The organism is Agathobaculum ammoniilyticum, from assembly GCF_025567315.1.
In the GTDB taxonomy this organism is placed as follows: domain Bacteria; phylum Bacillota; class Clostridia; order Oscillospirales; family Butyricicoccaceae; genus Agathobaculum; species Agathobaculum ammoniilyticum.
Genome location: NZ_JAOQJE010000002.1, coordinates 56,359 through 113,825, shown reverse-complemented (window position 1 = coordinate 113,825; position 57,467 = coordinate 56,359). Strand labels below are relative to the sequence as shown.

General features: G+C 60.1%; 52 protein-coding genes, 1 tRNA gene and 1 pseudogene (2 of these 54 only partly in view). 14 read left to right on the top strand and 40 right to left on the bottom strand.

Annotated features, from left to right (window positions below; all coding sequences use genetic code 11):
- The 3 genes in view from OCV66_RS03075 to OCV66_RS03065 are tightly spaced (at most 27 nt apart) and all read left to right on the top strand, a layout consistent with a single transcriptional unit that may run on beyond the window.
- Positions 1 to 545, top strand: the 3' portion of a protein-coding gene (locus tag OCV66_RS03075; RefSeq protein WP_054326555.1) for an HAD family hydrolase. It extends 103 nt beyond the left edge of the window; the window shows 545 of its 648 coding nt (coding positions 104–648); the start codon falls outside the window, past its left edge; its stop codon occupies positions 543 to 545.
- A gap of 14 nt (positions 546 to 559) precedes the next feature.
- Positions 560 to 997, top strand: coding sequence for a PTS sugar transporter subunit IIA (locus tag OCV66_RS03070; RefSeq protein WP_054326556.1), 438 nt, complete (start codon positions 560 to 562; stop codon positions 995 to 997).
- A 27-nt stretch (positions 998 to 1,024) separates the two neighbouring features.
- A complete protein-coding gene (locus OCV66_RS03065) occupies positions 1,025 to 1,906 on the top strand; it encodes an ROK family protein (RefSeq protein ID WP_054326557.1) in 882 nt (293 codons plus the stop codon).
- A 108-nt stretch (positions 1,907 to 2,014) separates the two neighbouring features.
- Here OCV66_RS03065 and OCV66_RS03060 read toward each other — a convergent pair whose 3' ends face one another.
- The 5 genes and pseudogenes from OCV66_RS03060 to OCV66_RS03040 all read right to left on the bottom strand — a co-directional run bounded on the left by OCV66_RS03060 (position 2,015) and on the right by OCV66_RS03040 (position 5,831).
- The gene (locus OCV66_RS03060) at positions 2,015 to 2,977 is read right to left on the bottom strand and encodes a tRNA dihydrouridine synthase (protein WP_262563705.1); all 963 of its coding nucleotides are present in this window, start codon (positions 2,975 to 2,977) and stop codon (positions 2,015 to 2,017) included.
- Positions 2,978 to 3,049: 72 nt separating this feature from the next.
- A complete protein-coding gene (gene spoVAE / locus OCV66_RS03055) occupies positions 3,050 to 3,406 on the bottom strand; it encodes a stage V sporulation protein AE (RefSeq protein WP_107632161.1) in 357 nt (118 codons plus the stop codon).
- A 5-nt stretch (positions 3,407 to 3,411) separates the two neighbouring features.
- Positions 3,412 to 3,795, bottom strand: a pseudogene (locus OCV66_RS03050) (stage V sporulation protein AD); the annotation flags it as partial.
- Positions 3,796 to 3,840: 45 nt separating this feature from the next.
- Positions 3,841 to 5,505 (bottom strand): recombinase family protein, encoded by a 1,665-nt coding sequence (locus OCV66_RS03045; RefSeq protein WP_262563703.1) that lies wholly within the window; start codon positions 5,503 to 5,505, stop codon positions 3,841 to 3,843.
- A 113-nt stretch (positions 5,506 to 5,618) separates the two neighbouring features.
- The gene (locus tag OCV66_RS03040; protein WP_147573763.1) at positions 5,619 to 5,831 is read right to left on the bottom strand and encodes a DUF6870 family protein; all 213 of its coding nucleotides are present in this window, start codon (positions 5,829 to 5,831) and stop codon (positions 5,619 to 5,621) included.
- Between the two features lie 145 nt (positions 5,832 to 5,976).
- On the opposite strand from OCV66_RS03040, the gene OCV66_RS03035 reads away from it, so the two are divergent.
- The 3 genes from OCV66_RS03035 to OCV66_RS03025 all read left to right on the top strand — a co-directional run bounded on the left by OCV66_RS03035 (position 5,977) and on the right by OCV66_RS03025 (position 18,637).
- Complete coding sequence (locus tag OCV66_RS03035; RefSeq protein WP_147573762.1) at positions 5,977 to 6,822, top strand: tyrosine-type recombinase/integrase; 846 nt, start codon at positions 5,977 to 5,979, stop codon at positions 6,820 to 6,822.
- Between the two features lie 335 nt (positions 6,823 to 7,157).
- The gene (locus OCV66_RS03030; RefSeq protein WP_147573761.1) at positions 7,158 to 8,030 is read left to right on the top strand and encodes a tyrosine-type recombinase/integrase; all 873 of its coding nucleotides are present in this window, start codon (positions 7,158 to 7,160) and stop codon (positions 8,028 to 8,030) included.
- A 92-nt stretch (positions 8,031 to 8,122) separates the two neighbouring features.
- Positions 8,123 to 18,637 (top strand): Cna B-type domain-containing protein, encoded by a 10,515-nt coding sequence (locus OCV66_RS03025; protein ID WP_147573760.1) that lies wholly within the window; start codon positions 8,123 to 8,125, stop codon positions 18,635 to 18,637.
- A gap of 79 nt (positions 18,638 to 18,716) precedes the next feature.
- On the opposite strand, the gene srtB is transcribed toward OCV66_RS03025, so the two are convergent.
- Genes srtB through spoVAC form a run of 3 tightly spaced genes read right to left on the bottom strand, consistent with a single transcriptional unit; the run spans position 18,717 to position 20,699 of the window.
- Positions 18,717 to 19,454, bottom strand: coding sequence for a class B sortase (gene srtB / locus OCV66_RS03020; protein WP_147573759.1), 738 nt, complete (start codon positions 19,452 to 19,454; stop codon positions 18,717 to 18,719).
- 19 nt (positions 19,455 to 19,473) lie between these two features.
- Positions 19,474 to 20,250 carry a beta-ketoacyl-[acyl-carrier-protein] synthase family protein gene (locus OCV66_RS03015; protein ID WP_147573758.1) on the bottom strand — a complete coding sequence of 259 codons (777 nt, stop codon included), beginning with the start codon at positions 20,248 to 20,250 and terminating at the stop codon, positions 19,474 to 19,476.
- Positions 20,247 to 20,699: a stage V sporulation protein AC gene (spoVAC, locus tag OCV66_RS03010; protein ID WP_082396864.1), complete on the bottom strand. Its 453-nt coding sequence runs from the start codon at positions 20,697 to 20,699 to the stop codon at positions 20,247 to 20,249. Before spoVAC ends, OCV66_RS03015 begins: the two co-directional genes overlap by 4 nt.
- Before the next feature lie 162 nt (positions 20,700 to 20,861).
- On the opposite strand from spoVAC, the gene OCV66_RS03005 reads away from it, so the two are divergent.
- Entirely contained in the window at positions 20,862 to 21,455 is a 594-nt protein-coding gene (locus tag OCV66_RS03005; RefSeq protein ID WP_054326559.1) for an ECF transporter S component, read from the top strand.
- Between the two features lie 48 nt (positions 21,456 to 21,503).
- Here the strand turns inward: OCV66_RS03005 and OCV66_RS03000 are convergent, their stop codons facing one another.
- From OCV66_RS03000 to OCV66_RS02990, 3 genes are all read right to left on the bottom strand, one after another.
- Complete coding sequence (locus OCV66_RS03000; RefSeq protein WP_186949501.1) at positions 21,504 to 22,676, bottom strand: MFS transporter; 1,173 nt, start codon at positions 22,674 to 22,676, stop codon at positions 21,504 to 21,506.
- Between the two features lie 115 nt (positions 22,677 to 22,791).
- Positions 22,792 to 23,628 carry a prephenate dehydrogenase gene (locus OCV66_RS02995; protein ID WP_054326562.1) on the bottom strand — a complete coding sequence of 279 codons (837 nt, stop codon included), beginning with the start codon at positions 23,626 to 23,628 and terminating at the stop codon, positions 22,792 to 22,794.
- Positions 23,629 to 23,735: 107 nt separating this feature from the next.
- A complete protein-coding gene (locus tag OCV66_RS02990; RefSeq protein ID WP_054326563.1) occupies positions 23,736 to 24,350 on the bottom strand; it encodes an SHOCT domain-containing protein in 615 nt (204 codons plus the stop codon).
- 181 nt (positions 24,351 to 24,531) lie between these two features.
- On the opposite strand from OCV66_RS02990, the gene OCV66_RS02985 reads away from it, so the two are divergent.
- Positions 24,532 to 24,879, top strand: coding sequence for a helix-turn-helix domain-containing protein (locus tag OCV66_RS02985; protein ID WP_054326564.1), 348 nt, complete (start codon positions 24,532 to 24,534; stop codon positions 24,877 to 24,879).
- Between the two features lie 46 nt (positions 24,880 to 24,925).
- On the opposite strand, the gene OCV66_RS02980 is transcribed toward OCV66_RS02985, so the two are convergent.
- The 13 genes from OCV66_RS02980 to OCV66_RS02920 all read right to left on the bottom strand — a co-directional run bounded on the left by OCV66_RS02980 (position 24,926) and on the right by OCV66_RS02920 (position 39,605).
- Positions 24,926 to 25,588, bottom strand: a complete 663-nt coding sequence (locus tag OCV66_RS02980; protein WP_107631363.1) for a VanZ family protein — start codon at positions 25,586 to 25,588, stop codon at positions 24,926 to 24,928.
- Positions 25,589 to 25,670: 82 nt separating this feature from the next.
- Positions 25,671 to 27,578, bottom strand: coding sequence for an NAD(+) synthase (locus tag OCV66_RS02975; RefSeq protein WP_054326567.1), 1,908 nt, complete (start codon positions 27,576 to 27,578; stop codon positions 25,671 to 25,673).
- A gap of 144 nt (positions 27,579 to 27,722) precedes the next feature.
- Positions 27,723 to 28,403, bottom strand: coding sequence for a CDP-diacylglycerol--glycerol-3-phosphate 3-phosphatidyltransferase (gene pgsA / locus OCV66_RS02970; RefSeq protein ID WP_054326568.1), 681 nt, complete (start codon positions 28,401 to 28,403; stop codon positions 27,723 to 27,725).
- Positions 28,404 to 28,405: 2 nt separating this feature from the next.
- Complete coding sequence (gene rimO, locus OCV66_RS02965) at positions 28,406 to 29,737, bottom strand: 30S ribosomal protein S12 methylthiotransferase RimO (RefSeq protein WP_147573756.1); 1,332 nt, start codon at positions 29,735 to 29,737, stop codon at positions 28,406 to 28,408.
- A 133-nt stretch (positions 29,738 to 29,870) separates the two neighbouring features.
- Entirely contained in the window at positions 29,871 to 31,667 is a 1,797-nt protein-coding gene (gene pepF, locus OCV66_RS02960) for an oligoendopeptidase F (protein ID WP_147573755.1), read from the bottom strand.
- A gap of 84 nt (positions 31,668 to 31,751) precedes the next feature.
- Positions 31,752 to 32,072: a hypothetical protein gene (locus OCV66_RS02955; protein ID WP_147573754.1), complete on the bottom strand. Its 321-nt coding sequence runs from the start codon at positions 32,070 to 32,072 to the stop codon at positions 31,752 to 31,754.
- Between the two features lie 140 nt (positions 32,073 to 32,212).
- Positions 32,213 to 32,680: a regulatory protein RecX gene (locus OCV66_RS02950; RefSeq protein WP_054326570.1), complete on the bottom strand. Its 468-nt coding sequence runs from the start codon at positions 32,678 to 32,680 to the stop codon at positions 32,213 to 32,215.
- A complete protein-coding gene (recA, locus tag OCV66_RS02945) occupies positions 32,677 to 33,837 on the bottom strand; it encodes a recombinase RecA (protein ID WP_082396868.1) in 1,161 nt (386 codons plus the stop codon). The genes OCV66_RS02950 and recA overlap by 4 nt, the downstream gene beginning before the upstream one ends.
- A gap of 198 nt (positions 33,838 to 34,035) precedes the next feature.
- Positions 34,036 to 34,902, bottom strand: a complete 867-nt coding sequence (gene prmC / locus OCV66_RS02940; RefSeq protein ID WP_082396870.1) for a peptide chain release factor N(5)-glutamine methyltransferase — start codon at positions 34,900 to 34,902, stop codon at positions 34,036 to 34,038.
- An 81-nt stretch (positions 34,903 to 34,983) separates the two neighbouring features.
- Complete coding sequence (locus OCV66_RS02935; protein WP_054326571.1) at positions 34,984 to 35,919, bottom strand: DUF1385 domain-containing protein; 936 nt, start codon at positions 35,917 to 35,919, stop codon at positions 34,984 to 34,986.
- Positions 35,919 to 37,475, bottom strand: a complete 1,557-nt coding sequence (locus tag OCV66_RS02930; protein ID WP_054326572.1) for a sensor histidine kinase — start codon at positions 37,473 to 37,475, stop codon at positions 35,919 to 35,921. Before OCV66_RS02930 ends, OCV66_RS02935 begins: the two co-directional genes overlap by 1 nt.
- Positions 37,476 to 37,552: 77 nt before the next feature.
- Entirely contained in the window at positions 37,553 to 38,242 is a 690-nt protein-coding gene (locus tag OCV66_RS02925) for a response regulator transcription factor (protein ID WP_054326573.1), read from the bottom strand.
- A gap of 25 nt (positions 38,243 to 38,267) precedes the next feature.
- Positions 38,268 to 39,605 carry a hypothetical protein gene (locus OCV66_RS02920; protein ID WP_107631357.1) on the bottom strand — a complete coding sequence of 446 codons (1,338 nt, stop codon included), beginning with the start codon at positions 39,603 to 39,605 and terminating at the stop codon, positions 38,268 to 38,270.
- Positions 39,606 to 39,771: 166 nt separating this feature from the next.
- On the opposite strand from OCV66_RS02920, the gene OCV66_RS02915 reads away from it, so the two are divergent.
- Positions 39,772 to 39,856 (top strand) — tRNA-Leu (locus tag OCV66_RS02915).
- A gap of 63 nt (positions 39,857 to 39,919) precedes the next feature.
- Positions 39,920 to 40,588, top strand: coding sequence for a Crp/Fnr family transcriptional regulator (locus OCV66_RS02910; protein ID WP_107631356.1), 669 nt, complete (start codon positions 39,920 to 39,922; stop codon positions 40,586 to 40,588).
- Between the two features lie 67 nt (positions 40,589 to 40,655).
- On the opposite strand, the gene trxB is transcribed toward OCV66_RS02910, so the two are convergent.
- Both trxB and OCV66_RS02900 read right to left on the bottom strand, forming a co-directional pair.
- A complete protein-coding gene (gene trxB / locus OCV66_RS02905) occupies positions 40,656 to 41,579 on the bottom strand; it encodes a thioredoxin-disulfide reductase (protein WP_054326577.1) in 924 nt (307 codons plus the stop codon).
- Between the two features lie 21 nt (positions 41,580 to 41,600).
- Positions 41,601 to 41,924, bottom strand: coding sequence for a thioredoxin family protein (locus OCV66_RS02900; protein ID WP_054326578.1), 324 nt, complete (start codon positions 41,922 to 41,924; stop codon positions 41,601 to 41,603).
- Between the two features lie 108 nt (positions 41,925 to 42,032).
- On the opposite strand from OCV66_RS02900, the gene OCV66_RS02895 reads away from it, so the two are divergent.
- A complete protein-coding gene (locus OCV66_RS02895; protein ID WP_159068133.1) occupies positions 42,033 to 42,620 on the top strand; it encodes a GDSL-type esterase/lipase family protein in 588 nt (195 codons plus the stop codon).
- Between the two features lie 106 nt (positions 42,621 to 42,726).
- Positions 42,727 to 43,170 (top strand): GyrI-like domain-containing protein, encoded by a 444-nt coding sequence (locus OCV66_RS02890; protein ID WP_054326580.1) that lies wholly within the window; start codon positions 42,727 to 42,729, stop codon positions 43,168 to 43,170.
- Positions 43,171 to 43,208: 38 nt separating this feature from the next.
- Here the strand turns inward: OCV66_RS02890 and OCV66_RS02885 are convergent, their stop codons facing one another.
- The 14 genes from OCV66_RS02885 to rpmH all read right to left on the bottom strand — a co-directional run bounded on the left by OCV66_RS02885 (position 43,209) and on the right by rpmH (position 55,508).
- On the bottom strand, positions 43,209 to 43,598 hold the full coding sequence (locus OCV66_RS02885; RefSeq protein WP_054326581.1) for a thioesterase family protein: 390 nt from the start codon (positions 43,596 to 43,598) through the stop codon (positions 43,209 to 43,211).
- Between the two features lie 3 nt (positions 43,599 to 43,601).
- Entirely contained in the window at positions 43,602 to 44,897 is a 1,296-nt protein-coding gene (gene serS, locus OCV66_RS02880; RefSeq protein ID WP_054326582.1) for a serine--tRNA ligase, read from the bottom strand.
- Between the two features lie 16 nt (positions 44,898 to 44,913).
- Complete coding sequence (locus OCV66_RS02875) at positions 44,914 to 45,459, bottom strand: hypothetical protein (RefSeq protein ID WP_054326583.1); 546 nt, start codon at positions 45,457 to 45,459, stop codon at positions 44,914 to 44,916.
- 10 nt (positions 45,460 to 45,469) lie between these two features.
- Complete coding sequence (locus tag OCV66_RS02870; protein WP_054326584.1) at positions 45,470 to 46,345, bottom strand: ParB/RepB/Spo0J family partition protein; 876 nt, start codon at positions 46,343 to 46,345, stop codon at positions 45,470 to 45,472.
- Positions 46,345 to 47,124 carry a ParA family protein gene (locus OCV66_RS02865; protein WP_054326585.1) on the bottom strand — a complete coding sequence of 260 codons (780 nt, stop codon included), beginning with the start codon at positions 47,122 to 47,124 and terminating at the stop codon, positions 46,345 to 46,347. The genes OCV66_RS02870 and OCV66_RS02865 overlap by 1 nt, the downstream gene beginning before the upstream one ends.
- A 150-nt stretch (positions 47,125 to 47,274) precedes the next feature.
- The gene (locus OCV66_RS02860) at positions 47,275 to 48,096 is read right to left on the bottom strand and encodes a ParB/RepB/Spo0J family partition protein (RefSeq protein ID WP_054326586.1); all 822 of its coding nucleotides are present in this window, start codon (positions 48,094 to 48,096) and stop codon (positions 47,275 to 47,277) included.
- Between the two features lie 194 nt (positions 48,097 to 48,290).
- The gene (gene rsmG, locus OCV66_RS02855; protein WP_147573753.1) at positions 48,291 to 48,995 is read right to left on the bottom strand and encodes a 16S rRNA (guanine(527)-N(7))-methyltransferase RsmG; all 705 of its coding nucleotides are present in this window, start codon (positions 48,993 to 48,995) and stop codon (positions 48,291 to 48,293) included.
- A complete protein-coding gene (gene mnmG, locus OCV66_RS02850) occupies positions 48,992 to 50,875 on the bottom strand; it encodes a tRNA uridine-5-carboxymethylaminomethyl(34) synthesis enzyme MnmG (protein WP_147573752.1) in 1,884 nt (627 codons plus the stop codon). Before mnmG ends, rsmG begins: the two co-directional genes overlap by 4 nt.
- A 258-nt stretch (positions 50,876 to 51,133) precedes the next feature.
- A complete protein-coding gene (gene mnmE / locus OCV66_RS02845; RefSeq protein WP_054326588.1) occupies positions 51,134 to 52,495 on the bottom strand; it encodes a tRNA uridine-5-carboxymethylaminomethyl(34) synthesis GTPase MnmE in 1,362 nt (453 codons plus the stop codon).
- Positions 52,496 to 52,516: 21 nt separating this feature from the next.
- On the bottom strand, positions 52,517 to 53,464 hold the full coding sequence (gene jag, locus OCV66_RS02840) for an RNA-binding cell elongation regulator Jag/EloR (RefSeq protein WP_107631352.1): 948 nt from the start codon (positions 53,462 to 53,464) through the stop codon (positions 52,517 to 52,519).
- Positions 53,465 to 53,467: 3 nt separating this feature from the next.
- Complete coding sequence (locus tag OCV66_RS02835) at positions 53,468 to 54,442, bottom strand: YidC/Oxa1 family membrane protein insertase (RefSeq protein WP_054326590.1); 975 nt, start codon at positions 54,440 to 54,442, stop codon at positions 53,468 to 53,470.
- Between the two features lie 116 nt (positions 54,443 to 54,558).
- The gene (gene yidD, locus OCV66_RS02830) at positions 54,559 to 54,771 is read right to left on the bottom strand and encodes a membrane protein insertion efficiency factor YidD (protein ID WP_054326591.1); all 213 of its coding nucleotides are present in this window, start codon (positions 54,769 to 54,771) and stop codon (positions 54,559 to 54,561) included.
- On the bottom strand, positions 54,768 to 55,112 hold the full coding sequence (rnpA, locus tag OCV66_RS02825; protein ID WP_054326592.1) for a ribonuclease P protein component: 345 nt from the start codon (positions 55,110 to 55,112) through the stop codon (positions 54,768 to 54,770). The genes yidD and rnpA overlap by 4 nt, the downstream gene beginning before the upstream one ends.
- A gap of 261 nt (positions 55,113 to 55,373) precedes the next feature.
- A complete protein-coding gene (gene rpmH, locus OCV66_RS02820; RefSeq protein ID WP_054326593.1) occupies positions 55,374 to 55,508 on the bottom strand; it encodes a 50S ribosomal protein L34 in 135 nt (44 codons plus the stop codon).
- A 310-nt stretch (positions 55,509 to 55,818) separates the two neighbouring features.
- On the opposite strand from rpmH, the gene dnaA reads away from it, so the two are divergent.
- The gene (dnaA, locus tag OCV66_RS02815; protein WP_107631351.1) at positions 55,819 to 57,099 is read left to right on the top strand and encodes a chromosomal replication initiator protein DnaA; all 1,281 of its coding nucleotides are present in this window, start codon (positions 55,819 to 55,821) and stop codon (positions 57,097 to 57,099) included.
- Between the two features lie 229 nt (positions 57,100 to 57,328).
- A protein-coding gene (gene dnaN / locus OCV66_RS02810; protein ID WP_107631350.1) for a DNA polymerase III subunit beta crosses the window boundary here: on the top strand, positions 57,329 to 57,467 show its 5' end (the start). Its footprint extends 971 nt past the window's final position; the window shows 139 of its 1,110 coding nt (coding positions 1–139); it begins with the start codon at positions 57,329 to 57,331; its stop codon lies off the right edge, out of view.

Sequence of the window (57,467 nt, the reverse complement as noted above, 5' to 3'; positions counted from 1 at the left end):
ACCTGTCCGTGCAGGAATTCCTGGCCTGTGTCGGCTCCAATGCGGAGGACCTGTTCCGCAAGCTGGACGCCAAGGGCATCCACGTGGACCGCGACGCGTTCGCGCAGGACACGCTGGCGTGCTTCATCGAGGAAAGCGGCCGCCTGCCGGCAAAGCCCGGCGTGGAGGACTTCCTGAAAAGCGCCAGGGAAAACGGCCTGTCGGTCGCGCTGGCGACCTCCTCCGGCCGCAAAAAGCCGACCGTACACCTCGAACGCCTGCACCTAATGCAGTATTTCGACCTGCTGGTCACGGCTGAAGACGTCGAACGCATCAAGCCCAACCCCGACCTGTTCCTCAAGGCGGCCGAAAAGCTCGGCTGCACGCCGGCCGAGTGCCTGGTGGTTGAGGATTCGCTCAACGGTCTGCTGGCCGGCCGCAACGCGGATATGCGCGTGCTGGTCGTACCCAACGACGTGACCAAGTATTGTACCTTTGAGGGTCAGTACCGCCTGTGCGATTCGCTCGCGGACGTGGACGTACCCTCGCTGATCGCAGAGTTTTAGGAGGAATCATTACCATGCTGTTAGAAAAGATCACGGCAAAGGATGTGCAGATCGGCCTTGCGGCCGCGGACTGGGAGGATGCGATCCGCCAGGCGGCGGCCCCCCTGCGGGACGCGGGAGATATCGAGCAAAGCTATATCGAGGGCATGATCGAATCCGTACACAAGAACGGCCCGTATTTCGTGCTGGCAAAGGGCCTGGCGCTGGCGCATGCGCGGCCGGAATGCGGCGCCAACCGTCTGGCGCTCGCTTTTTCCACGCTCAATCCGCCGGTATCGTTCGGCGCGGGCGACAACGATCCGGTCCGCCTGATTATCACCCTGGCCGCGACCGACCCTGACAGCCACATCGACCTGCTCGGCGAGCTGGCCGAGGTCCTGATGGACGACGGCCGCATGGAGCAGCTTTTCTCGGCCAAAACGCCAGAGGAGTTCTGCGCTCTGCTCGCCTGAACCGGCCGCCGGAAGGATGGATACGCAATGGTTCTATGCTTTGATATTGGCGGCACCTCGATCAAATACGGCGCCGCGCACGATCCCGGCGGGGAAATCGTTTTCTCCTCGCGCTGGGAAACGCCGACCGACGCCAAAACGCTCGGCGGCGCGGGCGTGGAGCGCAAGCTGCTCGACCTGATCGGCGGGCTGGTCGGCAAGTACAACCCGTCTGGCATCGCGGTCTCGACCGCCGGCATGGTGGACCACCGGACGGGCGTAATCCTGTACGCCAATGAAAATATCCCCGGTTATACGGGGCGCAACCTCAAAACCGCGGTCGAGCAGGCGTTCCGCCTGCCCTGCGCGGTCGAAAACGACGTCAACTGCGCCGCGCTTGGCGAGGCCGCCTACGGCGCGGGGCGGGGCGCGGACAGCGTGCTCTGCCTGACCGTCGGCACGGGCATCGGCGGCGCGGTCGTGCTGGACGGAAAGGTCTGGCACGGGCATGCGGGCAGCGCGGGCGAGATCGGCTACATGCCGGTAAACGGCCGTGCGTTCGAGCAGCAGGCCTCGACCACCGCGCTCATCCGACGCGTTGCAGAGCAGACCGGCGAAACGCTGGACGGGCGGCAGATCTTCGCCCGCGCGCAGGCGGGCGACACGGTCTGCGCGCAGGAGATCGACGCGCTGTGCGGGACGCTCGCGCAGGGCGTCGCCGCGTGCATGTGCGTGATGGACCCCGCGGCGGTCGTGCTCGGCGGCGGCATCATGGGGCAGAGTGCCTATCTGCGCCCTCTGCTCGAGAGCCATTTGCAGCGCTTCGCCAACCCGTTCATGCTGGCACACACCCGTCTCGCCTTTGCCGAGCTGGGCAACAGCGCGGGCATGGCGGGCGCGTACCGCTGGCTGCAGCAGCAAGCCCTGTAACACAATCCGCCGTCCCCCAAGGGGATGGCCCCCCCCCCCCCTTACTGCTCCGTACTGCGGGGCGGCAAAAAAGGCTCCTATCCCGAAAGGATAGGAGCCTTTCCTTTTTTAGCGGAACCAGCCCGGCTCCACCTGTTCGCGCAGCGGCAAATCGCGGAACACCGCCGCCGCTGCCGCGAGGAAATCGTCCGGTCCTGCCGCCTTACGCAGCCGCTTGCCGTATTTTTCACTGTCTGCAAACAGGTTCAGGTGGTAAAACCAGACCTCTTTCATGCGCAGCATCGCGATCCGGCGGTCGCCGAACGCGGCGCAGTAGCGCTCGTACAGGGTATTGTGGAACGCCTCCAGCACCGTCTTATCCGCACGCGGGCCGCCGCGCAGCCGCGTGACCAACGAGGGGTCACCGACCAGCCCGCGGCCTATCATCACCGCCCGCACCGCGGGGTACCGCGCGCCGACCGCGGCGGCGACCGCTTCGCTGGCAACGTCTCCATTATAGCAGACCGGCATGCGGCACTGCGGCAGGGCTGCGGCAAACGCCGCCTCGCGCACGCCGCCCCGATAAAAATCCACCCGCACGCGCGGGTGGATGGTCAACTCGGCAATCGGATAGCGGTTGTAGACCGCGAGCAGGCGGTCAAATTCCGCGGGGTCGCGCACACCCAGGCGCGTTTTGACCGACACCGCCGCCCTGCACGCCGAGAATACCGCGTCAAAAAACCGGTCCAGCTCGTCCGGATGGGCGAGGAAACCCGCGCCCTTGCCCTTGGCCGTTACCGTACCCGAGGGGCATCCAAGGTTCAGGTTGACCTCCGGATAGCCCATCTCCGCCAGGGCGTTCGCCGCCCAGATGAAATCCGGAGCGGACCTGGTCAACAGCTGCGGCACCGCAGGCACGCCCGCGTTGGCCTCGGCCGCGACGTCGCGCTTCTGGCGCGGGGTCAGACGGCCGTTCGCGGTCGGCGTGATAAATGGCATGAAATACTTGTCTATCCCCGGGAAATACGCATGATGCGCGCGGCGGTAGACCGCGCCGGTCACGCCCTCCATGGGGGCGAAATAATACTGCATGGAAAAACCCCTTTTGTCAATTGATCCCATTGTGTTCTATTATAACGGGATTTTCCCTTGCCCGCAAGCGGCTCAGCTTTTGGATTTCGGCTTTGCCAGCAGGGCGAACAGGCAGCCGAACACGATCGCCGCCGCGATGCCGCCCGCCGCGCCGGTCACGCCGCCGGTGAACACGCCCAGCAGGCCGCTTTCCGCGACCGCCTTCGCCACGCCCTTGGCCAGCGAATAGCCGAAGCCGAGCAGCGGCACGGTCGCGCCCGCGCCCGCGTAATCCACGAGCGGTTGATACACCCCGATCGCCTGCAGGAACACGCCGATCACCACCAAGCTAACCAGAATGCGCGCGGGCGTCAGCTTTGTTTTGTCAATGAACACCTGGCAGACCGCGCAGATCGCGCCGCCCACCCAAAAGGCATTGACATATTCCATCCAGTTCATGCGCCGCTCCTTTCGATCACGACCGCGTGGCAGATGCCCGCGATGGGCTGTCCCTGCTGCACCGAGGTCGGGCTCATCATTGCGCCCGTGCCGGCGAACACCAGGCGCCGGAGCCGGCCGCCCTCCATATCCCGCAGCAGCGGGCCGCACAGCACCGCGGCCGAGCAGCCGCAGCCCGAACCGCCCGCATGTGCGTCCTGTTCATCCCCGAACAGCAGGCTGCCGCAGTCCGAGTACACGGGCGACAGGTCGATCTTATCCTCCCGCAGCAGGGTGAGCAGGATATCCGCCCCCACATGGCCGAGGTCACCGGTCACGATGCAGTCGAAATCGGCCGGCTGCGCACCAAGGTCGGACAAAAGCGTAGAAAGCGTGTCGTAAGCGGCGGGGGAAGACGGTTTTTTAGGACCATTAGGGTCCCCTGCTCATGCGGTTTGCCCATGATCCTGAATATAGTCCTTTGCCGCCGCATAAGCGTCCGAGAATTTAAACCGGATTGTGATGCTGCCGCCTTCATGCACATAAATCATGTCGATCAGCTCGACAACGGCCTCACGCGTCAGCTTTTGCAGATTACGGTACTTGGCGAACTGGGACAAGAACGAATTGGTTTCATCCACACCGTTCTGCACCTCGTCAATTCGTGCCTGTATCGAGATAATGCGAGCATCCAGCTTCGCCTGCCGCTGTTCAAACTGTTCCTTGAGCCGGTGATATTCGTCACGGGAAATATCCCCTGCCTTCCAGTCCGGATACAGAGAGAGTTTCATCTGCTCAATACGGCTACGCTCTGTTTCCAGCTGCACCCTCTCGTCCACCAAATGCTTTACGGAGCGGTTACGCGCGCCACTTTGATTAATTGTCGCAATCAGCTCGTCCATCTCGACCGCCAGCGCGATCTGATGCCGCAGGGTCTCCAGGACCGCCTGCTCCAGCCGGTCGCTGCGGATGGTGTGCTTGGTGCAGGCGCCGCTGTGCTGCTTCTTGAATGTGGAGCAGATATAATAATGGTAGTCCCCATAGGGCTGGGAGATCTGCTTGCGGTTCATCGCCCTGCCGCAGTCCGCGCAGCGCAGAAAGCCGGAAAACAGGTAGACCTCTTTCTTCGCCGGTGCGGTACGCGTATCCCGCTCGAACAGCGACTGTACCCGCTCGAACAGGTCGCTCGGAATAATCGCCTCGTGCGTTTTTTCGACCGCAATCCACTCCTCCTCCGGCACCGCCTCGCTGATATGCAGCTTATAGCTTTTGATGCGGTTTTTCCCCTGCACCATCGTGCCGGTGTACAGCCGGTTTTTCAAAATGCGGCGCACCGAGCTGTCCGGCCACAGGCCGTCGAGCTTTTCTGCGGCCGGATGCCGGTAGTTCATCCCCTGTGCGCGCTTATAGGCGGCGGGGTTGGGTACCCCTGCCGCGTTCAGCCGCTTGGCGATGCCGAGCACGCTCATGCCGCCGGCAAACCAGTCGAAAATATCACGCACAACCGCTGCAGCCGGTTCGTCGATCAGCAGGCGGCTGTGGTCGTCCGGCGCCTTACGGTAACCGTAGGAGGCGAACGAGCCGATGAACTTCCCCTGGCGCCGCTTCAGGTCAAGCGAAGCGCGCACCTTGTTCGAGATATCGCGGCAGTATTCATCGTTGATGATGTTTTTAAACGGTACAACCAGATTGTTCATCGAACGCGGGTCAAGGAAGCTGTCCACCTGGTCGTTGACCGAGATGAAACGGACGTTCAGCATAGGGAATACCCGCTCGAGGTATTCGCCCACGCCGACGTAATTTCGTCCGAAACGCGACAGGTCCTTGACGATCACGCAGTCGATCTTCCCCGCCCGCAGCTCCTCCAGCATGCGCTGGAAAGCCGGCCGGTCGAAATCCGTTCCCGTACACCCGTCATCCGTATACAGCCGCGGATCGACCATATCCTCCCGCGCGGCGGCGAATTCGGTCAGCAACTCGCGCTGGCTGACGATGCTGTCGCTCTCCTCGCGGTCGCCGTCCTCGCGGGACAGCCGGACATACAGCGCCGGCTTCCACAGCCGCGCGCGCGGTCTGGTGGACCGTTCCTCATATTTACTTTTTCTTGCCACTGGCATGCCTCCTTCTTTCAAATGGCACGCCGAAAGCTGTGTTTTGCGTCAATCATTGTACCATATCCGCAGGTGCGCCGCAAGTTTGAACCGAGATCATGCAGGATTTGGCATTATTGCAAACGGCGGCACAGGCGCGTGAGGCAGCTTTGCAGGCTGGGCGCGGCGGCATCAAACAGCACCTCTACCTCCGTGACGCCCACACGGAAATGATGCGGGTCATCGCAGGCCGCGGCAAACAGCCGCAGGCGTTCGTCCACCGGCAGCGTGGGATCGACACGAGCCTCCCTGATATCCGGCAGAGAGTGTTGAGCAGTATTATGCATGAATCCTCCCCCTTTTCTGGTATTATGTACCATAAGGAAGCTCTTTATTCCAAAAAAATTGTTGCAGACACAAATCCCTTGCGCATAGCCGCCCTTATGCAAGGTAAAATAGGGATAACACTTTGCTATATAGGGAGGATTTTGTATGACAAGCTACCATTTGACCGAGGAGCGCCTGTCGGCCTATACGCGTTATCTGCATGCCGAAGAGCGCAGCCCCGGCACAATCGAAAAATACCGACGGGATACTGAAGCCTTTTGCCGATGGTTGTCCGGCGCACCGGTGACCAGAGAGCAGATTGCAGCTTGGAAAGCATTTCTTTTATCCCAGCATTATGCGCCGACCACTATTAACTCCATGCTGGCAGCGCTCAACGGGCTGTTCCGCTTCCTTGGCTGGGACGAGTGCCGGGCGCGTTTCCTGAAGGTCCAGCGCCGCCTGTTCCGGGATGCCTCCCGCGAATTGACGCGTGTGGAGTACGACCGCCTGCTGGAGGCCGCACGCGCGCGCGGGCAGGAGCGGCTCGTCCTGCTGATGGAAACCATCTGTGCTACCGGTATCCGCGTCAGCGAGGTCAAATATATCACCGTGCAGGCTGCCCTGCAGGGACGCGCAGATATTTTCCTGAAAGGGAAAATCCGCACCATCCTTCTGCCCGGCAAGCTCTGCCGCAAGCTGCTCAAATACGCCAAAAAACAAAAAACCGTTTCCGGTGAGATCTTTCTCACAGGAAACGGGAACAGCCTGAGTCGCCGGCAGATCTGGGGGGAGATGAAGCGGCTTTGCAATTATGCAGGGGTGGAGCCCTCCAAGGTGTTCCCCCACAACTTCCGCCATCTGTTTGCCACCCTCTTTTACCGGGCTTCCAAGGACATTGTGCGGCTGGCCGACGTACTGGGGCATTCCAGCATCGAAACGACACGGATTTATCTTGTAACATCCGGTGCAGAATATGCCCGTCAGCTCAACCGGTTGGGACTCGTATCATAAAATAAACAAAATCAACATTTTGCCTTAAAGTACTTAAAAACCTTTTGACAGACCCTTACATTTTAAAAAAATTATACCATACCCATTTCTTAAAATGCAAGATATTTCCTGAAAATGGGCATAAAAAATAGGACCGCATTGCTGTATTTTTTTTGCGGTCAGATTTGTTATACCTCAAACTTTTTTAAACGGGGACATTCGTCCCCGTTTTTATTATTTATCCGAAAAGCAAGCAGAGGATTATAAACAAAATGTTGATTTCGTCCTGAAATATTAAAAGCCTGTAATTATATTTCGGACAAAATGTTGATTTTGTTTGCTTTGGAGGCGATGGGATGAGAGCAGAAGCATCGACAGCAATACAGCCATACAGTACACCCGTCCGGACGAATGCAACGGGCTTTCCCATTACGCTGTCGCAAATCGACGCCTACATAGGTTCTCTGCGGGACAACGGCCGTAAGCACGGTACGATACAGACCTATCATCGCAATCTGCTCCGCTTTTATCAGGACTTGCCGGAAGGAAAGCGCGTCATGCGGGATACCTTGGCCGCCTGGAGCGCCATTTTGCAGGATAAGGGATATACGCCCCGCACGATCAACGTGGCGCTTTCCGCGGCCAACAGCTTCCTGGATTTCCTTGGCCTACAGGACTGCCGCCACGTCAAAAATCTCAAACCCCCGTCGGACGAGGTGCAGCCCGAACTGAGCCGAAGCGAATACCTGCGTCTGCTCTCCGCGGCGCGGCTGCTGGGAAAAGAGCGGGCCTACCTGCTGATCAAGGTGTTCGCCTGTACCGGACTCGTCATGGGGGAACTGCCCAGTCTGACAGCCGAAGCTGTCCGGGACGGGCAGATCGTCCTCGCCGACAAGGGCGGCCGGCAAATCATGCGTATCCCGTCCTGCCTGCGCGGCGAGTTGCTCGACTATATCGGCCGTATGGATATCCGCAGCGGGCCGGTATTCGTCACCCGCAGCGGCAAGCATATCAACCGGACCGCCGTTGCCGCGCATATTCAGGGCCTGGCACACAATGCGCGGGTCCAACCAGAGAAATGCAATGCACGCTGCCTACACAAGCTGTACCAGACCACGCAGGAGAGCATCCAATCCAGTCTTGCCCTGCTCATGGAGCAGACCTATGAACGGCTTCTGGATACCGAACAGCTCTCCGTTGGCTGGAGCAGCGGGACTGAAAAAAGATAGCTGCACAGCAATCAGGGGATAAGCGATAGGACGCCGCGGTATTAAAAAAATCCGATGGACAGCCATTTAGCCATTTATACAGGAGAATGATTATGAAGTTTGCGGTAATCAGGAAAAAAAGGGCGGTCAGCGCGTTTTTGTCCGTCTGTATGACAGCTACGATGCTGCCGTTGGCACCGATCGCCTCAGCAATCGACGAAACAGCCCAGCCGCCCGACGTGCGCATCGGCTGGGCCGCGGCGGGTGCCGCTGAAAACGGTGTGGGTACTATCCGGCTAACCGCCGAACTGGGGCAAGAAAGCGTGGTGCAGTCCGCTGAGGTCCGTATCCGTCTGACCGCTGAAGAGGCCATGCTTTTGGACTGGGAGTCCAGCAGCCTCGCGGCGTTCGGCATTACACTTGAAAAACCGGGCACCGAGCCGAATGGAGCACACACGCCCGCTCCCGATGAGAACGGTGAGCCCGCTCCCGATGGAGGCGGTGAGCCCGCTCCCGATGGAGGCGGCGAACCCGCTCCCGATGAGAATGGTGAGCCCGTTCCCGATGGGGATGGCAAGCCCGCTCCCGATGAGAATGGTGAGCCCGTTCCCGATGGGGATGGCGAGCCCGCTCCCGATGAGAATGGTGAGCCCGTTCCCGATGGGGATGGCGAACCCGCTCCCGATGAGAATGGTGAGCCCGTTCCCGATGGGGATGGCGAGCCCGCTCCCGATGGAGGCGGTGAGCCCGCTCCCGACTCTGCGCCCAGTGCCGGCGACAACAGTCTGCCGCTGCTCGAACGGCTGTCCCTGCCGTTTAGCGCACTATTTACCCGATCGGACAGTGCAAACGACGATTACTTCCTTGTCTTTACGCTCAATACCGAAAACCGTCCGCAGATCGATCTGTCTTTGACTTTCCGCGCGCCGGAGGGCGGTACTGTCGCGGTTACGGAGGACGATATTACCGTTACCGTGCAACCGGAAACGGCCACGCCCAAGTTCAGCGTCACCACTGAAATGCTGGAAATCCCGCCGGCACAACCGGCCGCCGCGTGGGACTACGCGCTGACCGCCGTGGGCGGCGCGCCCTGCATTGTCTGGAGAGAGGGCTCAACGGAAAAGACGCTCTCCGATTTTTCGTTTCTTTTTACCGTCACCGAACCCGCTGCGGAGGAGGCCGCGCCCGCCCTTCTGTCCGAGGGGGAAACGCAGCCCTCGACCGCATCTTTCCAGTTGTCACTGCCCGATGGCATCTCCCCGCCGGAGCAGGCGCTGACGGTCGCGGCGCCTGACGGGACCCATCCCGCGTGGCGCATCCTGTCCGGCGAAACCGTGGTCGCGGAGCTGTCGTTCACCACCGAAGGGACGGCAAGCGTCCAAAGCGCGCAGTCAAACGGCGGCTCCCGCTCGCTCACGTTCACCCTGTCCTACCTGCCGCCGGCGTCTGAAATGCTTGAAGAACCGGAATACGGCAGCGGAGAGCCGGAAAGCGATGAAGAAGTAGCCCCCCTGCCCGGCGCCGACCCATCCTCCGACGTGGAAAACCAGCCGGACAGCGCGGGACCGGCTATGCCCGCCGTACGCGCTGCGCAGCCGGTCAATGTCTACACCTGTGCCATCGATTTTCGAGGCGCTGCATTCACGGTCAATACAAATGAGACGTCTGACTCCACGGCTGTCTCGTTGGCGGTGACCGGATTGACTGAAAACAGCACTGCGATCACCATACCGGAGGGGCTTATTCCAATCTCCCTGCCCCTGAGTGACACAACTGCTCCCGGCCAGCGGGCAGTCCATAAAAGCGAGCAGGTCACACAGGATATTTACTGGCGGGACAACAACGATGAAAGCAACAAACGCCCGGACGCCGGAGAGTATGGCTTCGGTGCAGGCCAGTACCGTCCCACGCTGCACTACACGCTGACGCCCTGCGACGCGGACGGTAATCCGCTTGCCGACTCGGCTACGTCCGAGCCGACCGAGCTTACCGCCGAGTCTTTGAAAGAGCTTGGCCTGAGCGAATGGCCGGACATCACCCCGACCTCCTCCGGCATTTCCATCGGTCTGCCGCAGATCGTTTCCGAGGATCTCGGCTATGGTGCCTATCGCTACTATCTGGTCGAGTGGACGCTCGCCCCGCCCGAATGGGACGGGTATTCGCTGGTCGAAGTGCAGAGCGGAGACGATGCATACCCCTCTGTGAATAATCAGCCCGGCTGGTACTATATGCTGCGCGACGAGTTCACCGTGCGGGTCAACCTGCGCTGGGGCGATCAGGGCGCGCCGGACGAGGAGGTGCAGACCCCCGCCCTGCTCGACCAGTTCCAGTTCCGGATAGAGTACGGCAATGCCGAACAGGTCTACCCCATCAAGGACCTTTTTGCACAATCCAACGCATCCTATACCCCGGAAGCGGATGACGAAGGCTCCTATACCCAGGTGACCATCGGCAACCTGTGGAAGTACAACATCGACGGTACGCCGATGACTTACCAGCTTGAGGAAATCGGCGCGGGCGACAGCGCGGACGGAAAGCTCAACAGCGGTGAGCTGGGCGGCGCGTTCGAGCTGGACGACGGCGACTGCTTCCAAATCTCCTATGACAACACCGGCGTTCCCAACCACGCTTCGGAAACCGGCGCGGTATACAGCGGCGGCCGGATTAACCTGACGCTGTCCGGCACAACCACTTATCAGGCCACCAAATGCTGGCTGGACTCTGAAACAAATGGTAAACTGGAAACCCGCCCTGACGCGGAATTCCAGCTCTGGCGCTACCGGCTGGATGAATCGGCCGAAAAATACGGCTCCAACAAGGCCTCGCCCGTGCGCTATGAGTCTGGCGAGCGCAAGGGCGAGATCGTGACGCTGGTGATCAGGGACGATACCGAACCGACTGCTGAAAGCTGCGGCAACGGCACGCATTACATGATTTTATTCACGGACGATTCCGGCGACCCGCTCAATCTGCCCAAATACGACCAGGACGGTTACGAGTACGTTTACGCGGTGCGTGAATATCTGGACGCTGGGCAGGGCGACGGAAGCTACGAGCAGAAGTTCGGCGAAATACAGAATGGCGACACGTTTGACGACACCCTGCCCGACGGGATTCCAAACCGCGCACCCACCGACGAATTTGTTTACGACAACGGCACGCTCTCCAACCGTCTGACCGGCACGACGAGCGCATCCGTGACCAAGGTATGGAAATCCGCGGCGTATCAGGCCGACTTTGAGAAGGTGGCCGTAGAGCTGACGTTACAGCGTACCACTACTGAAGGCAACTGGGAGAACGCCACCGACAGCGCAGGTAAGTCCATCACCCATGTGATGCACAGCTTTTTCGCGGAGCGGCTGAGCGACACCTATACCCAAAACGGCCTGCCCACCTATGACGCCCTGGGTGAAAAATACCAGTACCGATGGGTCGAAACCGCGGTCTACCAGGGGGAAGCCATAGCGGAGCTGGACGAGGGCGCCACGAAAGAGGAAATCCAGGCGGCGCTGGAACAGGCGAAGAGGCATGAAGTCACGCAGAGCGGGGACATCGCCAGCTTTGATCTTGTGCAGAAGCAGAGCGGCAGCGCTACATACGAAGAAGTGCATTATATCTCCGAAACCGCCACCGACGGGAACGGCACCACCATCACCAACCGGCCGGAAGAAACGATTGACTATACGGTGGTGAAAAGGTGGGAGGGTGGTGTAGCGCCACATCAGATCAACATTTACCTCTACCAGACCACTACCGGCGCTTTGGACAATAAGGCCTATGTCCACTTCCAGATGGATCAAAAAGATGGCATTTATCCCCTTCAACTCCCTAACGGGATCACAATTACAAAGCAAGGTGACTGGACCGACACGGAATGGACCGCCTTTGTGGCGGGGCTGCCTAAATTCGACGAGAACGGGCATGCCTACGAATATATCCTGCTGGAAGCAGGAGCAGACGGAGAGCAATCCTTCCCCACCTACGAAACAGAACGCCTCCCCAATGGTGATTACCGAACCACGGTAATCAACGGCAGGGGCCCCGGAAGCCGCGTTATGGTGCGCAAAATCTGGCAGGACGACGGCGACATACTCCACCGCGAGCCGGTCACTCTGCAGGCATACTATAAGGAAGCTGGGAGCGAACATCTGGCAAACACTCCCGTTGAGGGTGCCTCCATAACGCTGAAAGACAACGTTTGGCATGGATATATTGGCTTGCCGGCCGGCGTCAAAGCGGATGAGGTTTACATCGTGGAGACTGCTGTGGGAGACAGCAAAGTAGAACATGGCACAACCATCAGCTATAAGCAATTATATCAAACGGGAGCGCATGCTATCGGCAGCGGCAGCTCGATTTTCGAGGTCACCACGGATAACCACCGCTATCAGGTTACCTATGAGGAGGGTAGCATTAATCCCGCCGGCCAAGGTACCGGCGAACCGGTATTCGTTGTCACCAACCGTCGTCTGGGCAGTATCGACCTGACCGTAAGCAAAAAGTGGGTGGATGGCGACAGCGAGGATATTATGAACGCCATCTCGAAGGAATTGCAGGCCATTTATCAGGGCGGGCAAGGCCCCCGCCTTGCCCTCGCTTTCCGTCTGGTCTTTGCCGATGCGGACGCCGCAGCGGCCAACGGTTGGAAGATCACCTATGGCGGCACCCTGAGCGATGGAAATACGGTTTCGGTCGGCGGCGAAGCCGTGCCTATTTACTCAAAGTATGATGAAACGAGTGGTACCTACAGCAATCCTGCGTCCTCCGAACAGGCTATTATCGGAATCAATGAAAATGGCGAGGTTGAAATAAATACCAGCTGGAACTTTTACGGCCTGCCCAAATATGCCTCCGGCAGCGGCGGGATCGTGGCATATGATGTGGAAGAGCTCTGGCTCAATATGACGGACACCTCCTCCGACGGTACTCCGACGGTCGTCACCGATCTGAGCCAGTACAGCGAAACCCTCGCCGCGCTGTGGGCGGACTACCATCTTTCTACTACGCTGACATATCATGCAAATGTCGCCGGTCAGCATACCAGGGACACGCAAACCCTGGATGCCACCAATTACCGCTCGGATACCAAGTCGGTCACCTGGACCAAGGTCTGGATGGATGATTTTTCCTATACAAACGGTCAGCGGCCGGACATTTATCTGGATATTTACAGCGTATCGCATGTGCCGGACGGCAGCGGCGGCTATCAGGAGCGGATATCGGTTGTGCAGAAAAATTACCGCTGGACCGCAAGCTCCGCATCCAGCATCGACGCGTTGGCAGACAGCACCATCTGGACCGTTACCCTGCCTGATATGCCGATGTACGACCAGTACGGCTTTGAAATCAAATATTACGCGGTCGAGCGCACGCAGGTGCAGGCCGGGGACTATGATTATCAGGCCGTACAGTATTCATATGATAAGGATGGCGATGGCAGCATCACGCCCGAAACGGAATACCTCGGCAACCGCGATGCACCCAATGGTAACGCCACAGCCGAGTATGTGCTGGATCTGGCGGACACCGAAAAATGGGAAGGCGGGCAGCTTCCCGCCGGCCTTGCCGGCATCGGCCCCTTTGCGGAGGGCGGCACGCCCCGATACGCGCTGCGCAACGGAGGCACATTCACCAACACGCTTTCCGCGAACTATGTCATTGCGGGAAAAAAGCTGTGGGAGAACATGCCTTCCGGCTGGCTTACCGCTACGGACACGGAACTGCCGGAGGTAACGTTCAATGTATACCGGTACTTGAGCGGACAAGTGCCGTCGGACGGGACACTGGACGAGAAAAATCGGGTCGCCTCGCTGACGATTCCGCCAGATGCTTGGCCGCTCCTGAAAAACGGCAGCTATTACCCGTTCCAAATCGACCATCTCGGTGATACCACGCTCCAAGTAACAGACAACGGAGTTCAGTATGTCTATGAACCAGGGGCAGATACGCTCCCCCGTTATGATGAACAAGGCCGCCTGTACACCTATCGGGTGGTTGAGCGCATCGACTGGTCGGATACGGACGCCGGCAATGCAACCGGCGAGGTCTTTACCTCAAAGCAGGACGCGAACTTCACATTCACCAACACCTATCAGCCCGATACGGGCGCGCTGCGGGTGAAAAAGCTGCTCTCCCTGCCTGCGGATACCGGCGCGGATACCGGCGGCTTCCCATCCGTGACGTTCCGGCTCACGCGAGCTTATCAGGGCAGTTCCCAGGAGAGTGTTACAGATACCCGTTTCTCTGTTTCCTCCACCATATCGAGCGGCCAGGTGCAACAGGCTTTCAATGCTGCTAAGGAGGAGGAGCCCAATGCCGATCCTGTCGTGTTTGCGCTGTGCGCGGATTTTAAGGATTTGCCCCTGTATGCCCCCAACGGCTCGCGGTATACCTATACTGTGAAAGAAGATGAACTGAAAGGGTATACGACGTATGCGCAGGCAGGGGATGTATCAGGTACATCCGCTTTCGGGGATGAACACAAAACAGATCACGTCAGCAGCCTGTGGCCGGAACAGCTTACAGATACGGGTACTGAGCCGCTGGCCAAGGCCACATTCTATAACGTATGGCAGGAAAACCCCAGCGGGCAGAGCGACCAGGTCACGCTGACCGGCGTCAAGGCATGGGCTGACTATGACGACCTGATGCATACCCGCCCAGATATGCCGACCGATTTAATCGGCGGTTCCCCTGACGACCCCCTCGGCCTGACGGTTTCGCGTCAGGTTTCGGGCGAAAGCGGCTGGCATGAACTGATACGCGGCACGGATTATACCATCCAATATGAAAAAGGAAACGACAACCAGTGGAGATTCACCATTCAGGGCGCTAATAACAGCGGCGAGCTGAAGCGCTACGCCACCAGCGGCAAGGCCTGGAGATACCGTGTAACGGAAAAGGTGGAAAACGGCATGCTGCAACAGACGCAGTACAGCCCTACGAACGGCACCGGAAGCTGGCGGACGAGCGATTCCGCGGACGGCAGCGGCGTTATTGATCTTGGCAGCGTGACCAACTCCATCTATGCCAACGCGCGTTTCCAGAAGCAATGGACGGATGCTGACGATCAACCGATCACCGAGGACTACTTGGACTTTGATCTGACCGTGAAATTCAAGCTGCAGGTTTCTGCAAACGGCGGCGCATGGCAGGATGCGGACACTTACTTTTCCGCGAGCGGCGGCCTTGGCTTGGACGCGAGCGCAATCCAAAAGATACGGGAGACTGTCAGGCTGTCAAACGCGCAAGGGGTTGCTGGAGAGCCATTCTCCGCGCAGATCACCGGGAGAATTGACGACTCACTTTGGAAAAACGGCGGCGCGTTCACCGGCCTGCCCAGAACGCTTACAATAAGTGGCCAGTCCGTCTCCTTTACTTACCGCGTGGTGGAAACCGAAGTCTCTTACGGCGGGATTGTGCAGCAGATCGGCGCTGTTGGACAGGATAACCACTACACAGGGATCGGCGAAGGCCTGGTCACCGGTGCGCTGCTGAACGTTTCCGGCACGGCTGTTACCACCAGCACAACCACCAACCGACTTTCTTCTACCAGCCTTACCCTTAAAAAGGTATGGGAGGACGAGAATAACCGCTACAACAGCCGCCCCAACCCCTCGGGCGAAGCCATGGACTGGGAGGCATGGTTCCTCGTCCAGCGCACTACGGACAGTGAATACTGGGAAATCGTCGATCTGATCCGGCTCTACGGCCATAACACGGAGCAGGACGGCGACCATTGGAGCGAAACGCTTTCCGGTCTGCCTACCGCAGATTTTACAGGTGGCGGCTCCCCCTATACCTATCGGGTGTGCGAGCTGCAGCCCAATACGGACGGATATACGCTGGATATGCTGAAAGGTATGGACGAAACCGCGCTGTCCGGCATCATGGTCAAGGATGGCGGTACGTTCCAGTCCGGCAACAACGACTATACCACATCCTACCGGCAGGAGCAGAAGGTCTGGACAGTGACCAATACGCTCAAGACGAAGGTGCCGGAACGCGGTAAGCTTACCGTGCGGGCGGAAAAGGTCTGGCGGCCCGAGACGCCAGACGATGCCAGCGTGACGCTGGTTCTTCAGCGCAGCGTAGACGGGGGCGGCTGGACAGACCTGCAAACCGCTGTCCTGAATGCGGAAAGCAGCTGGTTAGTGGTCTGGGATAACCTGCCTGCTTATGACGGCGGCAGCCTCGTTTCCTATCAGGTGACTGAGCGGAACGCCACGCCGGATTACGTCGCCCTGGAAATCCAGAAGGACGAGCAGACCGTGGGAGATACGCAAACCATTTCCTACACCTTTACCAACGTGGAGCCGATGTCCTTTACAGTGACGAAAAAGTGGAATCCGACAGATTCCGCACCCGAGGCTGCGGAAGTTTCGGCTGGCCTGTACCGCACCACGGATGCGGCGCAGATCAATTCGACCGACCCTGCCAACCGCGTGCCGGTTCAGGAGAATACGCCCGACGGCGCCTATCGCACTGTAACGTTAAACGCAGATAATCAGTGGGCGCAAACGTTTACCGGCCTGCCCAAGTGCGACAAGGGCGGAACGACGTATCACTACTATGCCCTTGAGCTGGACGGGGATGGTAAGCCCATCGCACCCCACGGCGGCGGCGTGTACGGCGGCGGCCGCTTCCACGTGGACTACGATAATCTTGACCCCGCGAAAACCGTTATTACCAATACGCCGTCTATCCGCATTTCCGGCACAAAGACATGGAAGGACAACGGCAACGCATATGGCACCCGTCCGGACAGCCTGACGCTGACGCTACAGCGCACGACTGCCTCCGCCCCGGCCGATGGGGATTGGGAAACGGTCCTCGTGGGCGGACAGCCCCTCGCACCGGTGTGGAGCGGCACGGATACCGACCAGTGGACATACGCCTATGCCGACCTGCCCAAGTACGATGCGGATGGGAATCTGTATACCTACCGGGTGACCGAGACTGTGCCGGAGGGCTACAAGGAAGCAAATAACGGCAACGGCGATAACAACCGCAGCTTTACCAACACCCTGTCCGGAACGGTAAGCATCCAGGGCCGGAAGGTCTGGGAGGGCGGCGCGGCAAGCGAAGCGCCCGCGCTTACACTCGAACGGCGGGCGGCCAGCACGCAGGAAGAGTGGGAGGCTGTACCGGACGCGAATCCAGTCTGGAATCCCGACCGGACAGCCTTTACCTACACCGGCCTGCCCAAGTTCGACAGCCGCATCCGTCTGTACGAATACCGCGTCCGTGAGGCCGTGCCGGAGGGCTACGATGTGTACTACGCCGCTGGCAGCGCAGCCGACGAGACACAGCATACCGGCAAGCCGGCCAGTGTGGACGGGCTGCAGATCACCAACATCCGGCGCGGCGGGCTGACCGTCGCCAAGGAGGTAACGGGCAGCCGCGGCGACCACATGCAGGCGTTTGACTTCTCTGCCACGTTCACCCTGCCGGACGGGTTCTCGGAACACAACACAGCGCCCACGGTCAGCTGGTCCAAAACGGACGGTACCACAGGTACGGCTTCCTTTGATAGCAGCGGCAAGGCTGCGGTTTCCTTCACCCTGAAAGCGGACGAATCCATCACCTTTACCAACCTGCCCGGCAACACCGGCTATGCGGTCACGGAAACCAACGCATACGGCCACAGCCAGAGCAGCCAGAACGCGATCAACGCCATCGCCCCCGGCGAAACCGAACAGGCGCGCTTTACCAACCACCGCAGCGGCGGCGGCACGACCACCACCACGGTCACGGTGTCCGGCCAGAAGCGCTGGTCGGGCGATACCGAGGACGAGCGGCCGGGCAGCGTCATTGTCATCCTCTATGCCGATGGCGAAGAGATCGGCCGACAGACAGTCACCGCGGCAGATAGCTGGCGGTACCGCTTCCCCGACCTGCCCAAGTACGACAACGGCCGCGAGATCCAGTATACCGTGCGCGAGCAGGTGCCGGAGGGTTATACGCCAACATACAGCGGCTATGATATCACCAATACCCGCACGGATGCTTCGCTCGCCGCGCTGCGCGTCACCAAGGCCGTGACCGGCACGGAGGGCGAAACCAGCCGCGACTTCCATTTTGTCGTCACGCTGGGCAGCGCGTCGGTCAACGGCGATTACGGCGGCATGACGTTTGTGGGCGGTATAGCCCGGTTTACGCTGCGGGACGGGCAATCGATCACCGCTTCCGGCCTGCCGGTGGGCGTATCCTATCAGGTGTCCGAGACCGAAGCCGGCAGCGACGGCTACACGACCACCTGCACGGGTGAAACCGGCACGTTGGCGAGCGGCGCCACAGCTACTGCATCCTTTGTTAACCAAAAGGGCGAAACGCTTCCGGAAGAGCCGGTCGAGCCAGATGAGCCCACCGACCCGAATGATCCGGACAGCTCCGAAGATCCGCACGGTCCGGACCGCCCGGGCGGTTCCGGCGAACCCGGCCAGACGGACACCGATGGCGGGTCCGATCTGCCCGTCGCCCCCAGCGAGGGCGGCGCAGTGCGCACGGCAGATAATTTCAATCTGCCGCTTTACGCTTCGATGCTGCTCCTGTTTACACTCGGCTTGGCCGCAACTCTGTATCTTGGCCGGCCGCGGCGCGGCGGCAAACATGTCAAGCGCCGGTAAGCCGCAGCGTGGCAAAACCAGATACAGGAAAACGGGGAGGGACGCTGATGCGTCCCTCCCCGTTCTGTTTTGCGTAGCCCTATCCACACAGGATGCCGTGCAGGACAAACCGCGCGTCCTTCTGGTCATAGCTGCAGGTGGACAGGGTGACGACGCAGTCGTGCGCGTCCGGCACAACGGCGCTGATAAACAGCGAGCGCGCCTTGACCTCCTCCAGCCAGGCGGCGTAATCAGCGTCCGAGGCAAAATCCACCCGCCAGGCGTCGCTGTCCGCCTGCACGGTGTAGCCCGAAAAAAACGCGAGCTCATACCGTCCCTCCGGCGTAAGCAGGAGAAAGCGCGGATGCGCGTCATAATACGCCTGCGCCGCGTATTCGGTCAGCGCGGCGAACATGGAGCCATCCTTCATGTGATGCCCGTAAATGATGGTATGGCGGCCCTCCCAGCCCATCACGCACCGGCTGTCGATGAACAGGCAGCCCGCGCTGTTTTCCGTGCCGTCGAACAGGTGGTTGAGGTAATACACGTTATCCTCAGCCCGCACGACCGGATAAGAGATGCCCGTATCCCCGCCATAGAGCCAACCCGCCGCATTGCGGTTGACTGCGCGCAGGGTATCGAAGTCCACCGCCGGCGACTTGGGCTGCACGCTGGCCGCGCCAGCCTCGGTGGGCGCGGCGGCCTCGGCCAGAGCTATGTAGGCCGCCCGGCCGGCACGGTATTCCCGCATCTGCCGCGCGATCGGGTAAGCGCTGGCCGCGATGCCGGCCAGACAGATACATAGCAATATCCAGTACAGCGGTTTGTGTTTACGCATATCATCGTGCGGTCCTTTCTTATCGGTTTCCTCTATCGTACCGCACAACCAGACAAAAGTAAAGGCGGCTCCGCCGGAAATCCGTCCGAGAGCCGCCCGACGTGCCAAACACAGCTTCCGGCGCGCCTTTTATGTATGGGTCTAAAATAACATCTTCGGGTGCCATCGCCGCCCCCATGTTATTCGCGTCCTTAACGCCCATCTCCACCATCCTGCCGAACAGCGCATGCGTGACACGGATGCCGGAGGAGCCGCCCCGCGGGTCCGCGGCGGACAGCACGGCCGCGCCGGCCGCTGTGGCCGTCCATTGGGCGGTCGGCGTGCGCTGGCCGCCGTAGGCAAGCGGGAACCGGTACTGCCGCTCGGCCGAGCAGAAATGCGAGGACGCGGCAGCGAGCAGGCGCCGCGCCGCGCCCCCCTCCACCAGACACCCGCCGAGCGCCAGCCCCTGCGCCATAGTCGAACAGGCACCGTATTGCCCGAGATACGGCACGTCCGACCCCACCGAGGCCAAAAACGAGCCGATGCACTGGTTGAGCAGGTCGCCCGCGAGGATCACATCCAAATCGCTCTTCTGCAGACCCGCCTTTTTTACCGCGAGGTCGATCGCGGTCTTTTGCAGTTCGCTTTCCGCCAGCTCCCACGATTTCTGACCCATGCGGTCGTCCTCGGTCACGAAGTCGAACTGCGCGCCCAACGGGCCGTCGCCCTCCTTTTTCCCGACCGCCGCCGCATGCGACAGCAGAAACGGCCGCTCCGCAAACTGTAGCGTGCGCTTCCCTATCCTCCGGATCATCCCGCGCCGCCTCCCCCCATCAGCAGCAGCGCCAGCCCATAGAGCACGCTGGCCGAAATACCGTATACCAGCACAGGGCCGGCGATCACAAACAGCTTCGCCCCCACGCCCAGCACCAGCCCCTCGCTTTTGAATTCCATCGCCGGCGACACGATCGCGTTGGCAAAGCCTGTGATCGGTACGATCGTTCCCGCGCCCGCGTGTTTGGCCAGCTTTTCATACAGGTGCAGGCAGGTCAGCAGCGCGCCGAGGAACACCATGGTGATGGCTGTCGCCGCCGCCGCGTCCGCTGTCTCCAGGCCGCGCGACTGCCAGAAATTGCTCACGCCCTCGCCGACCGTGCAGATCGCCCCGCCGAACAGGAACGCCTTCAGACAGTCCTTCCAAAGCGGCGAATTCGGGCTTTTCTGTTCCAACATCTGCTGGTATTTCTGCTTATCCAGTTTCATGCGCATCTCTCCTCTTCGGGAGGCTACTCCCATGTTTCTGCTATTTTGCGCGGTTTTTTTGCCGTTTATCCATCTGACCTTATAAAATAATCAAAGTTTGGCTATTTAAAACAGGTCAAATATGCCGTATCCTATCTGAGGAAAGAAAAGGGGGAAACCGTTATGGAAAACAACAAACGAAAGATCACGCTGTACGATATCGTGGCCGTGGGGCTGCTCGCGGCCTTTGTATTCATTGCCACATTCTTTTTCAAAATCAAGATCCCGACACCCGGCGGCTCAACCATGGTCAAGCTGGGCAACGGCATCTGTCTGCTGGCAGGCACGCTGCTGGGCGGCTGGCGCGGCGGCCTGGCCGCCGGCATCGGCTGCGCGCTGTTCGACCTGACCGATCCGGAATACGCGCCCACCGCCTATGTCACATTCCTCCGGTACTTTATCATGGCCGGCCTGTGCGGGCTGATCTCGCACTGGGGCGGGGCAAACGGACGCCGGACGATCCGCAACCTTGTCGCGGCCATCGCGGGTGCGCTGACCTATTCGACCCTGTATATCGGGGGCAAGATCATGGGCATGATGCTCGCTGGCTCGGCTTTTGTCCCTGCGGTGGCCGGCTGCGCGGCCAGCATCGCCTCCAGCCTGATCAACGCCGTGGTCGGTGTGATCGTCGCGATGCTGCTCACGCCCGCGCTGCAAAAAGCGCTCCAGTCCACCTCGTTCGCGCGCCATCTGGCGCACAGCTCGCAAAAGAATTAAAAAAGCCGCCCGCCGGAATTCTTTCCGGCGGATGGCCGCGCTTTTCCATCAGGGCCGCTCGTCACGGGAGCCTGTGTGCGCTTCGCCCCGCTCGCGCACGACCAGCAGCAGCGCCGAGCTGACAAACATGCCCGCGACCGCAAACGTAATGCTCATCATCCCCGCATGGATACCCCAGGCGGATGCGACCAGGCCCGTGATATACGGCATCAGGATCGCCCCGACACCTGCCGCAGGCAACATCACGCCCACGCCCGCGCTCGACAGCGATTTACCCGCGCTCGCAACCGCGGTCGGGTTGACGCCCGCGATCGAGATGCCGAACACAAACAGCAGCACCAGCGCGGAGACCGCCGTTTCCGCCTGTAGCAGAAGCAGGTACGCGCCGATGCAGCAGGCGGTCATCAGGGTCAGCGCACGGAAGCCGTTGCGGATATGCAGCACCAACGCGATCACCAGCCGCGCGGCCAGCATTGCGCCCCAGATGACTGTGACCGTGAGCTGCCCGGCCGTGCCGGACAGGATGCCTGTATCCTTGAAATAAGTAACCATCCAGCCGGTGACCGCGATCTCGGTGCAGTTTTGGAAAAACAGCACCGCGGTCAGCAGCCAGAAGCGGCGGGAATGGAAAAAGTCCCACTGTCCCCCGCCGTCCGCCGTCCGGCTCGCCCGACGCGGCAGTCGGCCCGCGTAATAGCTCAGCCACAGCAGGCAGCCGCACAGGCCTAGCCCGATCATCGGCGCGCGCCAGTGCAGCAAGCCGAGCGCCGCGATCAGCAGCGGGCATACCAGCGAGCCGAGCGCAAAGCGCGAATGCGCCAGGTTCATTCCCTGGGTGCGGTCCTCCGCTGATATCGCAACCAACACGCTGTCCGTATTCAGCACGCAGCCCTTTGCCGCGCCGACCAGCCCGAACGCCAGCACCAGCAGCCAGGGGTTCCCTGTCAGCGCCATGGCGAAATAACCGGCCGCACCGCCGGTCGACAGCAGCAGCGTCGTGTTGCGCATGCCGCGCCGCACGGTCAGCATACCCGTTGTAAAGCCGGACAGCAGATTTCCCACGCTCAACGCCGCGAGCAGCACGCCGCCCCATTCGTACCCCAGCGCATAGCGGTCCTGCAGCAGGCTCATCACCACGCCGCTACTCGACCCAAGCAGGCCGCCGAGCAGCATTGTCCGGTAAGCGCATCGCATCAAGCGGCGCCGCATCAATGCTTGCATCCTGTTCTCCCCCATTTCCCATTGTCGCCCTTTCAGTTTACACCCGAAACCGCTCCCGCGCAAGAGCGAACAAGCCAAAGGCGCCGCTTTTTCAGCGGCGCCTTTTCGCTCTCCGTCAACCGAGGCGTTCCTTTCGTTCTCGGCCGTCGCGCAGGAGCAAAGTCAGGGTTTCCCTGTCTTGCGCGCGGATGGCGCGGCGGTATTCGTCCAGATGGCCGATGATCTCGTCGATCTCGCGCGCAAGCGGCTCGGCGTTGCACAGAAACAGCTCGCTCCACATGGTTTCGTTCAGCTTGGCCACGCGCGTCAGATCCTTATAGCTGCCCGCGGAATAGCCATTATGCTTATCCGCCTCCGGACTTTTGATGTAGGCCGAGGACACGACATGCGCCAGCTGCGAGGTGAAGGCGATCATCCGGTCATGCTGTTCGGCCGTGCAGCGCACGGTCTGCCCAAAGCCGAGCGCCGTAAAATACGCTTCGAGCTGCTCCAGCACCCGCTCGGTGCTGCTCCTGGTGGGGACGAAAATCATGCTCGCCCCGTCGAACAGGGTCGGAAGCGCAAAATCCAGGCCGGAGAACTCCCGCCCCGCCATCGGATGCCCGCCGACAAAATGCACGCCCGCGTCGAGCGCAGCCTGCTCCAGCCGCTCGACCATGAACTGCTTGACGCCGACCATATCGACCACCACGCAGCCCTTTTTCATTTTCGGCATGTTTTCCAGCAGCCAGTCCACCGTCGCCTGCGGATACAGGCCGATGATGACCAGGTCGGCCTCCTTATACAGTGCCTCGGTTGCGACCGCGTCGATCGTGCCGTCCGCGCGCGCCTGCTCGGCGGTGGCGCGGGTGCGGTTCCAGCCCAGCACACGGCTGAGCGTGCGCGCCTTGATGGTTTTCGCCATCGAGCCGCCCATCAGGCCGAGGCCGGCAATAAGTACGGTGTCAAACATGATACAATCCCCTTGGTCTTGATGTTTTACTTAGTTAAATTGTAGCGTGGCGAACGAGGTTTGTCAATGAAAAAGGCGGTCCACATCTCTATGCGGGCCGCCAGCTGTTATAATCCCAAGATCTGTTTTTTCTTTGCGTCAAATTCCTCTTGTGTGATCACACCGCTGTCAAGCAATTCCTTATACCGTTTCAGTTCTTCCGCACCGGCTGTTGCGTTGGACTGCGGGGCAGCCTCCTGCCGCGCTGCGGATGCTGCCCGCTTGTCCTGCCGTTCCAGCAGAAGCCGGTTGATCTCAGTATGTATCTCAGCGGCGTTTTTGATCCAAACGAATCTGATAAAACCGGAAGCCGTGGCGACCGCAATCCCCCGCCAAAGCCTGGTGGTTTTGACTGCGGAAATCATATCAAACGGCAGATCGACGCGTTGGCCGAACACAGCCGTGCCGAAAACACGCTTATCGCTCACCGTTATGCTGATCCGCGAGCAGTACCAATAGAACAGCCCTGCGAGAATCAGGAATGGGAGCAGCGTAAAGCACGCATAATACGGGAATGCGCTGGTCAGAAAATAGGACAGGTCTAATCCATCTCTCCTGTTCGAAATATCGATCGCCAAGGGCAGACCGAGCCAAATAAAAAGAACGACGCCAATACCAACGATGATCAGGCTGATCAGCTTGATATTGTACTGTACGGATTTGATAATGATTTTTTCTTCCATGTAATCCCCTCCCTATTTTGTCCGGCATGGATTAATAATCTATGCTTATTGCTATTATATTACATGCAAATTGCATAGTCAATATGCTTTATTGGCAATTTGCAATGCTTTTCATTGCAAAGCGTAACTCGTGAATATCGTCCCGCCTCGATAAAATGTAGCATGGAAAGGGGCTGTAAGGATGGATGACTTATCCTTTGAGATCGGTAAAAATATACGAAAATACCGGAAATTGAAAGGGCTGACGCTGGAGAAGCTGGCAGAGGTACTGGAGACGGAAACCAATTATCTTGGACAGTGCGAGCGCGGCGAGCGTCGGTTCAGCCTAGATAAGCTGGTTGACCTGATTGAGTATTTCGGCATCACCGCCAATGATATTATACCGGCTTCAGGCAAGGGGAACGGCAGGAGCCGGGAAAAAAGCGTCTACCTGCGGGAAATCAACGAGCTTCTCGGCCCCTGCACGGACAACCAGCTGGCGGTCATTCTGAACATGCTGAAGGAAAGCGTCCCTTTTTTAAAGGAATAGGCGGGAAGTAACAAAAAAGCAGGCTGGCATATGCCAGCCTGCTTTTTTATGCTTCCTTCTGCGGCCTTGGGTTGACCCGGCAGAGCTGCTTCCAGATTGGTGTAATCCGGCAGAGGACGAACACAATCAGCGCGCCTGCGAGGTTCAGGATCAGATCGTCCACATCGCACGAGCCGGCGCCGGTATACACCTGCGCCACCTCGACTGCCGTGATGCCGAGCGTCAGCGTGGCGGTAAAGAAGAAAATGCTCCTCTGCCAGCGGAACAGCGCGGGCAGGAACACGCCCATGGGCGCAAACGCCGCCAGGTTGCCCAGCAGGTTGAGTACCACCAGCCGCAGCGAGATATTGCCATAGCCGTAGGCAATCAGATAATTTTTAATCGTGCGCAGCGGTTCCAGGTTGACCGCGCCGAGGTCTGCGCCCGCGTGGAAGCCGCGGCCGAACGCATTATCAAAAAACAGCACGTTCGCCAGCACCCACAGATAGTACCAGAACAAAAGCAGCATATAGTCGTGCCGCCGTTTGGCGCACGCGCCGGCCGGCACGCCGTAAAACAGCGCCGTGCCGAGCAGCAGCGCGAACGCCGCCGCGACCGCGAGCTTTTGCTCCGGCCCCACGATATAGCCGGGCGCCAGCTCATAATACAGGTTGAAGCAGAGCAGCACGGCGGTCAGGACCGCCGCCAGCCTGCGGACAAGGGTTTTCAAAGGGAGTTGCTCCTTTGTGAGGGGATTCCCGCGCCAGCGGCGCGGCTTTTATACCGGGGCTTTTCCAGCGCCCCATGCCCGTTTACAGGCGCTCCGCCTCGGAAAGCCACAACGCCGCGCATGCATCCGAGGGCATGCGCCAGTCGCCGCGCGGGGAGAGTGTGACCGTGCCGACCTTGGGGCCGTCTGGCAGGCAGGAGCGCTTGAACTGCTGGGTGAAAAAGCGTCGGACAAAGGTCACGAGCCATTTTTTCACCGTTGCATCGTCGTACACACCCGCAAAGGTCTTGCGTGCAATGCGGTAAATTTTGCGCGGCGGGTAACCGAAGCGCAGCATATAATACAGGAAAAAGTCGTGCAGCTCATACGGGCCGACCAAATCCTCGGTTTTCTGGCTGATCTCCCCATCCTTGGGCGGGAGCAGCTCGGGCGATACCGGCGTGTCCAGCACATCCTGCAGCACGTCGGACAGCTCGCCGAGCGCACAGTCGGCCTCATAGGCGACCAGATATCGCACCAGCGTTTTGGGGATGGAGGCGTTGACGCCGTACATCGACATATGATCGCCGTTATAGGTCGCCCAGCCGAGCGCCAGCTCGGACAGGTCGCCCGTGCCGACCACCATGCCGCCCAGCTTGTTGGCCAGGTTCATCAGCACCAGCGTGCGCATACGCGCCTGCGCATTCTCAAACGTGACCGAAAGGTCGTCCATGCTCTGACCGATATCGCGAAAATGCTGATCCACCGCGGCCTTGATATCCACGGTCTGCAGCGTCACGCCATAGGCGTCGGCCAGCTTTTCCGCATTGCCGCGCGTGCGGGCGGTCGTGCCGAAACAGGGCATGGTCACCGCCAGGATGCCCTTGCGGTCCAGCCCGAGCAGGTCGAACGCATGCACCAGCACGATCAGCGCGAGCGTGGAATCCAGCCCGCCGGACAGACCCACAACCGCAGCCCTGGCATGCGTGTGGCGCAGACGGGTGGCAAGGCCGGTCGCCTGCAGCGTGAGGATCTCCTCGCAGCGCTCGTTGCGCAGCGCCTTATTGGCGGGAACGAACGGCGTGCGCGGGAACCGGCGGTCCGCGAGGTCGTTTTCGCCGGGCGTTACCTCCATCGTGGCCGCAAAGCCGCCGCCCGATACCGTGAACGTGTTCATGCGGCGGCGCTCATGCACGAGCCGCTGCACGTCGATATCCGCGTAGATCACGCCGCTCTCGAACGGGCGGCTCTCGGCCAGCAACACGCCGTTTTCCGCAATCAGGTCGTGGCCGGAGAACACCAGGTCCTGCGTAGATTCCCCGAAGCCCGCGTCCGCATAGGCGTAGGCGCACAGCAGCCGCGCGGACTGCTGCCGTACCAGGTCGCGGCGGTAGGCGGTCTTACCGATGATCTCATCCGACGCGGACAGGTTGACGATCACGGTCGCGCCCGCCTGCGCCAGCCGCGTGGAGGGCGGTTCGGGTACCCACAGGTCCTCGCAGATCTCCACGCCAAACGCGAAATCCGGCATCGCCGCGCTGGAGAACACCTGCACGCCACCGAACATAGTGGTTTGGCCCAGCAGCTCGACCGGCTCCATATCCAGCCCCGCGCCCGACGTAAAGTGGCGCTGCTCGTAAAACTCGGAATAATTCGGGATGCTGTGCTTCGGCACCAGCCCTTCCACCGCGCCGCGGCACAGCACCGCCGCCACGTTATACAGCTTGCACTGATGCATCAGGGGCAGGCCGACCACCACGGCGGCGTTCAGCGCCACAGTCGCGTCCCGCACGGTGCGGAGCGCTTCCAGCGCCCCATCCAGCAGCGTCTGCTGCAAAAACAAGTCGCCGCAGGTATAGCCGGTCAGGCAAAGCTCCGGAAACACGATCAGGCGCGCGCCCTTATCCGCGGCCTGTTCCGCCAGCCTGACGATTTCGGAAGCGTTATAGGCGCAGTCCGCGACCCGTAGCGCGGGCGTCGCGGCGGCAATTTTGACAAATCCATCCTGCATTCCAGTATTCCTCCAGACAGTTCAGATATGGTTAGTATACCCTTTTTCCGGCACGGACGCAAGGTTTTTGCGCCCATGCACGGGACATCCGCTCGGAAAAAGGAGGAAGACCGCGGTCTTCCCCCTTTGTGCCGTATTGCGCCGTTATTTTTCCCTGACCGCGCCATCCTTGATAATATCCCAGTTTTTGCGCAGATAGTCAAAGCCTGAGTAGATAGTGACGAGCGTCACGACCCAGCCGACCAGGTATGCGAACATCGGATAGCCGTCCGTTCCACTGATAACCATAACAGTGCTGGTACTGGTGAAACTGCCGTCAGACGACACCATCATTGAGTCGAATGCACCGCTGCCGGCCGCACCAATCAGGATATAATACAGATAAATTAAAATAATACCGCCAATCTGCACACAGGTCTTGACCTTGCCCGTCCATGTCGCGGCGAGCACGCGGCCCTTGTTGGCCGCCACCACGCGCAGCGAAGTGATGATCAGCTCGCGCGCCAGAATGACGCACACCATCCAGCCCGCCATTGCGCCCTGCCCCACGAACAGCACAAGTGCGCTCGTCACCAGCAGTTTATCCGCCAACGGATCGACAAATTTGCCAAAATCGGTCACCTGGTTATACTTGCGGGCGACATAACCGTCCAGAAAGTCCGTGAAGCTCGCCACGCAGAACAGCACCAATGCGATAACCGTATTCGTTGGGAACAACAGACCGCTTGCCTGATAATCCACGGAAAACATCGGCTGCGACGCGAAATACAGAAAAAATGGGATCATTGCAATACGGGTCAGCGTGATCTTGTTTGCTGTGGTCATTTTTATTCCCCCTTTTGCCGGACGCCGAGCAGGTCGGGTCCCAGGCTGTCTGTGATGCGGACGGGGATAAACCCGCCCGCTACGGGCGCGTCCTCCGCCTCAAAGTACACATGGCCGTCCACTTCGACCGAGTCCGCGTAGGTGCGGCCGTACCAGAGCTGCTGCTCCTCGTCAAACCCCTCGCACAGCACCTCCATGACCTCGCCGTGGCGGGAGGTGTTGTAATCGTCCAGCACGCCCGACTGCAGCTCCTCCACGATCAGGCGGCGGTTGGCCTTGACCGCAGCGTCGATCTGGTCGGGTAATTCCGCGGCCTCGGTACCCTCCTCGGGCGAAAACTCGAACACGCCCACGCGCTCGATCTGTACGTCCTGCAAAAACGCACACAGCGCGGCAAATTCGTCCTCGGTCTCGCCCGGCAGGCCGACAATCAGGCTGGTGCGCAGCACAAGGCCCGGGATGCGGTCGCGCAGGCTTTGGAGCAGCGCGGCAAATTCCTCCCCATCGCCTGGGCGGTGCATCGCGCGCAGGATGCGCTTTGATACATGCTGGAGCGGGATGTCCAGGTACTTGACGATCTTGGGCTCGGACGCAATGACCTCCACCAGCTCGTCCGTGATCTGGTCGGGGTACAGGTAGTGCAGACGCACCCAATGGAAATCCATTTCGCACAGGCGGCGCAGCAGCTCGGGCAGCAGGCGCTGATGCCCGGGCAGGTCCATGCCGTATTTGGTGATGTCCTGCGCAATGACGATCAGCTCCTTCACCCCAGCGTCGGCCAGCGCCTGCGCTTCCGCGAGCAGCGCATCCATCCCGCGCGAGCGGTACGGCCCGCGCAGCTTGGGGATGATGCAGTAGCCGCAGCGGTTGGAGCAGCCCTCCGCGATTTTGAAATAGGCCGTATATGGCGGGGTCAGGCGGTCGCGGCCGCCCTCGAGCGCGGCGCTGGCCATATCCGCCAGGTACGCGGCCTTATGCCCGCCGAGCGCGGCGTTCGCCGCGTCCACGATGCTCTCATAGCTGCCCGTGCCACAGATTGCGTCGATCTCGGGCAGCTCCGCGCGCATCTCCTCCGCGTAGCGCTGCACCAGGCAGCCGGTCACGACCAGGCCTTTCATTTTGCCGCTCTGCTTGTACTGCGCGGTTTCGAGAATGGTCTCGATCGCCTCGGTCTTGGCGGCTTCAATAAACCCGCAGGTGTTGACCACGCCCACGTCCGCCTCGGCCATATCCGCGGCGACCTCCCAGCCCGCCGCGCGCAGCAGGGCGAGCATATGCTCGCTGTCCACCAGGTTTTTGGCGCAGCCGAGCGAAATCAGTCCTATTTTCGGCATGGAATCCTCCTTTTTTGTCCCACTATTGTCCAATGGTATTATACATCACAAACCCGTCTTTGTCATCTGTTGTATTTCGTCCACGCGCGCAGAAAAAGAGGGAAGCCGTCCGGCTTCCCTCTTCCCCGCCGCTTTACAGCAGCCGCTCCATTTCCGTAATCAGCTCGTCGAACAGGCGGGTCGCGTCCTCGATGGGCGCGGGGCTTGCCATATCCACGCCCGCGCCGCGCAGCAGCGTGATCGGGTCGGCCGAACAGCCGCCGGACAGGAAACCCAGGTAATCGCTGACCGCGCTTTCACCCTCGCGCAGGATGCGGCGCGACAGCGCGATCGCCGCCGCATAGCCGGTGGCGTACTGGTACACATAGTAATCATAATAGAAATGCGGGATACGCGCCCATTCCAGCGCGATCTCCTCGTCCACGACCATATCGGGGCCGAAATACTGCTCGTTGAGCCGCCGGTACAGCGCGCAGAGCGCTTCGGCGGTCGTACCCTCTCCGCGCTGGGTCATCCCGTTCACCGCCAGCTCGAATTCCGCGAACATGGTCTGGCGGTACAGCGTGCCGCGGAACTGTTCGAGGAAATGGTTGATAAGATACGCGCGCTGCTTCCGGTCCTGCGTGACCGACAGCAGGTATTCCATCAGCAGCGCTTCGTTGCAGGTGGAAGCGACCTCGGCTACGAAAATCACATAATCCTGATACGCGGTGGGCTGGGTGCGATTGGACAGGTAGGAATGGATGGCGTGGCCCATTTCGTGTACGAGCGTGAACACATCGTCCAGCGTCCCCTTGAAATTGAGCAGCACATACGGATGAACGCGCGCGCCCGCGGAATACGCGCCCGAACGCTTTCCCTCGTTCTCATATACGTCGATCCAGCCGCCCGCGAAGCCCTGGCGCAGCAGGTCCAGGTATGTCTCGCCCAGGGGGGCGAGCGCCTTGAGCGCGGTTTCCTTGGCTTGCTCAAAGGTGAACTTCATCTCCACGCCCTCGACCACCGGAACATAGAGGTCGTACATATGCAGCTCCTCCAGCCCAAGCAGGCGGCGGCGCAGGCCGACATACCGGTGCATGGGCGCCAGCGAGCGGCGCACCGCGTCGATCAGGTTGTGGTAAATGGCGGTCGGCACCTCGGTCCCGTCGAGCGCCGCGTCCAGCGTGGAGGGATATTTGCGCGCGTTGGCAAAGAACAGCAGCTGCTTCATCTGCGCGGACAGCGTCGCCGCTGCGGTATTGCGGAACTGGCCGTACACCGAATACAGCGAATCGAAAGCGGACCGGCGCAGCGCGCGGTCATAGGACTGCATCAGCGGGATAAAGGTGCCGTGCGTGACCGGATGCCTGTTCCCATCCTGATCGGCCGCGTCCGGAAAGCGGAGATCGGCGTCATTGAGCATGGAGTAGATATCGTCCGGACCGGACGCCATCTCGCCCGCAGCCGCGAGCAACGCCTCCTCCTTGTCTGAAAGCACATGGTCGCGGCGGCGGCGCACGCGGTCCATCGCCAGCCGGTAGTTTTCGAGCGCGGGCGTTTCGCGGTAAAAGCGGGCGAGCGTCTGATCGTCAATGGCGAGCAGCTCGGGCGTTTCAAACGCTGCCGCGGCCTGCAACTCCACCGCGAGCCGCGTCGCCTGGCTCACCATCTCCTGATACGCGGCGACGCGGGTATCCTCGTCGCTGCGGCGCTGGGCGTAATGGACAAGCGCGTCGAACGCCAGGCTGATCTCGTCGTCCAGGCGGAAAAATTCCAGCAGCGTCTCCCCGCTTTCGGACAGGCGGCCGCGGTACGCCGCGACGCGCGGAACAAACGCCTTGGCTGCGTTGTAGGCGGCACGCCAGTCCGCATCGCTCGCGAACAGATCGCGGACCGCCCACTTGCCACTGTCCGGCACCTCCGCGCGTGCCGGTATCCTGGTCATTTCCATGGAAATCCTTCCTTTCCGGTATGGTTTACTGTATGTTATTATGATACCGCAACCGGACAGAACATGCAAGAAAAAGCCCTCTGTTTACCAACAGAGGGCGAAAAAACGGTTCATTGCCTGACGGAACAGTGTACGCGGATCATAATGAAATTGATCAGGACGGTCAGCGCCAAAAGGAAAACGCTTGCCATCTCCGCCAGGCCCTCCGTATCGGCAAGGCCGGCCCAGTCGCCAACGGAAGCGGTAAAGCGCCTGCAGGCCGATGGCGGCCGCGCACGCCGCCGCGCTGACCGCGAGACGCGGCTTCCATTTCTTCTCGGCTGCAACACCGCGGAACGGCACCGCCAGCGCGATGATTCCCAGCAGAATACTCCCTATGTTAAGCCATCCATAACCCATATCCATGCTCCTCCTTTTATTGTCGGTTATTGAGGAAACCGCGCGCGGCTTCTCTTTAGGGAAAGGATAGCACGGAAAAACCTGATTGTTAAGAAAGGGGCGGGAAAATTTGCTTTCCCGCCCCTTTTGCGCTCTTTTATGCACTTTTAGAACGTGTCGGGCAGGTCCTGCCCGTACTCAGCCAGCGCCGCCCGAATATCCGGCCAGGAAAACCCCCGGCGCTGCAGCGCCGCGACCGCCTTTTCGACCTCCCGCCGGTCGGACACATCGCCGTGCAGCCGCTTGTCAAGCAGCGCGCGCAGCTTCGCCCTGTCCGGAGAAAACGGCTGCAGCGCCTCTTCCGCCGTCTCGCGCGCCACGCCCCGGCGGGCCAGCTCCTGCCGGATGCGCAGCTCTCCGTACCCCTTGCGCGCGCAGGAACGCACCACGCTTTCCGCGTAGGCAGCGTCGTCCAGCAGGCCGCGTTCCAGCAGCCAAGCGACCGCGTACTCCGCTGCCTGTTCGTCGTGGCCCTTGTCGAGCAGCTTGTCCCGCAGCATGCTGGCGCTCAGCGCGCGGTATGAGAGCTGCCTCGCCGCCGCGTCCAGCGCCGCGTGGTATTTATCCCCGTTCATTCTTCATCCAGGTCGTCAAAATCGTCCGCGTCGATGGACACGGCCCGCGAAGCGCCGGCCTTGGGTGCGGCGGGCTTGGCCGCAGGCGCCGCTACGGACGCCGGACGGGCCGCCGCGGTCTGATGCGCCTTCTGCCGCTCCTCCTCAACTTTTTCCATGATCTGCTTCTGCACATCGTCCGCAAGCTCGGGATGGTCCTTGAAATACTGCTTGGCCGCGTCGCGCCCCTGTCCCAGGCGCATTTCGCCCAGCGAGAACCACGCGCCCGACTTGCCCACAATGCCGTATTTGACGCCCAGATCGACCAGCTCGCTTGTGCGCGAGATGCCCTCGCCGTACATGATGTCGAACTCGGCCTCCTTGAACGGCGGCGCGACCTTGTTCTTGACCACCTTGCAGCGGGTGTGGCTGCCGATATTCTCCGCGCCGGACTTGATATGCTCGGTACGGCGCACGTCGATACGCACGGAGGCGTAGAATTTGAGCGCGCGGCCGCCGGTCGTGACCTCCGGACTGCCATAGATCACGCCCACCTTTTCACGAAGCTGGTTGATAAAAATAGCTACGCACTGGCTCTTGGCGATCGAGCCGGCCAGCTTGCGCATGGCCTGGCTCATCATGCGGGCGTGCAGGCCGACGAACGAATCGCCCATTTCTCCCTCGATCTCGGCGCGCGGGGTGAGCGCGGCGACCGAGTCGATGACCACAATATCAATTGCGCCCGAACGCACGAGCGCCTCCGCGATATCAAGCCCCTGCTCGCCGGTATCCGGCTGGGAAACCAGCAGGCTGTCGATATCCACGCCCAGCGCCTTGGCGTATATGGGGTCGAGCGCATGCTCCGCGTCGATGAACGCGGCGGTGCCGCCCAGCTTCTGCGCCTCGGCCACGCAGTGCAGCGCAACCGTGGTCTTGCCGGAGGATTCCGGCCCGTAGATCTCCACGATGCGGCCGCGCGGCAGGCCGCCGATGCCCAGCGCGAGATCCAGCCCGATCGAGCCGGTCGGGATATGGTCTACCTGCATGCCGGCGTTCTCGCCGAGACGCATGACCGAACCCTTGCCGAACTGCTTTTCGATCTGACCGAGCGCCGCGGCGAGCGCTTTCTTTTTATCGGCCGCGGGCGCGACCGGTTCGAGCTGTTTTTTGGTAGCCATAAAGAGCCTCCTGCTTGTTTGTTGATTCCTGCATCCATTATACCAGTGGCAAAAAATAAAAGCAAGAAAAATCGAAAATTTGTTCGATGTTTTCCTGCTTTTTATTTTTCACTTTCGTCTGTGGACGGCGCGGCGGCCTGCGCGCCGCGTTCGATCTGTTCGCTGAGCGGTACATATTCCGGAGGCTTTTCCCCCGTTTCATTCCAGCAGGGTGTTGTACCCATACACAATGCGCGGCACCCCGGAAAGGTCCTCCGTGATGCCGATGCCGGCAAAACGGTTATCCTCCAGGATGGCGGCGACCTGCGTCGCCTGCCGGTAGCCGCACTCGAACAGGATGACGCCACCCGGCACGAGCAGCTCCCCCCACTTGGCGCAGATCGAACGGTAAAAATCCAGCCCGTCCTCCCCGCCGAACAGCGCTTCGTGCGGCTCGTAATCCGCGACGCTCGGCTCGAGCGCGCGCATCTCCGCGCGGGTGACGTAGGGCGGATTGGAAACCAGAATGTCAAACTGCCCCATATTGTTCGGCGGGCGGAAGCGCACGTCCGCCTTGAGCGCGACATACCGGCTCTGCACCCCCAGCCGACGGGCGTTTTCCCGCGTAACGCGCAGCGCGCCCTCGGAAATATCCACACCCGCGACGCGCGCGTCCTCCACCTCATGCGCGGCGGCGATGCCGATGCAGCCCGAACCGCAGCACAGGTCGAGGATGCGCGGCGAAACCCGCTGCCGCGCCTGTCCGATGACCAACTCGCACAGACGCTCGGTATCCGAGCGCGGGATCAGCACCGAGCGGTCGATCTGGAACGTCAGCCCATAAAAATCCCATTCGCCGAGTATGTATGCAAGCGGTTCGCCGTCCAGACAGCGGTCGCAAAGCAGATGCGCATAGTCCACCGTCGCGTCGTCCAGATAGACATGACCCCAGTCGGCTGTTTTGTTTTTATCCGCCTTGCAGGCGTATGCCGTTATCTCGCGCGCGGAAAGAGAAGGCTGCGGATCGTCCGCCTCCTTCAAGCGCTTGAACAGCTCCATATATACGTCGTTGATGGTCTTGGTCAAGGCTTGGCCCACCCCCTAAATGTGTTTTACGCATGCCGCAGGGCGCGCGGCGGCTTTCCATACAGCGATATGGACGCCTATTCACCAGTTGTCCGATCCGTCCTCCGGAATGACCGCCTTCATGCCGGTGATCGCCACCTCAATCATGGAATCGTCCGGCTCGAACACGGTCAGGTGCTGGATCATCAGGCCAGGCCAGCGCAGCGCACGGGAAAGCACGCTCTCCGAACGGCCGGCGTAGCGGTTGAACTCATAGCTGATGCCCACCACGAGCGGCAGCAGGACCAGATGCGCCAGCATGCGCAGAAACGGGTTGGTGATATCCACGATGGAAAACACGATGGACGAAACAATCGTCGCAATAATAATCAACACGAACATAAAGCTGGTGCCGCAGCGCGGATGGTATTTGTTCTGGCGGCGGACGTTCTCCACGGTCAGTTCCTCGCCCGCCTCGTAGCAGAAAATGGTCTTGTGCTCCGCGCCGTGGTATTCGAACGTGCGGCGGATGTCCTTCATGTGCGACACCGACCACATGAACAGCAGGAAGATCACCACGCGCACCGCGCCCTCCAATACGTTGCGGGCGAGTACGCCCCAGCCCTCCGGCACAAAGCCGCCGAGGAAGCTCGGCAGCAGCAGGAACAGCGCGACCGGCAGCGCGATGCCGATTACGGTCGAAATACCGAGGATCAGCCGGTTCAGACCCTCGGAGCCGAATTTATTTTCCAGCCAGATCTCGAATTTGGAGGGCGGCGCGTCCACCTCCTCGTCCTCAAAGAACGAGGCCGAATAGTTGATTGCCTGGATGCCGTCTTTCATGGCCATGAACAGGCCGTAGGCGCCGCGCAGCACCGGCAGCTTCCAGAACGCGGAGGGCTGGTGCGCGTCCTCCTCCTTTACGACCAGCTCGCCGTTTGCCTTGCGGACAACCGTGCAGACCCGTCTGGGACCTTTCATCACGATGCCCTCGATAATCGCCTGGCCGCCGATCGTGGTTTTCTTTTGCGTTGGCATTAGCTATCTCCTTTGGGTTCAGGGGTATAAGGGGTTTCCGGCACCTTGGGGATAGCCCCCGTGATGCCGAGCGCTTCCTCCGCCTCCGCGGCGGGCAGGGTGATGGTGACCGTCGTACCCGCGCCGAGCGTGGACGCGATATCCAGCGTGCCGCCGTGCAGGACGACGATCTCGTCGGTCACGGCCAGGCCGATGCCGCTGCCGCGCTGCTTGGAGGAGCCTTTATAAAATTTCTCCTTGACAAAAGGCAGCTCGGCTTCCGGTATGCCTTGGCCGTAGTCGCGCACCGAGGCGACGATTTTGCCGCCCTCCCGCCGCAGGGAAATATCGATCTTTTTCCCGTCCGCGCCGTATTTGGCGGCGTTGTCCAGGATATTGAGGAACACCTGCTTCATGCGATGGCGGTCGCCGTTGATATAGTAGTTGGCGTCCACGTCCTCGTCGTAGCTCAGCCGGATGCCGCTTTTCTGCAGCAGATTTTCATACATATACACGGCCTCGTACAGCTCGATCGATAGGTCGAACAGCTCGACCTCGAGCTTCATGCGGCCGGACTCGATGCGCGCGAAATCCAGAAGCTCCTCAACCATGCGGGTCAGGCGGCCCGCCTCTTTCTGGATGATGGTCAGGCCCTGCATAACCTCCTCTGGGTCCTCTCCCCCGCCCGCGAGCAATGTTTCGCTCCAGCCGCCGATGGCGGTGAGCGGGGTGCGCAGCTCGTGCGAAACCGAGGAGATAAAGTCGTTCTTCATGCGCTCGGCGCGGCTGATCTCGTCTGACATGTAGTTAATCGTATCGCACAGCTCGCCAATCTCGTCGTCATAGGTCTTTTGCAGGCGCACCCCGTAGCGGCCGGCCGCGATCTCCTTGGCGATCGTGTTGATCTTGAGGACCGGATCCACGATGGACTTGACAAAATAGCTGTTGGAGGCGACGACCAGCATCAGGAACACCAGGCAGGCCAGAATGACGATGCCGATGATGATCCAGATCTGCCGCTCAACGATGCGCAGCGAGGTGATGAAGCGCACGCCGCCGATCAGCTCCCCGCGGGAGGACAGGAGAGGGGTGGTCACGCTCATGACCCGCTCGTCCGTAAGCGGGTCGCGGCCGGGGAACACCGCGGTCTTCTGGGTGGACAGCGCCTGCGCGGCGTCCTCGGTGGAGGCCATGCCGCCGCCCGTCAGTGCCGAGGTGGACAGCAGGATACGGCCGTTGCGGTCGAGGAACTGCATCTCGAGCTTTTCCTGCTCGCTGAAAGTGGAAACGTCAGATTCCGCCTGCGCGTAAAACTGGTCGTAGGTTTCGGTAAAATACTTGTGGTAGGTTTCGGCCTTGAGCGTGGCGCGCGAGGTCAGGTTGTCCCGCACCGAGGCGTAATAGTAGCCGGACACGCCGACCGTGACCAGAATAACCACGGCCGCCAGGATGACCAGCACGAACGAAAGCGAGTTCATCATCCAGCGGCCCTTGATGCCGCCCGGCGAGTGCAACACCTTGGGCGCGGCTGGCTGTGGCGGCGCCTTGGGCTGTTTTTTAGATCTGCGATAAATCATAGGTAAGCTGCCTTTCTCATCTCAGGCTGTTGCGGCAAACGCACAGGGGGCGGCAGCGCGCTCCCTGCTTGCGGCGGTCAACCCTCCCACATATAGCCGTAGCCGCGCACGGTCACGATATGCGATGGCTCCGCCGGATCATCCTCGATTTTGATGCGCAGGCGGCGGATATTTACATCCACGATCTTGAGCTCGCCCACATAGTGATGGCCCCAGACCATCTCCAGCAGCTCGTCGCGGGAGAGCGCCTTGCCGATGTTCTCCATAAACGCTTTCAGCAGCCCGTACTCGATCTGCGTCAGCTCGATCTTGATGCCGTTCTTGAGTACCTCTCGCGCGCGCAGGTTGAGCTTGAACGGGCCGGACTTGATCACATCCTCCTCCGAGAAGGGCGAGCCGGACACGCGCCGGTACAGCGCGTCCACGCGCGCGGCAAGCTCGATCACGGAAAACGGCTTGGTCACATAATCGTCCGCGCCGTTCATCAGGCCGGTCACCTTGTCCGCCTCCTGGGTGCGCGCGGTCAGCATGATAACGCCCGCCTGATAGCCCGCGGCGCGCATAGCGCGGCAGACCTCATACCCGTCGATGCCGGGCAGCATCACATCCAGCACCGCAACCGCGATATCCTGGTTGGCATGGTATTTTTCCAGCGCCGCTTCGCCTGTTTCGGCCTCTATCACCTCGTAACCGCTCCGCTTCAGGTTGAGGACCAGAAAGGAGCGGATATTTTCTTCATCTTCCAAAACCAGTATTTTGCGTTTCATGGATGTTCCTCCTTTGATTTACCATTCATTCATTGCTCCAGGCCTGGGTGAGGAGCGAGAAGCGCTCTTTTACGCCGTTGGCATCGATCTGGATCGCGCTCTGCTGTGCGTCCTCCGAAAAGCGCGCGAAGTAGACCGCCTGCGAGGTCTGGCCGAGCTGAAGCAGGTCGGTACGGCCGATATAATAATCCCGCAGCGTTCCGGTGACGCAATAGATGGTGAACAACGGTATTTGCTGCCCACCACCGATATATTGCGCGAATTCAACCGCGCTGATCCCGCTTTCGCTCGTCTTGACCGCCGTGATCTGGTCGTGCCATTCTGCATCGATCTTAAACATCCATCCGTCAGACACATTCTGATAGGTGGTCATCATCAGCACTGGCGGCCGATCCACGCTATACACATACCAATCGAGCATGAAAAGCGCGTCCGTCGCGGCGGCTTCGTCGTAGCCCGCCATGAGTACGGCGCGCGGCAGCTCGGTCACGCCGTCGCCGTTGATATCGGCCGCGTAGACCGATACCGGCCGATAGGTACCCCGATGGATGGAGTCCTCGCTGTCCAGCGCGAGATTTTGCAGTGTCCCGTCCTCATAGACAAAAATATCTGTTGTCAGTCCGACACCGCTCGTTGTTTTTTGCTCTGCAAACACAGCGGGCTGGTTTTTCTGTACGCGGCCGCTTGTCATCCGTTCGACCGAAACCGCCTCGGCGCTGGTAGCCGCCTCGCCTACCAGGTCCAACCCGATATGGTACTGATACAGCCGCGCCACGCGCTGTCCGGCGGGGTTGTTCGTAATGAGCAGCAGGTCCTTGGCGCCGTCGCCTGTCAGGTCGGCCAGCTCCATGGCCGAGTATTCGGTCTCAAGCAGCAAGCCCGGTGCGCAGTTTTTATCAAAATCGCACATGGTCAGCGCGCCCACGCCGTCTCCCGGCAGCTTCCAGGCAATCAACATGCCGCGCCGGCCGGCCGGTGTGATCGTGGGGTAATCGACCGACAGGATCGCGGTGCCTTTCCCCTCGATCGCGCCCGTGCAGACATACTGCTGGTCTTGTTTTTTATAAACATAGACCTTGAACGCGTTGCTCGTCACCGAGCTGGAACCGCGGAAAAACGCGATCGCTTCATCCGCCCCGTCCCCGTCCAGATCGACAAGCTGGATAGGCGAGCGGTTTTCCCCGTCGGTCGGCGCGGTATAGGTAACGCCCGACGAGAGCAGGTTTTCCAGCTCGACCTGCAGGGTCTGGTAGTTGGCGGATGGCTTGGGCGCGGCGAGCAGGTCGTCGCCCGATGGGAACGTGCAGCCGGACAGCGCAAACAGCAGCACGGCCAGCACGGGGATGGTTCGGATCAATTTCATGAAGCTCTCCCGTTCACAATCAATGCAGACACTTATACAGATTTAGTATAGCACAAAGCCCACCCGTTTGGTACTGGAAATTGCATAATTTTTATCCGGTTTTCCAGCGCGCGGGCGCGCTTCGATTGACAAATCCGCTTTTTGCGGGTATACTGGAAACGTATCCGCACCCGTGGCGAAATTGGCATACGCGCCAGATTTAGGTTCTGGTCTCGCAGGAGGTAGGGGTTCAACTCCCCTCGGGTGCACCATACGGCGAAAACCGGCCTGGAGGGGCCGGTTTTCCGCTTTACTGATTCTGGAGGGCTTCTGCTATGTCTGTCGAGCAATATTTCCCTTTCTGGCCGAAACTGACCGACGCGCAGCGCGACCTGCTGCAAAGCGCCGTTTCCAGCGCGCGCTTTGAGGCCGGCAATATCCTGCACGCGGGCAGCAGCGACTGCGCGGGGCTGTTCATCGTCGTCAAGGGACGGCTGCGCGCCTACACCCTGTCCGGCGAGGGCAAGGAGCTGACGCTGTACCGCCTGCTTGAACGCGATATCTGCCTGTTTTCCGCCTCCTGCATTATGCGCAGCATCCAGTTTGACGTGATGATCTCCGCGGAGGAGCCGACTGATGTGCTCCGCATCCCGCCGGATGTTTACAAAACGCTTATGGAGCAATCCGCGGCTGTGGCCGGCTATACCAACGAGTTGATGGCGGCGCGCTTTTCCGAGGTGATGTGGCTGATGGACCAACTCCTCAACCGCAAGCTGGACAGCCGCCTCGCGGCGTTCCTGCTGGAAGAGCGCGGCCTGTCCGGCGCGGATATCCTGCCGCTGACGCATGAGCGCGTTGCGGCGCACCTAGGCAGCGCGCGAGAGGTCGTCACCCGCCTGCTCCGGTATTTTCAAAGCGAAGGGCTCGTACAGCTGGAGCGCGGCAGCATCGCGCTGACCAATATCGACGGCCTGTACCGCACCGCCGGCGACAGCCTGCGCTGACCGGACGCTGCCCGCATCAAAAAACGGCCGCTTACGCGGCCGTTTTTGTCCGCTCCCTGTCGGAACGTCATGTTATGCTGTTGAGATATTCCTCCGCGAAATGCGCGGCGACCGCACCGTCCGACGCGGCGGTGACGATCTGCCGCACCGCCTTGGTGCGCACGTCGCCCACCGCGAACACGCCCGCGACGCTGGTGCGCGTCGTCTCGTCCGCGATCAGGTAGCCCTGTTCGTCCAACGCGACCTGGCTGGCCAGCAGCGCGGTGTCCGGCACGCGGCCGACCGCCGCGAACACGCCGTCGCACGCGATCGAGCGGACCGCGCCGGTTTTGACGTTTTCCACCTGCACGCCGGTGACGCGCTCGGCATGGAGCAGCCTTGTCACGCGGCTGTCCCAGACAATTTCCAGGTTTTCCGCGGCCTGCAGGGATTTTTCATATACCTTGGAGGCGCGCAGCGTATCGCGGCGGTGGATCAGGTACACCTTTTCGCACAGCTTGGCAAGCAGCAGCGCGTCCCCGACCGCGGTGTTGCCGCCGCCGACCACGCAGACCGTCCGTCCCTTATAGAACATCCCGTCACACGCTGCGCAGTAGGCCATGCCGCGGCCGACCAGCGCCTGCTCCTCCGGCACGCCGAGCGGACGCGGCGACGCGCCTGTGGCGAGTACCACCGTCCGCCCCTCGACTACGCCCTCGTCGGTCGTGACCCGCTTGACCGGCCCTTCCAGGCTAGCCTCTGTCACGGTCGCCAGCAGCGATTCCGCGCCGAACCGCTCCGCACCGCGCTGCATGCGCTCGCCCAGCTCAAAGCCGTCGATCGGCTCGTCAAAGCCCGGGTAATTCTCCACCTGCTCGGTGGTGGCCATCTGCCCACCCGCGGACAGCTTTTCGATCACCAGCACGCTCAGTCCGGCACGGGCGCCGTACAGCGCTGCGGTATAGCCGCCCGGCCCGCCGCCAATGACCAGCATATCATATATTTTTCCCATAGGCCTGTCTCGCTTTCCTGTTTATACGGACTGCGCCTGCATCCAAGCGTCGATATCCGCCTTGGAACCCGGCGCGACCAACTTCTCGCCCGCCGCCCCATTTTTCACAAGGATGAGTGAGGGGATGGTATCGACCGAGAACCGCTGCGCCAGCTCGGGCTGCTCGTCAATGTTGACCTGGGCGACCGCCGCGCGCCCCGCGTAGGCCTCGGGCAGCTTGGCGACCACGCCCGCAATCCGGCGGCAGTAGGTACACCACGGCGCCCAGAATTCCAGCAGCACCGGCTGCGCAGACTGTTCCACGAGTTCCTGATAGTTTTCCTTGGTAATATGCAGCATTGCCATTGTCAACAGCTCCTTTTCTATTTGTATTTCTGGTATGCTTTTATTATACCCGTTTTTCTGTCGATTACTGTGAGTTTGTCACCAACAGCTTTTGAGGAGGGGTCCGGTTTGTCTAAAGCGATCGTCTGTCTGGGGGATTCCAACACCTGGGGCTACGACCCGCGCGGCTTCGGCGGCGGACGCTGGCCGGACTGTGTGCGCTGGACCGCGCGGTTGAACGCGCGGCCGGAATGGATCATCTACAACCTTGGGGAAAACGGCCGCGCCATCCCGCATACCCCATTCGAGCTGCGGACGCTGTGCGGCCAGCTCGCGGCGCTGCGGCCGTTCGACGGGCTTTGCGTGATGCTCGGCTCGAATGACCTGCTGCTCGGCGTGCCGCCCGCGGCTGCGGCCGCGCGGATGGAGCGTCTGCTCGTATGCCTATCGAGCTTAGGCGTTCCCTTCCTGCTGATCGCCCCGCCATGCTTCCATCCCGGCGACTGGGTGCGGGAGGAGGCGCTGCTCGCCGCCTCCGCGCACCTTGCAGGGTATTACCGGATACTGGCCGGCGAAAGCGGCGCGGCCTTTGCCGACGCGGGATGCTGGGATATCCCCCTGTGCTTCGACGGGGTGCATTTCACGGCCGAGGGCCATGCGCGTTTTGCCGCGCAGGCCGGCGGGGCGTTCGCCGCAGCATTTTGCGGAGCAAAATGATTTCCGAAAAAAGTTCTAAAATATTATAAAAACACCCTTGAAAAGCATTTTAAATCGGGTTATCCTGTTCCCAGACCGGTCAATCCACTGAAAGGAACATTCTGTTATGAAACTGATCGAACTGCCCGCCCTGCCGATTGCTTTCCTGCGCCGCACCGGCCCCTATGGACCGGAAAACCGTGCGCTGGTGGAACGGCTCAAACGTCTGGCACGGGACGCCGACCTGCTGGATGCGGGGTCAGTCATTTTCTGCGCCGCCTGGGACGACCCCGCCTGCACGCCGCCCGAAGCCTGCCGGTATGACGCCTGCCTTGTCCTCCGGCTGGCGGCGCGGCTACCGGATACCCGTTCAGGCTACCTGCCGGACGGGCGTTACGTCTGTTTTACTGTGCCGCACACGCCGGAGGCGCTTTCCGAAATATACGGCACGGCTGTCCGCACCGTCGGTTGCTGTGGATTATCCGCCGACCCATCCCGCCCGATGCTGGAAGCCTATCCGCTTTCCCTCGTGCAGCGGGGAAGGTGCCAATTTTATGTCCCTGTTCTCTGAAAAACAGCAGAAAAGCGCCGCATTGCGGCGCTTTTTCCTTATCCCTTTTTCGCCTGCGCCTTGGCTTCAAAGCGCGCCTTGTCCACAATGGCGCGCTGGTGCGTACCCTCGCCGATCAGGCCGGCCTCGTCATAGGCCGCGACATGGAAGGTTAAGATCTTGCCGTTCGGCGCGATCTCGGTCAGCTCGGTCTCGACGCGGACCTCCATACCCTCAGGCGTCGCCGCAACATGACTGACGTTAACCAGCGTACCGACCGTGGTCTTGCCTGCTTCCAGATGTGCCTCCACGCTGGCCGCGGCGGTATTCTCAATCGCGGCGACCATCATCGGCGTCGCAAACACGGCCACCAGGCCGCTGCCGACGTTGGATGCGAGCTTATCTGCGGTGACGGTGAGCTTCTGCTCGCCCTTGATGCCAATTTCCATGCCTCATTCTCCTTTTCTGCGAATCTCAGTCTTGCCGCCCATATACGGCTGAAGCGGCTGCGGGATAGCCACCGAGCCGTCCGCGCGCAGGTTGTTCTCCAGGAACGCGATCAGCATGCGCGGCGGTGCGACAACCGTGTTGTTGAGCGTATGCGCGAAGTACAGTTCCTTGGCATCCTTGCCGCGCACGCGGATGCCCAGACGACGCGCCTGCGCGTCGCCCAGGTTGGAGCAGGAGCCGACCTCGAAATACTTCTTCTGGCGCGGTGACCACGCCTCCACATCGCACGACTTGACCTTGAGGTCGGCCAGGTCGCCCGAGCAGCACTCCAGCGTGCGCACCGGAATCTCCAGCGAGCGGAAGAAGTCCACGGTGTTCTGCCACAGCTTGTCGTACCACATCGGGGATTCCTCCGGCTTGCAGACCACGACCATTTCCTGTTTTTCAAACTGGTGGATGCGGTAAACGCCGCGCTCCTCTATGCCGTGCGCGCCGACCTCCTTGCGGAAGCAGGGCGAATAGCTGGTGAGCGTCTGCGGCAGGGTATCCTCGTCGTTAATCGAATCGATGAACTTGCCGATCATGGAATGCTCGGAGGTGCCGATCAGGTACAGGTCCTCGCCCTCGATCTTGTACATCATGTTCTCCATTTCCTTGAAGGACATGACGCCTTTGACCACGTCGCCGTGGATCATAAACGGCGGGATATAGTAGGTGAAGCCGCGGTCGATCATGAAGTCGCGCGCATAGGACAGGATGGACGAATGCAGCCGCGCGATGTCCCCTTTCAGGTAATAGAAGCCGTTGCCCGACGTCTTGCGGGCAGCATCCAAGTCGATGCCATCAAAGGATTCCATGATATCGACGTGATACGGTATTTCATAATTCGGAACAACGGGGTCGCCGAACTTTTCGATCTCCACATTTTCCGAGTCATCCTTACCGATCGGCACGGACGGATCAATGATGTTCGGAATGACCATCATACGGTTTTTGACTTCCTCGGCAAAGGTCTTTTCATCCTCTTCCAGCCTTGCCATCTCGTCCGCCATGGCCTTGACCTCGGCCTTGACCTGCTCGGCTTCGTCCTTCTGGCCCTTTGCCATCAGGCCGCCGATCTCCTTGGACTTTTTGTTGCGCATGGCGCGCAACTCGTCGCAGCGGGTCTTGGCGGCGCGGAATTTGGCGTCGAATTCGATGACCTCGTCAACGAGCGGCAGCTTTTCGTCCTGGAACTTCTTTTTAATGTTCTCTTTCACCGCGTCCGGATTCTGTCTGACAAATTTGATATCCAGCATTTTACGTTACTCCTTTTTATTCTTCTGTTGTTAAATCCTCTATTTGCTTTTGCACGGCTTCAAATAATTTGTTGATATCCGAGCCGAACGAATTTTCCGCTGCGCGGCCGAGCAGACGTTCTGCACCGTATTTTTCCACCAGCGCGTCGTATTCCCGCACCGCGTCCTCCGTGTTTTCCGATAAAAGCTGTGCGCTGATGCGCGCCAAGCCGGCGTATACGTCGCGTTCCTCCATGCGCAGCGTAGCGGCGGCGACCACATCAGTGTGCGCCAGCTCGCTGTCGAGCGCGCTGCGCACACCGTCCAGCGCCTTGCTCTGCGCGTCGAACTGCTTTTGCAGGTCTTCCATTTTCTGTGTCGCGCCCTGCGCGACCGTTTGCTGCTCGGTCAACTGGTTAGTCAGCGTGTCAAGCTGCCTGTCCGCGCGAGCCTGCGCGATATAGCTGATTAAAATCAGCGCGAGCGCCACGGTAAACAGGCCGATGATATAAAAGGTAAGCGTCGTGCGGCTGAGCTTTTTTTCCGGCTTGGGCCCGTCCGGCGTTTTTTTCTGCTCGTCCATGTTTTCCTCCTTATACGCGCAGGCTGCGCAGCGCTTCAATCAGGCGTTCCAGATCGTCTGATCCATAATATTCCAGCGTCAAGGTGCCGCTTGTTTTCCCCTGCTGGATGCTGACCTTGCGGCCGAGCACACTTTCCAGTTCCCGCGCGGCTTCGGACAGGTAATCCACGGAAAAAACGGCGCTTTCGGTCTTTTGCACCGGCTTTTTGTTCAGCTTTTTCGCCAACGCCTCGGCCTGCCGCACGGTCATGCCGGCCATCTGTCTGGCCGCTTCCACACGTTTGTCCGCTTCGGACACTGCCAGCACGGCGCGTGCATGACCGCCGGACAGCTTGCCCTCACTGACCATAACACGTACCTCGTCGGGCAACGCCAGCAGGCGCAGCGCGTTCGCTACCGCTGGACGCGATTTGACCACGCGGCGCGCGACCTCCTCCTGCGTCAGCCCGAACTGCCGCATCAGCAAGTCATAGCCCTCGGCCTCCTCGATAGGATTGAGGTCCTGCCGCTGCAGGTTTTCGATCAGGGCCAGCTCCATGATCTCGCTTTCCCGCGCTTCCAGCACCATGGCCGGTATCTCCTTGAGTCCCGCCATCCGCGCCGCGCGCCAGCGGCGCTCACCGGCTATGATCTGGTAGTAGCCGCTCTTCTCCCCTGCGCGCACGGTGATCGGCGTGATTACGCCGTGCAGGCGGATGCTCTCCGCCAGCTCCTCCAACGCGTTTGGGTCGAAGACCTTGCGCGGCTGATTGGGATTGGGCTCGATTCTGGAAAGGGAAAGTTGGGTGACGCCGCCCGCCGCCGCGCCTGCGGCGCTCAGGTCGGTGACATCGCCGCCGAACAGATTGGACAGGCCGCCGCCCAGTCCCCTTTTGGTCGATGACATCACACTCTCCCCTTTTCCTGCTTATTCTTTTTCAGTATTTCATCCGCGAGGGAAAGATATGCTTCCGCGCCGCGGCACATCCGGTCGTAATCCGTGATCGGCTTGCCGTGGCTGGGCGCTTCGCTCAGGCGCACGTTGCGCGGCACAACCGACGAGAATACCTCGCCCGGAAAGTGCTTTTTTACCTCTTCGACCACCTGGATGGACAGGTTGGTGCGTCCGTCAAACATGGTCAGCAGCACGCCTTCCAGCGCGAGCGACGGATTCATGCTCTTTTTCACCATACGGACGGTTGTCATCAATTGGCTCAGGCCCTCCAGCGCGTAATATTCGCACTGCAGCGGCACCAGGAAGCTGTCCGCCGCGCAAAGACAGTTGAGCGTCAGCAGTCCCAGTGAGGGCGGGCAGTCAATGAAAATATAATCGTATTCTTCCCTGACACGATCGAGCACGCCCTTGAGACGGTTTTCCCGTCCCTCCATCATGATGAGGTCCAGCTCCGCACCTGCCAGGTTGACATTTGCGCCGATCAGGTCGACCCATTTGGTCGATACAATGGCGCTTTTCACATCCGGCTCATCCGCGACGATCAGATCATAGATCGAGGTCTTCAAAGAGCGCGGATCAACGCCGAAGCCGGACGTTGCGTTTCCCTGCGGGTCAAAGTCGCACAGCAGTACGCGCTTGCCACGCTCGAACAACGCAGCCGCAAGATTAATGGCCGTGGTCGTTTTGCCGACGCCGCCCTTTTGATTGGCGAACGCGATGATTTTACCCATAAGCGTTTTTCTCCTCGGCTTTCCCTTATTTTCTTACGGGTTTTATTATAGCACAACACCAATCAAAAGCAAAGAAAAAACAGCAATGTTTCACATGAAACAACCCAAGATTTTTGTTTCACGTGAAACACTGCCGTATTAATATTAAAATTAGTTGCAGCGGGCATGCGGAATGCAGATAGTAAGCGTCAGCCCGTCGTCGCTTTCCTGCTGCTCAACGGTCGCACCGATACCCGCGTCCACCATAACGCCGACCGCGCGGTTGAGCGTATTCAGGAAAAAGCGAACATCTTTAATCAGCCGGATCACCTTGCGCTCCTGTCCCGACGGCGTTTCCTTTTCCTTTAGCAGGGTATCGATATACTGTTCCGCGCGGCTGACGTTCAGATCATGCTCGATAATAAACTTGGTCGCGTTGATCCGATCCTCCTCCTGTTCCAGACGGAGCAGGCAGCGGGCATGCCGCTCGGTCAGGTTCGCGCTGCGGATCATCTCCATATTCTGCGGCGAAAGGCGGAGCAGGCGAAGCTTGTTCGCCACCGCCGACTGTGTTTTGCCAACCTTGCGCGCGGCTTCCTCCTGCGTCAAGCCGTATTGGTCGATCAGCCGCTTGAAACCGTTTGCTTCCTCAAAAAAGTCCAGGTCGCGCCGCTGCAGGTTTTCCACCAGCGCAATCGCGGAGGAATCCTGCGAATCCGCAGCGATTACCAGACAGGGTACTTCATTCAGTCCCGCCACGCGGGCCGCGCGCAGCCGGCGCTCTCCCGCGACCAGCTCATAGCCGCCGTTCGGTGCGCGCCGCACGGTCAGCGGATTGAGTACCCCATATTGACGGATGCTTTCCGCAAGCTGGGCAATCGCCTCAGGATCAAAATATTTACGCGGCTGGTTGGGGTTGCGCGCAATATCGCTCACGCGGATGCGACGCAATGTACGATCCTCTTTTCCTGTCACAAGTGTCAAAACCGACATCAAATTCATTACCTCCTTATGTCCTTTGGTAATAGATTACCATATTATTACATTTTGACAAGGAAAATCGACCGCAAAACTTTGCTTTTTCGACCGTTACCAGTCATTTCCTACCAGAAAACACACATTTCCGTGCATTTTCGGACAAAAAATAACCCTCTGTTATTTCTTAACAGAGGGTTTACATTTTGTAATTACAGGGGGTCGGTCTGTATTTTTTTGAAGCGGCGGGGGTAACGGTCGGGCGTATCCTCGAGCTTCTGCAGGCGGACCATCGTGCGCTCTACTCCGGCATGCGGCACGGTATAGTGCAGCAGCTCGGCGGCGGGCGCGCCGAGCACAGCGAACGCATGCGCAGCCGAACCGACCTCATCCATGCAGTCCGCGGCTTTCATGGCATAGAACGCGCCTCCCACTCTGACCATCGGCAGGGTCAGCTCGCACAGCACACGCAGCTCGGCAACCGCACGCGACACCGCAACATCGAACGCGGCGCGATGTGCTTTGGCGAACTCCTCCGCCCGCGCGTGGACAGCGGTGCAGTTGGACAGGCCGAGCGCCGCGATTGTCTCCTGCAGGAAATCGACACGCTTGCGCTGCGCGTCCAGCAGGGTAAACACCGTGTCCGGACAGAGGATGGCGAGCGGCACACCCGGGAAGCCCGCGCCCGTACCAACGTCCAGCACGGTCTGGCCAGCCGGCAGATAGGGCGCGAGTACCGCGCAGTCAAGGAAGTGCCGCGTCACGACCTCCGTGGGATCGGTCACTGCGGTCAAGTTCATCACCCGATTTTTTTCCAGCAGGAGGTCGGAAAAGCGTAGCAATTTTTCCACAGACTGTGGAGAAAAAGAGAGGGAAAGCTGCTTAAGTCCGTCCTCCAGCAGCATGCGTTCGTTCATGCGTTCCCTCCTTTCCACCGTGTTTCCATATAGATCATCAGCGCCGTGATATCCGCAGGCGAAACACCCGATATCCGCGCAGCCTGTCCGAAATTGAGCGGCTTGACCGCGTTCAGCTTTTGCCGCGCCTCCAGGCGGATCGAATCAATCGCGCTGTAATCCAGCTCAGGCGGCAGCGGACGGCTCTGCAACTTACGATACTGCTCCACGTCGCGCTCCTGACGGTCGATATAACCCGCGTATTTGATGCGGATCTCGACCTGCTCCCGAATGACCGCCGGCAGCGCCGGCCGGTCGGGATCAAACGGCGCAAGATCGGCATAACACAGCTCGGGGCGGCGCAGCAGGTCAATCAGCTTGCAGCCCGCCTTGAGCGGCGCGCTGTTCTTCCCCGCGAGAAAGCCGTTGAGCGCATCCGTCACCGGCACGCCCACCGACGCCACGCGGTTGATCTCCTGCTGTACCTGCTCATATTTGCGCCGCACGCGCGCGCCACGTTCCGGCGGGTTCAGCCCCACGCGCACGCCGATGGGTACCAGGCGTTCGTCTGCGTTGTCCTGCCGCAGCAGCAAACGGTATTCCGAGCGCGAGGTCATCATCCGGTACGGCTCGTTCGTGCCGCGCGTCACCAGGTCGTCGATCAGCGTGCCGATATAGCCGTCCGCACGGTCAAGGATAAGCGGCTTCTCTCCCTTGAGGCACAGCGCGGCGTTGATGCCCGCGATCAAACCCTGCGCGGCGGCCTCCTCATAGCCGGAGGAGCCGCAGAACTGCCCCGCGCCATACAAACCTCTGATTTTTTTCGTTTCCAGCGTGGGACGCAATTCCAACGGATCGACGCAGTCATATTCAATAGCATAGGCCGGCCGCATGATCTCAGCATGCTCCAAGCCCTTAACCGTATGCAGCATATTGCGCTGCACGTCGAACGGCATGGAGGAGGAAAAGCCCTGCACATAGATCTCCTCCGTCTCAAGCCCCATCGGCTCTAAAAAAAGCTGGTGGCGCGGCTTATCCGCGAAGCGGACGACCTTGTCCTCGATCGACGGACAGTAGCGCGGGCCGACCCCCTCGATCCTGCCGCCGTACAGCGGCGAGCGGTTCAGGTTCGCGCGGATGATCTCATGCGTCCTGCCGGTCGTATAGGTCAGGTAACAAACCGCCCGGTTTTCCGGCGGCTGTTCGGTATCGAACGAAAAGGGGATGATCTCCTCCTCCCCCCTCTGTAGTTCCAAGCCGGAAAGGTCGATCGAACGGCGATGGATGCGCGGCGGCGTACCGGTTTTGAAGCGCTGCAGCCGCAGGCCGAGCGCACGCAGCGACTCGGTCAGCGGGCCTGCCGCCGCCATTCCGTCTGGTCCGCTTTCCCGCGTATAGTCCCCGATAATGATGCGGCCGCCCAAAAAGGTGCCGGTTGCGATGATGACTGCCCTAACCGGATGGCACGCGCCGATCGCGGTCGTAACCGCGCTGACCGCGCCGTTTTCGGTTTCCACCGAAACGACTTCGTCCTGCATGAGCTGCAAGCCCTCCTGCTGTTCGAGCGCATGCTTCATATACGTTCTGTATTGCACGCGGTCAGCCTGCGCGCGCAGTGAATGTACCGCCGGCCCTTTCCCACGGTTGAGCATACGGTACTGAATGCAGGCCGCGTCGGCCGCGCGCGCCATCTCTCCACCCAGCGCGTCAATCTCGCGCACCAGATGTCCCTTTGCCGTGCCGCCGATCGCCGGATTGCAGGGCATATTGCCAACCGCGTCCAGGTTGATCGTAAAGCAGGCGGTCTTCATGCCAAGGCGCGCCGCGGCCAGCGCGGCTTCAATCCCCGCATGCCCCGCCCCGACCACGGCAACGTCGAACGGCTCAGACGAAAAAAGCATGACGCACAATCCTCCTTTTCTGACCGGATGGTCCTGTAAAATACAGCAAAGCGTCCGTATTTCTGTGTTTTATTTTGTACATAGCTGTTGATAACTCTGTGTAAACTTGGGATAACTTCTGCCAAATGTGGATTCTGTTAAATACATAATATTATTTTTATATTATAATATACAGATCGTATTCTCTTATAGAAAGCGGCAAACGCAAACAGGGCCGCTGCCTCAGCAGCGGCCCTGCATTTCCATCGGGCGGCCGGTTTATTTACCGACACAAAAATCGCTGAAGATGCGCGAGACGACAGCCTCGGTCACGGTTTCGCCGGTGATCTCGCCCAGCGCGGCGATCGCGCCCTCCGCGTCCATCACAACGGCGTCGGGCGTCATTCCGGACTGAGCGGCGTACAGCGCGGCCTCGCACCGCTCCGCAGCGCGGGCCAGCGCGGCGGCCTGGCGGGAATTGGTGATCAGCGCGCCGTCAAACGCGCCGTCGCCAAAGCCGACCGTTCTGGGGATCAGGTCGAGCAGCCGCTGCAGGCCCTCCCCCGTCTTAGCGGAAAGGGGTACGATATGCAGGAAATGCTTTTTCAGCAGCTTTTCCTCCAGCCGGCGCGGCAGGTCGTCCTTATTGACCACCGCGATCGCCCGATGCCCCGCGGAACGCGCGAGCACCAGCATATCCTCGTCACCCAGCGGGCGGGAGCCGTCGAACACCGCGAGGATCAGAGCAGACGCCGCAGCCTCCGCCATCGCGCGGTCGATGCCCGCCTGCTCGATGGGATCGTTCGTATCCCGCAGGCCAGCCGTATCGGTCACGCGCAGCAAAAGCTGGCCCACTTTGACGTTCTCCTCGATCAGGTCGCGCGTCGTGCCGGGAATATCGGTCACGATCGCACGCTCCCGTCCCAGCAGCGCGTTGAGCAGCGTGGACTTGCCCGCGTTCGGCCGCCCCAGGATCACACAGGGGATGCCCTCCCGCAAGATACGCCCGCGCTCATAGCTTTCCGCCATGCTGTACAGGCGGCTGGTCGTGCGGTGGAGCAGCGCGGCCGCGTCCTCGAACAGCACGGGGTCGATATCCTCGTCCGGAAAATCCACAACCGCGTGGAAATGCGCAACCATACCGATCAGCTCGTCCCGCATTTCCTGCACTGGCGAGCCGACCGCGCCCATGATCTGCGCGGCCGCATTTTGAGCGGCCTCGGCCGTGCGCGCGGTAATCAAGTCGTGAACCGCTTCGGCCTCGGAAAGCCCCATTTTGCCGTTGAGGAAAGCTCGTCGGGTAAACTCGCCCGCTTCCGCCTGGCGGACGCCCTGCGCGAACAAAGCGTCCAGCCCGAGCTGCAGCACCGCAGTCGAACCATGGCACTGTAATTCGGCCATAGGCTCGCCGGTATAGGTGTGCGGCGCGTGCAGCGCGACCGCAAAGCAGCAGTCGACGACCTTGCCATTTTTATCCCGTAGCGTGCCGTAAACCAGCTTCTGCGAGGGAGCATCTACCAGGCTTTTCCCGTTTTTCGCATCAAAAACCGCGGCGGCCGCTTCAATCGCCCGTTCGCCCGATACCCGAATCAATCCGATCGGACCGCCCGCGGATGAAATGGCGGCAATGGTATCGTTCATCAATGCTATCCCCCAAGAAAATCAGTGATGCGGGCGATAGCTGCTGTCAGGCGCGATCACCACGCGGCGGCCGGGTTCGGTGCCGGTCGAATAGGTCGTCACGCCGTTGAAATCCTGCAGCGCGGCATGGATGATGCGGCGCTCGTAGGGGTTCATCGGCTCGAGCGTCATCGAGCGATGGGACTTGACGACTTTCATCGCCATTTTGCGCGCCAGGCGTTCCAGGCTTTCCATCCGCTTGACGCGATAGTTCTCGGTATCCACGGACAGGCGGACATGCTCGTCCAGCGCGTTGTTCAGCACCAGCGAGCCAAGGTACTGGATCGCGTCCAGCGTATCCCCGCGGCGGCCGATGACCGGACCCATATCCGGTCCGGAAATCTCAATGCGGAGCTGGTCGCATTCGACCTGCGGCAGAATGGTGACCTTGCCCTCCACACCCATTTTTTCCAGCAGGCCGGCGACGAAATCCGTCGCCAGAACCTCGGCCTTTTTCATGCATTCCTCGGAAACCGGAATCAGCTCGCGCTCCTTGGGAACGGACGGCGTGATGGGATGCTCCTCACGCGGGCGGCGCTCCCGACGCTCGCGGCGCGGACGGTCCCCGCGCTCGCGGCGTTCGCGGCGCGGCGGGCGCTCCACCTCCAGCTTTTCCGGCACGAAGTCTGCGGGTGCGGCCTTGACCAGACGGGGCGTATCGTCATCCGTGGTGATGGAGAGCTTTTCCGGCTTCTCTTCCTTTTTCTTTTCCACAGGGGTGTGGACAGGTTCGGCCGGCTTTACTGGCTCGTCCGGCGCCTCATAGGTCACGCGGACGCGGGCCGGCGTCGCGCCGATGCCCAAAAAGCCCTTTTTGCCATTATCCAGCACTTCTACCGAAACGTCGTCCCGATCGAGGCCGAGCTGCTTCAAAGCGGCCTGGATCGCGGCGTCGCGGGTCTCCCCGGTCGTTTCAATGAATTTCTGCATGGTTTATTTGTCCCCCTTTTTCTTTTTGGCTTCCAGGGACTGCTGCCGCTGCGCTTCCCGATTGGCGATGCGCTTGGCTTCCTTGGCGGCCTCGATGCGCGCGGCTTCCTCCGCCTCTTTCTTTTCACGCTTGCCGCGCAGGTACTTGGTCAGGATGATCTCCTGCACGCAGGAGAACACGTTGTTGAAAATCCAGTAGATGCCGATGGCGCCCGGCAGGATAAAGCCGAAATACAGCGACATCAGCGGCATCAGCAGGTTGAGCATCTTCATCTGGCCGGCGGCGGCGTTGCTCGGCATGTTCTGCATCTTCTGCATGACATAGCTGGACAGGAACGCGGTCGCACCCGACAGGATCGGGATGATCCAGATAAAGCCGGGATCGGTGATGGACGGCGTCTGCGCCAGGTTCAGGCCGAGGAAATGGAAATCGATATTGAGCAGTTCGCCCATACCGTCCGTGATTTTGGTGATGGCCTCAGGCCAGACGTTGCCTGCGCTCTGGAACATATCGCCCAGCTTCTCGGCAATTGTGATCTGGCCATAGTAGCCGGCAGTCGCGATATCCACGCCCACCTCGTTGGCCAGTTTAGCGATAACCTCGTCGCTGAAGCCCATCATGAACTTGAGCGGCTGCTGCACCGCGTAGTACAGGCCCATCATGATCGGCAGCGGGATGAACTGCGGCAGACAGCCCGACATAGGGTTAACGCCGTGCTTGTCATACAGCTTCTGCATCTCGTCGTTGAGCTTGACGCGGTTGTTGGCATACTTTTTCTGAAGCTGCTGCAGCTCCGCGTTGAGCGCGCTCATCGCAAGCATACTCTTTTTGCCCTTAATGGCAAGCGGTATGCAGATCAGCTTGACGAGCAGCGCGAACAGGATAACGGCAAGGCCGTACGACCCGACCGCCTTGAAGATTGCCAGCAGGATCAGGCCGAGTGGCCTGACGATAATAAGACCGAATGCTTCTCCCATTATAATCCTCCCGTAATCCGGCGGGGACGGCCGCCCCCGCCGGAAGGAAATTCAATTTTTCTCGCGCGCCGCAGCGCGCGGAGGATGGAAAACGGCCGCGCCGCCCCCTTTCCCCCTTACGGCACCGGATCGTATGGACCCCGTTTGGAAAACGGATGGCACCGCATGATCCGCTTGAAAGCCAGCCAGCCGCCCTTGAGCGCGCCGTATTTTTCGATCGCCTCGATCGCATACTGCGAGCAGGTCGGGATATAACGGCAGCAGGGCGGTCTGGCGGGCGAAATATGCCGGCGGTAAAAGCGGATCGCCGCCAGCATAAAGCGTTTCAAGACCGTGCTGCGGCGGACGGGTTCTCGCGGAGCGCCCGCAGCAGCGATTTTTCAATTTCCAAATAGGTCGCGCCCACCGCGCGGCTGCGCGCGACAAGCACGATGTCGATTCCCCTTGCAAATTCATTTTCATGCAAGCGGTAGGCTTCCCGAAACAGCCGCTTTACGCGGTTGCGCTGCACGGCCTTGCCCAGCTTTGCGCTGACCGTCAGGCCGAGCCGGTTGCGGCCCAGCTTGTTTTTGCGGCAGTACAGCACCAGATGCCTGCCCGCGGACGATGTGCCGCGGTGGTACAGCCGCCGGAATTCATGGTTTTCCTTTAAGGATATCGTATTTTTCATTTCTGAAACCCCTCGTTTTTCCGATGCCCCTGAAAAACGAACCTCTTTGCATCTAAGTACACTGCAAAGCCGGCGGACGCCCCTTTTTCCGCTCCGGCGGGCGCCGCCCAAACGATCTGCGCCGGTTTTCTGCTAAGAAAAAACGAACCGCTTACAGCATAAGCGGCTCGTTACGAACACTTCCGCGCCGCAGGCGCGATGAAAATAGAAAAGCAGGCTTTTTATCAAAACCTGCATGGAAGCTGTAGCTTCCAGCCAAGCTTACGCAGTGAGCTTAGCGCGGCCCTTCGCGCGGCGGCGGGCCAGCACCTTGCGGCCGTTCGACGTGCGCATGCGCTTGCGGAAACCATGCTCCTTGGAGCGCTGACGCTTCTTAGGCTGATACGTTCTCTTCATACTTCGAGCACCTCCCTGTTTGATGGATTTACGGATGGGCACCGGCATAGGTCCGGCGCATGACGCGGGCATATGCCGCTGCCTGTCCGCAGAATATGAGACAATAATTATTATCTTATAAAAAGCGCCGAATGTCAAGATTTTTTTATGTTTTCAGCCTCTTATCAACATCTTGGGGATTGGTAAAAAAATAGCACAATAATTGGGGTGGCAACAACGGCGAGAAGTTTGTTTTATCAACAATTTGCGTTGAATCCGCCGCCCGATTATGCTATTATAGAATTGTATTTATATCGACAGGAGGCGCCCCATGGCCAATAATATACTGGAAATGGCGCTCGAACGGCTGGAACCCAATTTTTCACCGTCCACCATTTCCGCCTGGTTTGACGATGTCACGGTTGTTTCTTTTGCGGACAACCGTTTGATTTTGCATTCCCCTGTACAATTCAAAAAGGAGATCATCGAGCAGCGGTTTATCGACCCGCTGCAGAACGTTCTGCAGGAGCTTCTCGGCGATCCGGTTTCGGTTGTGGTCGTGACCGGCGAATACACCGCGCCGACCGCCAGCTCCTCCCCTTACGACGATTATACTTTCGAGCGGTTCATCGTCGGCTCGTCGAACAAGTTCGCACACGCGGCCGCACTGTCGGTATCCCAGCATCCCGCTGCGGAAAACAACCCGCTTTTCATTTACGGCAACTCCGGTCTGGGCAAGACCCATTTGATGTACGCGATTGCAAACGTCATCCGCAAGACCCATCCGGAATTCCGCATCATCTACGTCAAGGGCGAGGACTTCACCAACGAGCTGATCACCGCCATCCAGGAGGGCAACGTACAGGCCTTCCGCAACAAATACCGCGTGGTAGACCTGCTGCTGCTGGACGACGTGCAGTTCATCGCTGGCAAGGAGCGCACGCAGGAGGAGTTTTTCCATACCTTCAACGCGCTGTACGAGGCGAAAAAGCAGATCGTCCTGACCTCCGACCGCCCTCCCAAGGAGATCAACACTCTGGAAGACCGCATGAAGACCCGATTCGAGTGGGGCCTGCTGGCCGATATCCAGCCGCCGGACTTTGAAACGCGCATCGCCATTATCCGCGACAAGGCCGGCAAGATGGGCGTGGCTCTGCCGGACAATGTTTCCACCTACATCGCGGAAAACATCCAGGCAAACATCAGGCAGCTTGAGGGCGCAGTCAAAAAAATCAAGGCCATGCACGAGCTGATGGACGAAGCGATCACCATTGAGCTGGCTGAAAACGCGATCGACGCGCTGCGCACGGAAAACCCCGGCCTTAACCCCACACCCGAGCGCATCATGGAAGCGGTCGCCAATTATTTTTACATACCGGTCGAGCAGATGATCTCGCAGAACCGCTCCAAGGACGTCGCCTATCCCCGCCAGATGGCCATGTACATGATCCGGCAGGAACTGGAATATTCCTTCCCCGATATCGCTAAAATATTCAAGCGCGACCATACCACGGTCATGCACGCCTGCAACAAAATCGAGGAGGAACGAAAAAATTCCCGCGAAACCGAGGACGTCATCAAAAAGCTGCACAACAACATCCGCGGGGAATAGGATTTTCCACAATTCCCTGTGGATTGCACAGCCTAAGCCCTGTGGAAAAAAATGCGACCCCCGCCGACTGTGGACGACAAAAAAACAATCCACAGCCTGCTGTGTACGTCATTTCCCGCGGGAAATCTCGCTGTACACCGTTTTTCCCCAATTTCCCCAGCCTCTACTACGACGATAAAAACCTATCCTGTTTTTTTGTTAGATTTCCGAAAAGAAAGAAGAATGCCCAATGAAATTCTCCTGTGAAAAAGAAACCCTGCTCAGCCTGATCGGCACCGCCTCCCGCGCGGTCACGGGAAAAAGCGCCATGCCGCTGCTGGAAGGACTGCTGATTGACGCCGCGCCCAATTCGCTCACCCTGACCGGCT

Coding starts and splice junctions, on each gene's coding strand:
- OCV66_RS02990 (WP_054326563.1), bottom strand. CDS start 24,350: ATGGAAGAAAAAATCATTATCAAATCCGTACAGTACAATATCAAGCTG.
- OCV66_RS02930 (WP_054326572.1), bottom strand. CDS start 37,475: ATGATTTATCGCAGATCTAAAAAACAGCCCAAGGCGCCGCCACAGCCA.
- OCV66_RS02955 (WP_147573754.1), bottom strand. CDS start 32,072: ATGGATATGGGTTATGGATGGCTTAACATAGGGAGTATTCTGCTGGGA.
- spoVAE (WP_107632161.1), bottom strand. CDS start 3,406: ATGGAATATGTCAATGCCTTTTGGGTGGGCGGCGCGATCTGCGCGGTC.
- OCV66_RS02835 (WP_054326590.1), bottom strand. CDS start 54,442: ATGGGAGAAGCATTCGGTCTTATTATCGTCAGGCCACTCGGCCTGATC.
- serS (WP_054326582.1), bottom strand. CDS start 44,897: ATGCTGGATATCAAATTTGTCAGACAGAATCCGGACGCGGTGAAAGAG.
- trxB (WP_054326577.1), bottom strand. CDS start 41,579: ATGGGAAAAATATATGATATGCTGGTCATTGGCGGCGGGCCGGGCGGC.
- OCV66_RS03000 (WP_186949501.1), bottom strand. CDS start 22,676: ATGCAAGCATTGATGCGGCGCCGCTTGATGCGATGCGCTTACCGGACA.
- spoVAC (WP_082396864.1), bottom strand. CDS start 20,699: ATGAAACTGGATAAGCAGAAATACCAGCAGATGTTGGAACAGAAAAGC.
- OCV66_RS03060 (WP_262563705.1), bottom strand. CDS start 2,977: ATGCAGTATTATTTCGCCCCCATGGAGGGCGTGACCGGCGCGGTCTAC.
- OCV66_RS02900 (WP_054326578.1), bottom strand. CDS start 41,924: ATGGCAATGCTGCATATTACCAAGGAAAACTATCAGGAACTCGTGGAA.
- OCV66_RS02975 (WP_054326567.1), bottom strand. CDS start 27,578: ATGCAGGATGGATTTGTCAAAATTGCCGCCGCGACGCCCGCGCTACGG.
- OCV66_RS03005 (WP_054326559.1), top strand. CDS start 20,862: ATGGAAAACAACAAACGAAAGATCACGCTGTACGATATCGTGGCCGTG.
- pgsA (WP_054326568.1), bottom strand. CDS start 28,403: ATGACCACAGCAAACAAGATCACGCTGACCCGTATTGCAATGATCCCA.
- dnaA (WP_107631351.1), top strand. CDS start 55,819: ATGGCCAATAATATACTGGAAATGGCGCTCGAACGGCTGGAACCCAAT.
- pepF (WP_147573755.1), bottom strand. CDS start 31,667: ATGGAAATGACCAGGATACCGGCACGCGCGGAGGTGCCGGACAGTGGC.
- OCV66_RS03015 (WP_147573758.1), bottom strand. CDS start 20,250: ATGATCCGGAGGATAGGGAAGCGCACGCTACAGTTTGCGGAGCGGCCG.
- OCV66_RS02865 (WP_054326585.1), bottom strand. CDS start 47,124: ATGGGTAAAATCATCGCGTTCGCCAATCAAAAGGGCGGCGTCGGCAAA.
- OCV66_RS02985 (WP_054326564.1), top strand. CDS start 24,532: ATGGATGACTTATCCTTTGAGATCGGTAAAAATATACGAAAATACCGG.
- OCV66_RS02910 (WP_107631356.1), top strand. CDS start 39,920: ATGTCTGTCGAGCAATATTTCCCTTTCTGGCCGAAACTGACCGACGCG.
- mnmE (WP_054326588.1), bottom strand. CDS start 52,495: ATGAACGATACCATTGCCGCCATTTCATCCGCGGGCGGTCCGATCGGA.
- OCV66_RS03070 (WP_054326556.1), top strand. CDS start 560: ATGCTGTTAGAAAAGATCACGGCAAAGGATGTGCAGATCGGCCTTGCG.
- OCV66_RS03065 (WP_054326557.1), top strand. CDS start 1,025: ATGGTTCTATGCTTTGATATTGGCGGCACCTCGATCAAATACGGCGCC.
- OCV66_RS03040 (WP_147573763.1), bottom strand. CDS start 5,831: ATGCATAATACTGCTCAACACTCTCTGCCGGATATCAGGGAGGCTCGT.
- rsmG (WP_147573753.1), bottom strand. CDS start 48,995: ATGAACGAACGCATGCTGCTGGAGGACGGACTTAAGCAGCTTTCCCTC.
- OCV66_RS03035 (WP_147573762.1), top strand. CDS start 5,977: ATGACAAGCTACCATTTGACCGAGGAGCGCCTGTCGGCCTATACGCGT.
- OCV66_RS02920 (WP_107631357.1), bottom strand. CDS start 39,605: ATGAAATTGATCCGAACCATCCCCGTGCTGGCCGTGCTGCTGTTTGCG.
- OCV66_RS03030 (WP_147573761.1), top strand. CDS start 7,158: ATGAGAGCAGAAGCATCGACAGCAATACAGCCATACAGTACACCCGTC.
- srtB (WP_147573759.1), bottom strand. CDS start 19,454: ATGCGTAAACACAAACCGCTGTACTGGATATTGCTATGTATCTGTCTG.
- OCV66_RS02890 (WP_054326580.1), top strand. CDS start 42,727: ATGAAACTGATCGAACTGCCCGCCCTGCCGATTGCTTTCCTGCGCCGC.
- OCV66_RS02950 (WP_054326570.1), bottom strand. CDS start 32,680: ATGAACGGGGATAAATACCACGCGGCGCTGGACGCGGCGGCGAGGCAG.
- rnpA (WP_054326592.1), bottom strand. CDS start 55,112: ATGAAAAATACGATATCCTTAAAGGAAAACCATGAATTCCGGCGGCTG.
- OCV66_RS02995 (WP_054326562.1), bottom strand. CDS start 23,628: ATGTTTGACACCGTACTTATTGCCGGCCTCGGCCTGATGGGCGGCTCG.
- OCV66_RS02860 (WP_054326586.1), bottom strand. CDS start 48,096: ATGTCGGTTTTGACACTTGTGACAGGAAAAGAGGATCGTACATTGCGT.
- OCV66_RS02870 (WP_054326584.1), bottom strand. CDS start 46,345: ATGTCATCGACCAAAAGGGGACTGGGCGGCGGCCTGTCCAATCTGTTC.
- OCV66_RS02935 (WP_054326571.1), bottom strand. CDS start 35,919: ATGCCAACGCAAAAGAAAACCACGATCGGCGGCCAGGCGATTATCGAG.
- rimO (WP_147573756.1), bottom strand. CDS start 29,737: ATGCCGAAAATAGGACTGATTTCGCTCGGCTGCGCCAAAAACCTGGTG.
- OCV66_RS03025 (WP_147573760.1), top strand. CDS start 8,123: ATGAAGTTTGCGGTAATCAGGAAAAAAAGGGCGGTCAGCGCGTTTTTG.
- rpmH (WP_054326593.1), bottom strand. CDS start 55,508: ATGAAGAGAACGTATCAGCCTAAGAAGCGTCAGCGCTCCAAGGAGCAT.
- OCV66_RS02925 (WP_054326573.1), bottom strand. CDS start 38,242: ATGAAACGCAAAATACTGGTTTTGGAAGATGAAGAAAATATCCGCTCC.
- jag (WP_107631352.1), bottom strand. CDS start 53,464: ATGCAGAAATTCATTGAAACGACCGGGGAGACCCGCGACGCCGCGATC.
- recA (WP_082396868.1), bottom strand. CDS start 33,837: ATGGCTACCAAAAAACAGCTCGAACCGGTCGCGCCCGCGGCCGATAAA.
- OCV66_RS02885 (WP_054326581.1), bottom strand. CDS start 43,598: ATGGAAATTGGCATCAAGGGCGAGCAGAAGCTCACCGTCACCGCAGAT.
- mnmG (WP_147573752.1), bottom strand. CDS start 50,875: ATGCTTTTTTCGTCTGAGCCGTTCGACGTTGCCGTGGTCGGGGCGGGG.
- OCV66_RS02875 (WP_054326583.1), bottom strand. CDS start 45,459: ATGGACGAGCAGAAAAAAACGCCGGACGGGCCCAAGCCGGAAAAAAAG.